This is a genomic window from Corallococcus carmarthensis, from assembly GCF_003611695.1.
Taxonomy (GTDB): domain Bacteria; phylum Myxococcota; class Myxococcia; order Myxococcales; family Myxococcaceae; genus Corallococcus; species Corallococcus carmarthensis.
This window is the reverse complement of record NZ_RAWE01000061.1, coordinates 1-46,538: the sequence shown is the minus strand read 5'-3', so window position 1 is coordinate 46,538 and position 46,538 is coordinate 1. Positions and strand designations below refer to the sequence as shown.

Here is a 46,538-nt window from a genome sequence, read left to right as displayed (position 1 = left end):
CCGCCACACCGTGCGTCTGGAGACGCAGGCTGCTCACGGTGCTCAAACCCGTGTTCGCGATGGGCGGACTGGGCATGCTGGGGACCCTGGTGCACAAGGCAGGCGCGGGTGAGCTGAAGACCACGCTCGCTGCCGCGCTGCCGCTGCTCCCCTGGGTGGTGCTCCTCGAAATGGGACGGCAGACCTGCGATGCCACGGCGACGCGGCTGTCCTATGGCGCCCGCTCGGGACAGGTGCCGTTGTCGGTGTTGGTGCGAGCGCAGCTGATTGGCACGGCGGTGTCGAGCATGGCGCCGGCGGGCCGGACGGCGGCGGAGGCGACGAAGGCGACGATGCTGACGCCCTACACCGGGGGCGCGGCGGCGGCGGCGGCGGCGGCCACGTCGCAGTCGGCGTCCCTGGGGGCCGGAGGGCTCATCTCCTTTCCATGCGCGCTGGCGGCGTACCTGATGACGGGCTGGAGCGCGTTCACGGTGGCGATGCTGGTGCACGGCTTCGTCTTGCTGCTCGCGTCGCTGGGCGTGCGCGCGGGGCTCCGGGCGAAGCGGCTGGGCGCGTGGATGCAAAGGCGGTGCGGCAAGTGGGGCACGCACGCGGAGGCGTTCCAGGCGTCGGTGTGCGCCGGAGGGCTGTGTCCGTGGCGGCCGATGCTGGCGTTCCTGGGCAGCCGCGTGTTGCAGGTGATGCAGTACGCGGTGCTGGCGCACGCGGTGGGCATCGACGCGACGGTGGTGCAGGCGCTGTTCACGCAGGGGCTCTACCTGGTGGCGCTGGCGATGGGCTCGCTGGTGCCGGGGCAGGTGGGCGTGACGGACGGGATGTTCTCGCTGGCGGCGGGGGCGATGGGGACGACGGCCGCGAAGGCGATGTCCATCGCGCTGCTCGCGCACACGGTGCAGGCGGTGTTCGTGCTGGTGGGGGCGCTCACGCCGCTGGTGTGGCGCGTCAAGGCGAAGGTGACGGCCGCCGCGCCGGTGGTGCCGCCCGTGCTGCCCGCGCCGGTGTACCGCTGAAGGGAGCTCAGGCCGGTCGCACCCGCACCGGCGTCCCGCTGAAGGCGGCGTTGCCGCTGACGACGTCCAGCGCCTGATCATCCGTGAGGTCGTTGATGCTGGCGCCCGCATGCGCGCCAGCCACCTGGAGGCGGATGCCCGGACGCTGGTGGCCATAGCCATGCGGCAGGCTGACGACGCCGGGCATCACGTCGGCGGTGACGGCGACGGGCACGGTGACCTCACCCACGCGCGAGCGGATGGTGGCATTGACGCCTTCGCTCAGCCCCAGGCGTGAAGCGTCGTCCGGGTGGATCATGAGCGTGCAGCGGGGACGGCCCTTCACGAGCCCCGGCACGTTGTGCATCCACGAGTTGTTGTCGCGCAGGTGCCGCCGGCCGATGAGCAGCAGCTCGCCCTCGCGGGGCGCCGCGTCGTCCGGGAACGCGGCGCGGAGCCGGGCCACGTCCGCGACGAGCAGCTCTGGCGCCAGCTGGATGCGCTTGGAGCGGTTGCGAAGCCGGCCCGGCAGGCTGGGCTTCATCGGCCCCAGGTCGATGCCATGCGGCGCGGCGCGAAGCTTCGCGAGCGACAGGCCCTGCTTCTTGAGTGGATGGAAGCGCGAGCCATACGGCCCCATGCGAAGGCCCAGGTCGAGGAGGCGCTCCGGCCCCATCCGCTTGAGGGCCTGGTACTGGAGCAGCGCGCGGACACTCCGCCCCTTGCGCAGGGTCTCCAGGCGGTGCTGGAGCTCCAGGACAATCTCCCAGTCCTGGCGTGAGTCCGGACCGGCGGGGAACACCGGCGGCGAGTACTTCGCGGTGTTGCGCACGGCGAGCACGTGGAAGACGAGGTCATAGTGCCCGCGCTCCAGCAGCGACGCGGGCGGCAGGATGTAGTGCGCGTGGCGGGTGGTCTCGTTGAGGTACGGATCCACGCTCACCATGAAGTCGAGCTGACCCAGCGCGGTGTCCAGTTGTGTGCCATTGGGCGTGGACAGCACGGGGTTGCCGGCCAGGGTGATGAGCGCGCGGATGCGGCCCTCGCCCGGGGTGAGGATCTCCTCCGCGAGCGCGGCGACGGGCAGCTCTCCGGAGGACTCCGGCAGGCCCCGGACCCGGCTCTTCCAGCGGCCATGGCTGCCAGGGCTGACGCCGAACGCGCGAGGCCCGCCAATGAGGTCGAAGGCGGGCAGGGTGAAGAGGGCGCCGCCCTCGCGGTCCAGGTTGCCGGTGACGATGTTGAGGACGTTGATGAGCCATTGGCAGAGCGAGCCAAACGGCTGCGTGGACACGCCGACGCGCCCGTAGCAGACGGCCCCGTCCGCGGCGAGGAAGTCCCGGGCGATGCCGCGGAGCACGTCCGGCGCGATGCCGGTGTGAGGCGCCGTGCGCTCCGGAGGGAAGTCGCGGACGAGCGGCACCACGGTGTCCAGCCCATCCACGAACGCCGCGAGCCGGCCCATGCGGTGCGCGTTCCCCTCCAGGACGACGTACAGCAGGGAGAAGAGGGCGAGCGCGTCGGTGCCGGGCCGGACGAAGACGTGCTGGTCGGCGATGACCGCCGTCTCCGTGCGGCGAGGGTCGATGACGACGACCTTGCCGCCGCGCTCCTGGATGGCGCGCAGCCGGGCCCGCACGTCGGGCGTCGTCATCAGGCTGCCATTGGACGCGAGCGGGTTCGCGCCCAGGACGAGCATGTACCGGGTGCGGTCGATGTCTGGAATGGGCACCAGCAGCTGGTGCCCGAACATGAGGTGGGCCGCGAGCTGGTGGGGGAGCTGATCCACGGAGGTGGCGGAGAACCGGTTGCGCGAGCGCAGCGCGCGGAGGAGTCCGGGCCCGAACATCATCGCGCCCAGGTTGTGGACGTTGGGGTTGCCCAGGTACGCGCCCACGGCGTTCGGCCCGTGCTCCTTCTGGAGGTCATGGAGCCGCTGGCTGATGTCGCGGAACGCGTCCTCCCAGGACACGCGCTCCCAGCCGGAGGCGGTGCGCTTCATGGGATGGCGGAGCCGGTCCGGGTCCTCGTGAAGGTCGCGCAGCGCCACGGCCTTGGGACAGATGTGGCCCCGGCTGAAGGGGTCCTCCGCGTCTCCCTTGATGGACGTGATGCGTCCGTCCGCCACTTCGATGCGCACGCCGCACATGGCTTCACAGAGATTGCAGGTGCGGAAGTGGACCTGGGGTGTGGCCGAAGCGCTCATGGACGGAGAGCCTACGCCGGCTTCACGGATCGCGGGACCGTCAGGTGATGGACGGTCCAAAGGCCCGGGAATCGGTCATTCGCCTTGATGCTTGGGCCCAGGGTACTTATCTCCTCACGATGGCTCCGCTCCCCGGGAAGCTCGAATGGCTTGCAGGCGGGGGCGAGATGGCCGCCCTCATCGCCTCACTGGACTGGTCCCGCTCCCCGCTGGGGCCCATCGAGTCCTGGCCGCAGAGCCTGCGCACGACGGTGAGTCTTTGCCTCGCGTCGAACTTCCCCATCAACATCATCTGGGGTGACGGCCACAACCAGATCTACAACGCGGGCTACCGCGTGTTGTGCGGCGCGGTGCACCCGCGCGCGATGGGGGAGAGCTACCGCGTCACCTGGGCCTCCGCCTGGTCGGCCCTCCGCGAGCCGTTCGAGCGCGCGCTCGCCGGGGAGACGTCCTACCTCGAGAACCAGCGGATGTTCCTCGAGCGCAATGGCTACCCGGAGGAGACGTTCTTCACCTTCTCATTGAGCCCCATCCGCGACGAGTCCGGCAGGGTGGTGGGCCTCTTCCACCCCGTCACGGAGACGACGCCCTCCATGCTCGCCGAGCGGCGGACGCGGACCCTGCGGGACATCGCGGACCGCGCGGGCCAGGCGCTGGTGTTCGACGAGGCGTGTGAGCTGCTGCTCGCGACGCTGGGGGCGTACAGCTTCGACGTGCCCTTCGCGCTGCTCTATGTGACCTCCGCGGACGGCAACGAGGCGCGGCTCCGGGGCCTGTGCGGGACCGTGGCCGGAATGCCTTTCGCGCCGGAGGTCATCCGCCTCACGGGCACCGCTGACGACGAAGCGTGGCCGCTGGAGCGGGCGGCGAAGAGCGGACGGGTGGAGCAGGTCGCGGACCTGGAGGCCCGCTTCGGGCCCGTCGTCGCGGGGCCGTACCCGGAGCCCGTGAAGTCGTCCTTCGTGTTGCCGGTGCGCGTCGCGGGCGTGGAAGCACCGCTCGGGTACCTGGTCATCGGGGTGAGCCAGCGGCTCCCGCTCGACGGCACCTACCGCGCCTTCGTGGACATGTTGGGCACGGCGGTGAGCGCGGCGCTCGGGAACGTGCGCGCCTATGAGGCGGAGCGGCGCCGGGCGGAGGCGCTGGCGGAGATCGACCAGGCGAAGACGGCCTTCTTCAGCAACGTGAGCCACGAGTTCCGCACGCCGCTCACCCTGATGCTCGGACCGGTGGAGGACCTGCTGGCGGGGGTGCGGGGCGCGTTGCCGGAGGCGGCCCACGGCGAGTTGCAGGTCGTGCACCGCAATGCCTTGCGGCTGCTCAAGCTGGTGAACGCGCTGCTCGACTTCTCCCGCATCGAGGCGGGCCGCGCCCAGGCCACCGTGGAGGCCACGGACCTGTCCGCCCTCACCCGCGACATCGCGAGCGCGTTCCGCTCCGCCGTCGAGCGCGGGGGCATGCAGCTGGTGGTGGACGCGGAGCCGCTCGGAGAGCCGGTCTTCGTGGACCGGGAGATGTGGGAGAAGATCGTCCTCAACCTCGTGTCGAACGCGTTCAAGTTCACGCACGCCGGGGAGATCCGCGTCGAGCTGCGGCGGGAGGATGGCTTCGCGCGGCTGTCGGTCCGGGACACGGGCATTGGCATCCCGGAGTCGGAGCTGGGGAAGGTGTTCCAGCGCTTCCACCGGGTGAAGGAAGCCCGCGGGCGCACGCACGAGGGCAGCGGCATCGGGCTCGCGCTCGTGCACGACCTGGCGAAGCTCCACGGGGGGGCGGTGGAGGTGAAGAGCGTGGAGGGGCAGGGCTCCACCTTCTTCGTCCGGGTGCCGTTCGGGCGTGGCTTCGCGATGGGGCTGCCGGTGCTGGAGGCAGAGCGGCCTCCCGCCAATCCCATCCGGGTCGAGGCGTTCGTGGAGGAGGCGCTGCGCTGGTCGGTGGACCCCTCGGAGGAGCCGGTGCCCGTGCCGGCCGCGCCGCCGGGCACTCCGGCGCCGGTGGAGGAGACAGGGCCCCGTCCACGCATCCTGCTCGCGGACGACAACGCCGACATGCGCGACTACGTCCGCCGCCTCCTGTCGCGGCGCTACGACGTGACGGCGGTGGCGAACGGGGCGGAGGCGCTCCGCTCGGCGCGGGAGTCGCGGCCGGACCTGGTGCTGTCGGACGTGATGATGCCGGTGATGGATGGAATCCAGCTGGTGCAGCAGCTGCGCGCGGACGAAGCGCTGCGCACGCTGCCGGTCATCCTGCTGTCCGCGCGCGCGGGCGAGGAGGCCACGGCGAGCGGGCTGGAGCTGGGCGCGGACGACTACCTGACGAAGCCGTTCGCGGCGAAGGAGCTGCTGGCCCGCGTGCAGGCGCAGCTCACCATGGCGGCCATGCGGCTGCGGGCCGCGGAGCAGGAGGCGCACGCGGAGCAGCTGGAGCAGCAGCAGCGGTGGTTGGAGGCGGTGCTGGACCGGCTGCCGACGCCCACGCTGTTGATGGATCCGGACTCAGGCGAGTTCACCTTCGCGAACCGCGCGGCCCACCAGCTGGCGGACGGCCGCTTCCCCACGGACCTGGCCACCGCGGAGCACGGCCTCGGGTTCCATCTCACCGACGAGGCCGGGGGACCGCTCGTGCTGGAGCGCGCGCTGGAGATCCCCCTTCGCGACCTGGAGGTGGTGGGGCACTCGGTCACGAAGCGGCTGCATCTGGTCGTCGACTCCGACGTCGTGCCGGCCCTGGGACAGCAGCCCTCGCGGACCATCCTCTCCCTGCGGGACATCTCCGGGCTCAAGCGGGTGGAGCAGGAGCTGAAGGCGCTGCTCGGCGCGCGCGATGAGTTCCTTTCCATTGCCTCGCATGAATTGAAGACACCCATCACGTCGCTGCTGTTGCAGTTGCAGATGGCGGAGCGGAACGTGAAGGCCGTGGCGGAGGGGCGTGCCGGGAATCCGGAGCGGCTGGCCCGGTCGTTGACGGTGTCGCTGGTGCAGGTGGACCGGCTGACGCGCCTGGTGGAGGACCTGCTGGACGTGGCCCGCATCCGGTCGGGCACGTTCGAGCTGAACTGCCGGGAGGTGGACCTGGTGCAGCTGGCCTCCGACGTGTTGGAGCGCCTGTCCGGGCAGCTCGCGCAGGTGGGGTGCCCGTCGAGGCTGGAGGCTCCGCCCGGGATGGTGGGGGACGTGGACGCGCACCGGTTGGAGCAGGTGTTGACGAACCTCATCACCAACGCGATGCGGTACGCGCCCGGAGGGCCGCTGGTGGTGCGGCTGCAGGAGCTGGGAGACCTGATGCGCATCGAGGTGCGCGATCATGGCCCCGGCGTTCCGGAGGCGCAGCGGGAGAGCATCTTCGACCGGTTCGACCGGGGGATTGCCTCGCGCAACGCGGGAGGTCTGGGATTGGGGCTCTTCATCTCCAAGCAGATCGTCGCGGCGCACGGCGGGAGGATTTCGGTGGAGGGGCCGCCGGACGGAGGCGCGTGCTTCGTGGTGCTGCTGCCCCGGAGCCCCGCGCACGCCCAGGCCTCGGGTGGCATGACGCTCGCGGGAGGCGGGGCATGACCCGGCGAATCCTGGTGGTGGAGGACGACTTCTACATCCGGGAGGCGGTCCGGGAGCTCCTGGAGGACGAGGGCCACACGGTGGACTGCGCGGAGAACGGAGCGCAGGGCCTGGCGATGCTGGAGGGGATGCAGCCGCTTCCGGATGTCATCCTGCTGGACCTGATGATGCCGGTGAAGGACGGCTTCCAGTTCCGGTCGGAGCAACGGGCCGATGATCGCTTCGCGGACATCCCGGTGGTGGTGATGAGCGCGGATCCGCAGCTCGACAGCCGCAAGGACCTGCTCGAGGCACGCGCCTACCTGCGCAAGCCCGTGGACATGGATCAGCTGCTCGACGCCGCGGCGGCGTAACATGGCAGCCATGTCGTTCTTGAACTTGCCGATCCACGACGCCGAGGTGACGGGCGTGCGGATGGATTGGAGCAGAGCGCTCCTCCACCTGGAGCTGGTCCTGCACACCTGTGAAAGAGCCCGGGTAGACTTCTCTGGAGCCCGCTGGTGGTCGCTCGCGCGCTTCGAGCGGCAGAACGTGCTGGTCGACATCCATGAATGGAAGGCGGGGAACCCCGCCACCGCCGAACGCTGCCGTGACCTGGGAGTGGACGCGTTCTGGACGCGGAAGGTGCTGGCGGATGAGTACACCTTGTATGAGGTGGCGCCCTCCGTCGGCTTGGGCGGTTACTGCCTGGCTCACGCCGCAGAGGTGTGTCGCGACGCGCCCGTGACGGCTTCCGTCACGCCTCCAGAGGGTGGAGCGCATCCTGCGGTCCGGTCGCCGCGATCGAGAAAGCCGCGGGACGCAAACACGATGTGTGGGTGTTGTTCTGGAAGCTGGTGGACGAGTTCCGCGAGTCGCTGACCCGCTCTGGCCCACATCCGGAGTAAGCTCATCTCCCGGGTTTCGTGACACTCCGCGCCATCCGTCCCGTCCGCCCTCCAGCCGGGGAGTCGTTTGTACCCCCAACAGCCTTGCCTTGGGCGTCCGGTTGCCGTCCAATGGTGCACAAACCAATGATCGTGACCGGTGGCGGTTTTGAAGAGCATGCGCACCGTTGCGATCACCGGCTCGGAAGAGGTGAAGGGGAAGGCGATGATGGGGACGGCGTTGAAAATGGGGGCGCGAGGGTTCGCGCTGGGGATGCTCCTGCTGGTGGGCGGTATGGCCCACGCGGGACAGGCGGGCGGGGTCAACATGCCGGATTCCCTCCAGGTGGAGGGGCGCACACTCGCGCTCACCCACATGGAGCTGAAGAAGAAGCTCTTCTTCAACATCTACGTGTGGAGCCTCTACATGGAGGAGGAGCCCACCTGCTTCAAGGAGGCCGTGTCCTCCAACAGCCTGAAACGGCTGCACTTCCGCTTCCTGCGCACCATCACGAAGGACCAGCTGGTGGGCAGCTTCCGGGAAGGCCTGCGCCAGAACCCGGCCATGCGCCAGGACGCGCTCAACCAGTCCCTGGAGAAGCTCCTGTCGTCCCTCCATGACGTGCGCAAGGGTGACGACCTGGTCCTCACCTACCTGCCCGGCTCCGGCCTCCACGTCTCCGGCGGCGCGTCCGGCGGCGTCCACATCCCGGGCAAGCCCTTCGCGGACGCCCTCTTCAGCTCCTGGCTGGACACCCACCCCATCTTCCCCAAGTAGCTGGCTCGTCCAACCGGGAAGTTGGTCCCCAAATCGGATGCGCGTTTCTCCTAGGCGGCGGGCCTGAGAGCGGTAATCTCAGACCCACCAACATCCTTGTCAGGAGGAATCGCACCTATGCGGACACGTCTGGTTCTGGCTGCCCTCGTCGCCCTCTCCACGGGTTGCGTCTCGCAGGGGAAGTTCAACGAGAAGGCCCTGGAGGCGGAGGGGCTGACGAAGAACCTCACGGATGAGAAGGCGGCCCGCGTGGCGGCCGAGGCGAAGATCAAGGAGCTGGAGGAGAAGCAGGCCGCGCTGGAGCAGGAGAAGACCGCGCTTCAGACGCGCCTCGACGCCTCCGAGAACCGCCTCACCGGCGCCGCGGCCGAGCGCCGCGCCCTGGAGGAGAAGAACGCGCAGCTCTCCGCGCTCAACGACGAGCTGGCGCGCAACTCCAAGAAGCTCGCGCAGGCGAAGGAGGAGCTGGAGAAGAAGAGCTCCGAGTACGAGAGCCTGGCCCAGTCCCTCAAGCAGGAGATCTCCGACGGCAAGATTGAGCTGTCGGAGATGAAGGGCCGGATGACCGTGCAGCTCAAGGACAAGATCCTCTTCGCGTCCGGCTCCGCGCGCGTGGGCAAGGAAGGGCAGGAGGCGCTGGTGAAGATCGCCGACGCGCTCAAGACGGTGAAGGGCCGCATCGTGCGCGTGGAAGGACACACGGACGACGTGCCCACCGGCGGCGGACAGTTCCCCACCAACTGGGAGCTGAGCCTGGCGCGCGCGATGGCGGTGGTGCGGTCGCTCCAGGACTCCGGCGTGGACCCGACCATGCTGTCGGCCGCAGGCTACGGGCAGTACCAGCCGCTCGTACCCAACGACACTCCGGAGCACAAGAGCCAGAACCGGCGCATCGAAATCGTGCTCGCCCCGGGGCTCGGAGGGCGCTAGGAGGGTGCGCGGGAGACCCCCGCACCCTTCATGAGAACGCTCCTCTGCGTCGTCTGTGTATTGCTTGCGACCGGAGCCGTGGCACAGGCTCCGGACGCAGGGACCCTCGCTGGTGATGCCGGCGTTCCCACGGGCGTGCTGACGAAGCCGCCCGCCCTCCTGCGCCAGGTCGAAGCGGCCTACCCGCCGGATGCCGCCGCCCAGCAGTTGGAGGGCACGGTGGTGATGTTCATCGACATCTCGGAGACGGGCGCCGTCACGAATGTCGAAATCACCCAGCCCGCGGGCCACGGCTTCGACGAAGCCGCCACGGAGGCGGTGAAGCAGTTCCAGTTCGAGCCCGCGGAGGTGGACAACGTCCCCGCGCCCGTGCGCATCCAGTACGCCTACCAGTTCGTCTTCCGCGCGCCGGAGCCTCCGCAAGAGACCGCTGCGGATGGCGGCGTCGCGGAGCCGCAGGGGCCCGTGAACTTCAGCGGCCAGGCGCTGGAGCGCGGCACGCGCAAGCCGCTGGTGGGCGCGGAGGTGGTGCTCACGGAGCTGGACCGCTCCACCGTCACGGACAACGACGGGCGCTTCGCCTTCCGGGGCGTCCCGGTGGGCACGCACCCGGTGGTCGTCGTGATGGGCAACTACGATCGCTTCAAGACGCAGGAGACCATCGAGGAGGGCAAGGAGACGCAGACGAAGTACTACGTGCAGAAGCGCATCTTCAGCCAGTACGAGACGGTGGTGCGCAGCGACCGCGAGCGCAAGGAGGTGACGCGCACCACCATCACGGTGGCGGAGGTGCAGCGCATCCCGGGCACGCAGGGTGACACGCTCAAGGTGGTGCAGAACCTGCCGGGCGTGGCGCGGCCCGCGTTCAACGGCGGCGCGCTGGTCATCCGCGGCACCAGCCCCCAGGAGTCCGGCGTCTTCCTGGACGGCCTGCGCATCCCCATCCTGTACCACTTCGGTGGGCTCACCTCCGTGTACAACTCGGACCTGCTGGAGGCGGTGGACTACCTGCCCGGCAACTTCTCCGCGTACTACGGCGACATCACCGGCGGCGTCATCAACGTGCGCAGCCGCGAGCCCCGGACGGACCGCTACCACGCCACGGTGGGCATCAGCCTCATTGAATCCAACGCGGTGATTGAAGGCCCCATCACGGACACGCTGAGCTTCGCGATTGGCGGCCGGCGTTCGTACATCGACCTGGTGCTCAAGGCGGTGCCGTTCGACGACGACAGCCTCCAGGTGGCGCCGCGCTACTACGACGCGCAGGCGAAGCTGGTGTGGAAGCCGGACCGCAAGAACACCTTCACGCTCCAGGGCCTCACGTCGCGCGACCGGTTGGCGTTGCTGTTGGACCAGCCGGCGGACGGCGACCCGTCCGTCAATGGCAGCCTGGACGTGACGACAGGCTTCAACCAGCTGCGCCTGCGGCACCAGTTCCGCGAAGGCAAGCTGACGCTCGACACGCACGCGCTCATCGGCAACACGCTCCTGGACTTCCAGATTGGCGAGCGCGGGCTGCGCATCGCGTCCACGGACCTGTTCCTGCGGCCCACGATTGAGTACGCCTTCAACGACAGCGTGACGGTGGCGGGCGGTCTGGACGTGGTGGCGAACCTGGCGAAGGTGAGGGCCAGCATCCAGCAGCCGCCGCGCGAGGGCGAGCCGCCGTCGCCGCTGGTGGCGGAGGACCTCATCAACATCGACGGGAAGTTCACCCAGTACTACCCGTCCGCCTGGGCGGAGGTGCGGTGGCGGCCCATCAAGGACCTGCTGGTGGTGCCGGGCGTGCGCACGGAGAGCTACATCTTCACGGATCAGCAGGAGGTGAAGCGCACGGTGAACCCGCGGCTCGCGGTGCGCTACGCGCTCACGGAGACGCTGACGCTGAAGGGCGGCGCGGGCGTCTACCACAGCCCGCCGGTGCAGGATGAGCCGTCGCCGGGCTTCGGCAACCCGGACCTGGGCGCGAAGCGGTCGCTCCAGTACAGCGTGGGCGCGGAGTGGCAGGCGCGGCCGGAGTGGTTCGTGGGCAGCGAGGTCTTCTACAACGACCTGGACGACCTCATCGTCCGCTCGAACGCGCGCGTGGAGCGCAATGGCGAGTCGGTGCCGGAGAACCTGAAGAACGGCGGCGTGGGGCGCATCTACGGCTTCGAGTTGCTGGTGCGCCGGGCGCTGACGGACCGGCTGTTCGGCTGGATTTCGTACACGCTCAGCCGCAGCGAGCGCCGGGACGCGCCGGACGCGCGCTGGCGCAAGTTCGACAACGACCAGACGCACGTGCTGACGGCCATCGCCAGCTACAAGCTGCCCAAGGGCTGGGAGGTGGGCGCGCGGTTCCGCTTCGCGTCGGGCAACCCGACGACGCCGGTGCAGGGGGCGAAGCGCGACGACACGACGGACGTGTTCATCCCGTACTACGGGCTGGTCAATTCCCAGCGGCTGCCGTCGTTCAACCAGCTGGACATCCGCGTGGACAAGAACCTCATCTTCGACACCTGGAACCTGGACCTCTACCTGGACCTGACGAACGCGTACAACAACCAGTCGGTCGAGGGCGTGGCCTACAACTACAACTACTCCAAGCGCGAGTTCTTCAAGGGGCTGCCCATCCTGCCCGTGCTCGGCCTGAAGGGAGCCTTCTGACGCCATGCGCACTCCCGTCCTGTTGTCTGCCATTGCCTTGCTGGGGTTGAGCGCGTGCGGTGGCGCCGACTTCGATGCCCAGAGTGAGATTCGCAGCGTGCGGGTGCTCGGCATCAAGGCGGAGCCGCCGGAGCTGGCGTTGGACCCCAACGCCTCCACGCTGCCGCCGCCGGTGACGTTCACGGCGCTGGCGGTGACGCCGGACGCGCGTCCGGTGACGGTGACGTACGCGCTGTGCCGGCCGGACGTGAACCCCTATGGGGACGTGGCGTGTCCGGGGGACAGCGGGGTGGCGCTGAACAACGGCGTGCTGTCGTTGAGCGACCCGGCGGTGCAGGCGCTGCTCATCGAATCGTTCCAGCAGGCCACGGGCAGCACGGGCGGTGGGGACGGGGGCACGTTCGACTTCAACGACCCGGCGGTGCAGGAGGTGCTGCGGGTGGGGTTGCCGCTGTTCGTGGGGTACGAGGCGACGGACGGCAGCGGGACGCCGGAGGGCGTGGAGCGGGGCGTGCGGCGCATCACGCTGCGTTCGACGGACGCGCCGAACCAGAACCCGGTGATGCAGGACGTGCTGTGGAACGACGCGCCGCTGGTGGGGCCGCTGCCGCTGGACGCGGAGGTGACGTTCACGCCGGTGCTGGGTGAGGGCAGCGAGGAGTCCTACTCCACGGCGGACGGGACGAGGACGGAGCAGGTCTTCTACAGCTGGTTCGTGACGGGAGAGGGCGAGGTGGGCGCGTTCCGTTCGCTGGAGCCGGTGGACGGCAAGCCCGGCGATCCGACGACGACGTACACGACGGCCGCGACGCCCGAGCGCATCACCGTCTGGGTGGTGGCCCGCGACGGCCGGGGCGGCACGGACTGGACCACACGCACGGTGGACGTGGGGCCCTGAGGGCCGTGGCGTCCATCGCCGTGCTGGGCGGGGCGCTGCTGTTCGCGGGTTGCCTGCGTGGACAGGGAACCCGGCCCCCTGAATGGGAGGGGGACCGGAGCATCGCGTTCCCGCCGTTCTATGCGCAGTCAGCGGTGCAGGTGGGGGCGGATACGCAGGCGTATGTGGTGGACGGCAGCGTGCTTCGTGCCGTCCAGGTCGCCATGGAGGACTTCTTCCCGAAGCGGTCCAAGGACACGCCGTGCTGGGGAACCCCGGAGGCTTATCGCTACCGTGTCATCCGTCAGGGAGAGGTCTTCTTCATCCTGATCCACGAGGACCCGGGAGCCTGTGGCGACGCCTTCATCAGCGTGGACACTGGCGCGCGCTACGCGGTCAGTCTCGACGGCCGGATCCTCCGGCGCAGCGTGGGGGCGGAACCGGAGGCGCCTCCGGCCGTGGATGCTGGAGTCCTGGAAGGGGCTGCGTTGGACGGTGGCGACCCGTAGCCGCCCTGTCGGCTCACGGAATGTTGGTGGGCTCGCTGTCGAAGAGCGCGTCGAACAGGGTGGTCTGGGGCGGCTGGGTCCACTCGACGACCACGGGCACTGGGGTCGCGGCCACCTCGCGGGGCAGCTCGCTGACGTGGTAGCGGGCCTCCAGCTCCCGGGCGACGATGCGCGCCGTTTCCTGCATGGCTCCGGGCAGGGGCATCAGGTGCAGATGGGCCGCGCGGCGCTTGCGCCCCTCGTATTCGAACGTGATGCCATACACGGTGAAGACCGGAGCAAGCACGCTCATACAGCCCATGATGGCCCAGGGGATGGGCGGCAGGGGGGAGCCCTTCGCGGGATAGACGATGCAGCGGAAGCTGCATCGCGTGGGGCCCGTGCCGTCTGCTATCGAGAAGCCTGGAAACAGCGTGCGCAGATGGTCGAGAAACCCACGCCACTGGCCAAGATCCTGAAGCGCTTCATCAAAGCGTTTGAAGAGGCGAGCAAGTTCAGGACTGGGCTCGTCCCCGTCGGAGACCGATGCAGGCCAGTAGTGCTTGGCGATGACCAACAGTTGCTCCGTGCTGGGATGCATGGCGCTCAGGCTCCGGCATCAAAGGTTGAAATCACCGAACTGCACGGGAACGGACCGCGCGTGACACTCGGACGGGACCCTTGAGCCCGCGATGGACGCGGGAACGGTCGTTCGCAGTGTGGCCTTCACCGACTCACAAAGCATTCCCAGGGGAGACTCCAACGTGGCGGCGCTGAAGATGGATTGCGTGGCCTCGTTGATGCGGTCCGCCGCGATTCGCTGGGCCAGCGGGGTGGAGATGGGGCCCTCGACGTTGTGAATGGGCGTTTCAATCCCGAACCTGCACAGGATGGATTGGCCGGTGTTGTCGCGTGAGCTCCGGATGTGGATGCAGGCGGCCCGCCAGCCGCCCGACTCACCCGGATCCGCTTCGACGATGGTCACGAAGCGGATCTGCCCGGGGAGCATCCGCCCCGTGACCCGCGTCCGGTCCGTGGGCCCGACACACGCCATGGACAGGGGCAGCACGACCGCGACCTGAAGCCACCGTCGCCGTGCTGCCTGTCCCACCATGGTTCACCCCGTCAGCCACGCGGACGCGCGGCCCAGGCCCTCCGCCACGGAGGTGAAGGCGTCCGCGGTGCGCACGCGCTCCTCTCCGAAGCGCTTCACGTAGAGGTCCCGCACCGCCGGAATCTGCGACGAACCGCCCGTCAGGAAGACCGCGTCAATGTCCCTGGCCTCCGGGTGCTTCGCCAACAGCCCTTCCGTGCACTGGGTCAGTTCATCCAACAACGTGCGGCTCGCCGTCTCGAACTCCGCCCGCGTCATCGGCTCGTGCAGGTGGATGCGCGCCTCGTCGAAGTCGATGGTCGCCACGTCCTCGCTGGACAGCTTCACCTTCGCCGCTTCAATGGACCGGAACAGCCGGTAGCCCAGGTTGTCCATCACCAGGTCGTAGAGCGCCTGGATCTCCGCCGGGTGGTCGCTCGTGTCGAGCATCACCTCCAGCAGCTCCTGCGTGGACTTCTCCCGGATGAAGGACATCTCGTGCCAGTTGAGCAGCTTCGCCAGCACGTGCTGCGGAATGGGCAGCCGCTTGTGGCTGAAGCCCTTCACCTTGTACGTGGACCCCGCCCCGAAGCGCGGCAACAGCTTGTGCCGCATGATCTCCGCGTCGAAGCGGTCACCACCGATGCGCACACCCGTGGACCCCACCACGTCCGGCCGCCGGTCCAGGTTCCCCCTGCGCGACGGGCCCAGCTTCATCAGCGTCAGGTCCGTCGTGCCGGCGCCGAAGTCCGCCACCAGCACCAGCTCGTCCTTCGTCAGCCGCGCCTCGTACGCGAGCGCCGCCGCGATGGGCTCAATCAGGAACTGCACGTGCGTGAAGCCCGCCAGCTCCGCCGCCTTGCGCAGGCGCTTCTCCGCCAGTGCGTCCGCCTCCGCGTCGGGCGTGAAGACCGCGGGCCGGCCCAGCACCACCGCGTCCGGCGCCTCGCCCAGGTGCGCCCCGGCCGCCTCGCGCACGCGGCGCAGCAGGATGGCCACCAGGTCCTCGATGGTGAACGTGCGCCCCTTCACCTGCGTCGCCCGGAAGGACGAGCTGTGCAGGAAGGACTTCACGGACTGGATGAACCGGCCGTTGTTGTCCTCCAGGTAGCGCTGGATGGCGTCCGCGCCCGTGAACACCTCCCGCTCGTCCTCCGCGAAGAAGAGCACGGAGCGGAACAGCCGGGGCTCCGGGGTGTGGGGCTGCAGCGGCAGCACGGTGCCGTCCGGCAGGGCCAGGGCGGTATTGCTGGTTCCGAAGTCGAGTCCGCAGGCGCGCATGGGGGGGCGCCCCTTATCGCCATTCTTCCGGACGCGGTAGCCCCAAAGTGAGCGCCTGCCGCAGGGCGGGCGGACGGGCGTGCGCTCGCGGTCACATGGCTTGGCGCTCCACGGGCCACCGCCATCTTTCACCTGTCATCCCTTTGACAGGAGAACCCCATGAAATCGCGCGCAGCATGGCTGGGTGCCGGAGTCGCCGCCCTGATGGCGGGCACCACCGCCTGCCAGGATGGAGACCGCTCTCGCCAGGAGAAGGTGGAGAACACCCCCGAACAGCAGGTGGCCCAGGCCCAGGCCCAGTCGGAGAAGGCCTTCGACGACGCGCGCGATGCGCAGAAGGAGGCCTCCAGCCAGCAGCGCGAGGCCGCCCGCGCCCAGGAGGACGTCCAGCGCAAGCAGCAGGACCTCCAGGAGGCCCAGGCCAGGGCCCAGAAGGAGGCCCAGGAGGCCCAGACGAGCCAGCAGCAGGCCCAGGCGCGCACCCAGCAGGCCCAGTCCGTGGCCCAGCAGGCCCAGACCAGTGCGCTGGAGGGCCAGCGCCTGGCGCAGCAGAACTTCGCCACCCAGCAGAAGCAGGCCTCCAACGAGAGCGCCGCCGCGAACCAGCGCATCGCGCAGCAGAACACCCAGCAGCCGCAGGCCGCGAACGCCGCCACGCAGCAGGCCGCCATCGCCCGGAACTCGCAGGCGGCGCCCACCGCGCAGGGCTCGCAGGCCACGCAGGAACAGCAGATCGCCGGCGAGGTGCTGAGCGCCAGCGCCCAGGAGGTGCTGCTCAGCCAGCGCGGAGAACCGCGACTGCGCCTGAAGGTGGGCCCCAGCACGCAGGTGCGGGTGGACGGCCGGGCCGCGAGCGCGGCGGACATCCAGGAGGGCGCGCAGATCCGCGCCTCCTACCGCACGGACGAAAGCAGCGGCGAGCCGCAGGCGCTGCGCATCGACGCCACGTCCCGCGCGCAGCCGGCCGCGCCCGCTCCGGTGGAGAGCGGCGAGTCCTCGCCGGGCGTGCCCCGGTAATCCAGACACCGGACATGCCACGGCCCCGTGCCTTCGCGCTTCCCAACGCGAGGGCCCAGGGCCGTGACTGTCGCAGTCTTGAAGTGCCTCCGCGCGTTACGCGGCCAGCTCGGCCTGGTCCAGACCGGCCTCGGCCATCAGGTTCGCCAGCTCCGCCTTCAGCTTGTCCTTGGCGCGGATCTCCAGCTGACGGGCGCGCTCGCGGGAGAAGCCGAAGTGCTCGCCCAGCTCGCTCAGGGTCATCTCCGAGTCGCTCATCACGCGCTGCTCGATGATGAAGCGCTCGCGGGGATCCAGGCGCGTCAGCGCGCGCTGCACCAGCGTGCGGGTGAGGCCCGCCTGCTGACGGTCCGCGACCTCGTCCGCGTGGGAGGCGGCCTCGGACTCCACGAAGTCCAGGTGCGTGGCATCGCCGTCCTCGCCCACCGGCGCGTCCAGGGACAGGTCCCGGCCGCCCATGCGCTGCTCCATCTCACGCACTTCCGTGGGCTTCACGTTCAGCTTCTTGGCGATTTCATCCGCGTTGACGATGTGGCCGTCGCCGGCGCCCAGCTTCTCCAGCTCGCGGCGCGTGCGGGCCAGGCTGAAGAACAGCCGGCGCTGCGCCTGCGTCGTGCCCAGCTTCACCAGGCTCCAGTTGCGCAGCACGTAGTTCTGGATGTACGCGCGGATCCACCACACCGCGTAGGAGATGAGGCGGATGCCCTTCTCAGGGTCGAACTTCTGCACGGCCTTCATCAGGCCGATGTTCGCCTCCTGGATGAGGTCGGACATCTTCAGGCCGTAGGAGCGGTACTCGTACGCCACCTTCACCACGAAGCGCAGGTTGCTCGTCACCAGGCGGTGACCCGCGGACAGGTCGCCAGCGCGGAAGGCGCGAGACAGGGCCTGCTCGTCCTGCGGGTTCAGCAGCGGGTACTGGTTGATCTCCGAGAGGTACGTGGAGAGCGAGTCAGCGGAAGAGAAGGAGCTGGAAGCTTGCATGGGGGTCTCTCGGGGAAGAGGGCGGGGTGTGTGACCGCCGTTTGCTGCGACGGGGAGACCTTTAGCAACGCACGGGCCAATGCCAGCCGACAGGCAACCTCAATGATTCCAGGCCGTTGCGCGAAGTGGCTGCGATGCTTAGGGCGGAACCCGGCAGTTTTTACAGCGCGGGGTTCCGACACTTCTTCCGGGTGCCCCGCGGGGAGGGTTGCCTGCCCTCCGACCCGGGCACAGGGCGGATCACATCCAACAGGGAGGTGGGCACGCCCCGGCCCCCACACCAGGGGTCCGGGGCGGCGGGTGTGCGGAAGGCGGCGTTTCCGGAGCCCTCAGTCGGCCACGGGCACGGCCTCGTAGCCCACGTCCAGGTTGTTGAGGGTGGGCTCGCAGTACGTGGGCATGCTGGAGGTGAACTCCGCCTTCCAGCAGAGCTGGTGTCCGGGCGTGCTGGACACGTCGAGGATGGCCGAGGGCGACGAACCGGAGAACGTCACCGGCCGCCAGGTGGGGGTGGGGTTGAAGAAGCAGAGGCCGGAGGTGCACGTGCGGCAGTCGGTGGCCACCGCGTAGGTGATGGATGCGTAGGCGTCGCAGCCTGGGATGCCCAGGGTCTGGTCCTTGCGCAGCATCACCTGGGAGAGAGCGCAGCCCGGGGCGTCGGGGCTCAGCACGGTCGAGCGCGCGATGCTGGGCATCGGGGCGGTGCTCACCCGGAAGACGACGTCGTTGAAGTCCCGGTCGCCTCCGCCGCTGAGGTCCTCGAAGCCCAGCACCCACTGCCTCGGACTCGTGCTGGGCAAGCCCATGAGCAGGTGCGGCATGTTTCCGTTGCCGGAAGGCAGGACCGTGGTGGCCTCCCTGGGCAGGGGGAGGTTGCCGTAGGCAGGGGTGTTGAGCCGGAGCCGGGCATCGGAGTCCAGCCAGCCACACAGCTTCTGGCTGCTGCTGGCCACGGTGCAGGCCGAGGGGGACGAAGCCGGTGCGGTGGGATTGCAGGACGCGTCGTAGCTACACCCGATGTTGCGGGACGCGACGGGGGCCTGGCCCACGGGGTCCTGGTCCAGGTTCCACTTCGACTTGGAGAAGAAGACGGACACGGGCGTCTTCAGGTGCAGCGTGCACTGGCCGTTGGCCGCCTTGCGCAGGCAGGGGTAGACGGTGCCTTCGTCCATGTTGTGGGACATCGCGTAGGTGGTGACGAGGAAGAAGACCAGCTCCCGGCCGCCCTGGATGACGCCCAGGTCCACCGTGCGGTCCGCCTGGGTGATGCCTGGATCCGGGTTGGTGGCGCGCGGCAGCCCGTGGGCGTCGTAGGCGGAGACGTCGTAGTCGGGCACGCCGTCGTTGAGCGAGGAGCCATCACTGACGGTGCCCATGGACTGGAAGGTGTCAGTGTCGGAGTCGTCATCGGCCAGCAGGAACACGAGGTGGCCCAGGCCCTTGTTGCCATTGGAGGCATGGGCCGGCTCCAGCAGGTTGGGGAGGCGAGGAAAGAGGCCGTTGTCCGAATAGCCATTCCCGGGGGCGCCCGTCGGGGCCGTTCCCACGAGGTCGATGTTCACGACGGGGTGGGAGCCCGGACGTGCGTCCGCCAGGGCCCGGCTGGCATTGAAGGCACTGGAGCAGGATGCGCTGAGCGCCAGCGCCGGCTGACTGTAGGTGAAGCCTCCCGACGTGAAGGTGTTGGTGCAGCGGCGGGTCAGGCCCACGTACGGGCGGGCCTGGGCACCCGTGGCCGGAGCCAGGTTGTAGAGGTCCTCATGCAGATCAGCGATGCCGTTGCCATTGGCATCCACCAGGTCGCCTTGCGCGTTGACGTAGCCCCGCGCCTGGAGCTCGTCCACGTACAGGTAGCCGAGCGAATGGCTCGCGCCGGAACTCTCATACAGATAGGAGATGGAGATCCGCTGGTCGCTCGGGAGCACGAACTGCTCCGCGGACGGGGGCAGCCAGGGGGCGTCGGGCCGTAGCGCCTGGAGCGGGGTGAGGGTCACCTGCTGGAGCAGGTCGAAGCCCGCCGCCGTGAACTCGGGCTGGACGTCCAGGTACAGGCCCCCAGAGGTGCAGGAGTCGGCCGCATGGGCCAGGCGTACGGAAGGAATGACAAGCAAGGCGCTCCCGGCCACGAGGGCCAGGAACCGTGAGGGATTCGGGGACAAGGACAGACTCCTTGGGATGGAGATGGCTCCCAAAGTCTATCAGGCCTGTCATGTAAGACGGGGTTGCCCTGTTGTGTCAGGCTTCTCCCATGAAGACGCCCCGCTTCCCCCTGTTCCTGGCGCTGTCCCTGGTGTTCCCGCTCGCGGCCTCGCGGCAAGGAAGAGAATCAGCGGGAGCAGGAGCGGCTGACGTCCCAGCTCGTCGCGGGCGGCTGGGTGGTGGCGCCCGCCATTGGCGAGGCCGAGGACTGCAGTGGGTCCGAGCAGAGCCTCTTCATCCCGGGACTGCCCCGCGCGGAGGCGGAGCGCTTCGGTCGCGCGCACGGTCAGGTGGCCGTCCTGGTGGGTCGCACCGGAGGTCCCGCGGAGTTGCTGCTGTGTGGCAACGAAGCGCCGCCATCCGCACCATCAATACGGGCGACAGCCGCAGACCCGTGTCGAGACGAAGTCGGGGCGCGAGCTTCACCGTGCCGCCATGAAGTCGCGCCATCGTCCACGAACCAGGGTAGGTTCCCCCTCCCTGTTCGTTGGAGTTCCGTCGATGCAACAAGCCACACCGCGCTCGTCACTTCTGGGAGCGCGTCCCAGCGTCTTCCTGCTCGCCGGAGCGTTCGTCACCGGCATGTTCCTCTTCGCCCATGGCGGCTGCGGAGGTGACGAGTGCCAGGACGCCGCCGACTGCCGTGAAGACAAGGGACCGCCGGCTTCGAACACGGAGTGGGTCTGCGAGGACAAGCGCTGTGAGCAGCATTCCGTCCAGGTGCCGCCCCCGGATTCCGGCACGGACGCGGGGACGCCCGACTCGGGGATGCCCGACGCGGGGACGCCCGACGCGGGTCCCACCACGGTGAGCGTGCAGGTGCTGGCGTTCAATGACTTCCACGGACAGCTCGAGGCCCCCGCGGGCCAGATTCTGACGGGCGTGGACCCCAACGGTGGGCCGGTGCGGGTGAACGCGGGCGGGGTGACGTACTTCGCCCGGCACATCGCGGCCCTGCGGGCCACCAATCCGAACACGGTGGTGGTGGCGGCGGGAGACCTCATCGGCGCCTCGCCGCTGCTGTCCGCGCTCTTCCACGACGAGCCCACCGTCGAGGCGATGAACCTGATCGGCCTGGACCTGGTCGCGGTGGGCAACCACGAGTTCGACGAGGGCAGCACGGAGCTGTTGCGCATGCAGTCGGGCGGCTGCCACCTGGTAGATGGCTGCCTGGACGGGGATGGCTTCCCGGGCGCGAAGTTCAAGTTCCTGGCGGCCAACGTGGCCACGGGCGTGGACCGCACGCTGTTCCCCCGCTACGACGTGCGCGAGTTCGAGGGCGTGAAGGTGGCCTTCATCGGCATGACGTTGGAGGACACGCCGGAAATCGTCACGCCCACGGGCGTGGCGGGGCTCACCTTCAAGGACGAAGTGCAGACGGTGAACGCGCTGGTGCCGGAGCTGCGGCGGCAGGGCGTCGAAGCCATCATCGTGGTGGTGCACCAGGGCGGAATTCCGACCTCGGGCTCGCTGGTGAACGAATGCAAGGGCGAGGGTGCGGACGGCCTCATCTCAGGTGCCATCGTGGGCATGGCCAAGGGCCTCGATGACGCGGTGGACGTCATCGTCAGCGGCCACACGCATCAGGCCTACAACTGCGTCATCGATGGCAAGGTCGTCACGAGCGCCTCGTCGATGGGGCAGCTCGTCACGGACATCGACCTGACGTTGAGCAAGGCGACGGGCGACGTCGTGGAGGCGCGAGCGAACAACGTCATCGTCACTCGCGACGTGCAGGAGGTCGGCGCGGTGAAGGAGCTGGTGACGAAGTACCAGGAGCTCGTCACGCTGAGGGCCAACCGGGTCATCGGCTGGGTGTCGCAGACGCTCAGGACACAGACGGACTCCGCGGGCCAGTCCACCCTGGGCTTCGTCATCGCGGACTCGCAGCTGGAGGCGACGAAGCCCGCGAACCTGGGTGGGGCGCAGGTGGCCTTCATGAACCCGGGCGGCGTGCGCGCGGACATCGCCCAGGGCGAGGTCACCTACGGTGAGGCCTTCACCACGCAGCCGTTCGGCAACAGCCTGGTCACCCTGACGCTGACGGGCGCGCAAATCGAGCAACTGCTGGAGCGGCAGTGGCGGCCGTCGGGAGCCACCCTCATGCTGCTTCCGTCGGCGGGCTTCACCTATGCGTTCAGCGCGTCGGCGCCCATCGGAAGCCGCGTCGACCCGGCGTCCATCCGGCTCAACGGCGTGCCAGTGAGCCTGACGGCGGAGTACCGCGTCACCGCGAACAACTACCTCGCGAGTGGGGGTGATGGCTTCCCGGTGCTCGCCGAGGGGAAGAACCGGCTGGGTGGCGCCGTGGACAGCGACGCGCTGGAGGCATACCTGAAGGCACACAGCAGCCAGGCGAGCCCCTTGCCCGCCCCCGCGCTCAATCGCATCACCATGCTGCCCTAGAGCGCCGAACAGGTCAGGTCACGACGCGCGAAGGTAACGCGCGGCGACCTCGAGGTTTTGGACGACCGAGAGTCGCCTGAGGTCAAAGTGGTTGCGGCGCGTGCCTCTGTAACGGGCCTTCGGGCCCTGGCGGTTGGCGAGCTGAGCCAGGCGATGTTCGACGCCGACACGCTCGCGGAGTTGTGCGCGGCCCGCGCGCGACTGCGGACGTGAGCGAAGGCGCTGCTGGAGCCGCTCATCGTCACCCATCGTGACGCTGCGCCCCTTGCCGGATGAGGCCTGGGTACAACTTGAGCGCAGCTTGCACGGCCCGCAGGCTTCCGGGTCGAATTGCACGACGGCGCCGGGCTCGAAGGGCTCCACCTCGCCAGCAGGGCACGTGAGGGTGCCGTCGCGGATGTTCACTTTGAAGTCGCGCTTGCCGAACAGTCCGGGCTTCGCGCTGGCTCCTCGCCACGGCCGGCAGACGACGTCGCCGCCGCTCGCCAGCACGTCTTCGGTCATTGCGCTGTTGAGGTACGCCCTGTCGATGAGGAGGACGTCGGGGAAGAGGTCCTGGTGGGCCATGTCTTCCTGCAGTGCACCGGTTGCCTCCTCATGGGGCGGTTGGCTGGCGTCACGGCGCAGGCCACCACGAGGTCGGTGTCGAGGTCGGTGCTGAGGTGCTGCTTGTAGCCATTGAAACGCTTGCTCTTGCGCCCGTGGCGCATGTCCGGGTCTTCGATGGAGATGCGCCTGTCGGCCGCCACGCCTTGTCGAATCTGAACGCCACCCTTGGGGTGCGGCTCAAGGTCCTGTTCGCGCACCTGCGCGAGCGCTTCGATGTAGCGAGTCAGCGGAGCCGCGACGCACGACTTCGACTGCTTCGCCACCCAGGCCATGAGGCCGTCGAGTTGTCGGCACAGGCGATTGAGTGCGTCGAGCTTCGCGTCGGGCGCGCTCCAATCGATGTCGAGGCCGGCCTTGATGCTGCTGGCCCGCAACAACGGCGCATCGGCCTGCTGACACACCTCCTCGACGTCGGTTCCGAGCGCGAGCGCCATGCCCTCGGCCACCTTGCGGCCTGCGTGGCCGAGCAGGCTGAGGGTGTCCTCAACCCGCCCGGCCCCTTCTAAAGGGCGGCTATCGACTCCCACTCGGCCTGAAAAGCGTCGTCGAACAGCTCATGCCGGTGCTCGCGCAGAAAGACGAAGAGCTTCCGACTCTTGTCGGCAAGCCTCAGGAGCTTCTGCTCGCGGGCACTGCACTCCATCGTGGGCTTCCATCGGTCCAACCGGCACCTCCATGCGGAGGTGACCTGAGCACTCGGCGACAGCTCGCGTCGACCGTGCTCGTAAGAGATCGATTTTCCTCGGGCTGATTCCTGATGGGCGCTCTAGCCGCCGTCAGGGCGCGACGGGTTCGGAGACGTAGCCCACGTCCACGGAGAGGATGGTGGGCTGGCAGAGGAAGTCCGCCCCCGGGGCCGTCTGGGCCTTCCAGCAGAGCTGCTGGCCTGGCGTGCTGGAGACGTCCACCGTGGTGCTGGCCGTGCCCCGGGGCAGCGACAGGGGGTACCAGGTGGGCGTGGGGTTGGGGACGCAGGTGCCCGCGCTACAGAGTTTGCAGTCGGTGGCCAGCGCATAGGTGATGGAGGTCTGGGGGGAGCACCTCGCGTCCAGGCCGTCGGACTTGCGGAAGGACACCTGGGCAATCCTGCAGCTCGCGTCGTCCTGGCTGAGCACGCGCGAGCGCACGCGGCCCTCCGTCACGGTGCGCAGCAGGAAGACGACGTCGTTGAAGTCGCGGTCGGCGCCGCCGGGAAGGTCCTCGAAGCCCATCAGCCACTGGCCGTTGGTCGTGAGGGGCGCGTTCATCATGAGGTGCGGCATGTTGCCGTTGCCCGACGGGAAGACGCTGGCGGCGGCCATGGGCAGGAAGAGGCTGCCATGGTCCGGCTGCCGCAGGCGCATGAGGGCTTCCCAGTCCAGCCACCCGCACAGCCGCTGCGAGGAATTGGCCACGTAGCAGGCCGTCGCGGAGCTCTGGGGGGAGGCCACGTTGCACTGCTCGTTGTATTCGCAGCCGATGTTCCGCTGCGCCACGGGCATCTGGCCCACGGGGTCCTGGTCCAGGTTCCACTTCGCCTTGGAGAAGAACACCTGGATGGGCGCCTTCAGGTGCAGCGTGCACTGACCATTCAGCGCCTTGCGCAGGCACGGGTAGACCTGGTTCTCGTCCAGGCTGTGAACGGACTGGTACTGGGTCACCAGGAAGAAGACGAGCTCCTTGCCCGCCGGAAGGCGGCCCAGGTCCACGGTGCGGTCGTTGGGGGTGATGCCCGGATCCGGATTGACGGGGCGCAGGAGGCCGTGGGCGTCGTAGCGGGAGACGTCGTAGTCGGGGATGCCGTCCTCGAAGTCGTCGGTGTCCGGGACGATGCCCAGCTGGTTGAAGGTCGTCCGGTCGTCGTCGTCGTCCGCCAGGAGGAACAGCAGATGCCCCAGGCCCAGCTGGTTGTTCATCGCGTGGGCGGGCTCCAGCAGGTTGGGGATGCGCGCAAAGAGGCCCAGGTCCGAGTAGCCGTTGGCGTTGGGCGCGCTGTCCTCGGTGGGCGAGCTGCCGACGACGTCCACGGCGGTGGGCGGGTGCGTGCCGGGCCGGGCGTCCGGGATGGATTGCCGGACGAAGGCGGGGGTACAGGCCGCGTTGACCGCCAGGTCCGGCATGCTGAGGCCGACGCCCTGGGAGGTGAAGGACCGGGGCGCGCAGCGGCGGACCGTCCCGATGTACGGGCGCGCCTGGGGGCCGCTGACGGGTGCCAGGTTGTAGAGGTCCTCGTGCAGGTCCGCGACGCCGTTGCCATTGGCATCCACCAGCGTGTCATCCGACGAGTCGCCCGGTGTGCCACGGGTGTCCACGTAGCCGCGCGCCACGAGGTCGTCGTAGTACATGTAGCCGAGCGAGTGGCTGGCGCCCGCGGACTCGTGGACGAACGTGACCGACAGGTGCTGCTCGTTGGGGAACACGATGCGCTCGCTGGAGAGCTGTCCCTGATGGGTGTTCAAGCGCAGCCACCCCTCGTTCGTGAGCATCATGTTCGTGAGCTCATCGAAGCCCGAGGCCGCGAACTCCGGCTGGTAGTCGAAGTCCAGGGACTGCGTGAAGTCGAAGTCGAACAGCGCCTGCGTGGACAGGCCGTAACCGTTGGTCACCGTGCCCCTCACCTGAGGCGGGCCGTTCGCCAGACACTGCGGCGCGGTCCACTCCAGGGTGCTGGAGCTGGCGTCCGACACCGGCGTGCCGGACGTGCCCGTGGTGGATTCCCAGGAGAAGGTGAGCGGACTGCCCTCCGGGTCCATGGCCTGGAGCTGGAGCCACGCCGTGTCACCCGGGTGGACGGCGGTCGTGGACTGGGTGGCGCTGGTGAGCTGGGGCGGAAGGTGGACCGCCTTGGGGGTGCCCGCCGCGTGGGCTGGACGCGGCGAGGCAATGACACACAAGACGCTCCCGGCCACGAAGGCCAGGAGCGGGAAGCGATTCGGGGACAAGGACAGACTCCTCGGGATGGAGACAGCCCCGGGTGTCTATCAGAACCGCCAGAAAGGCTGATTGTACCCGGGTGCGTCAGGGAGCCGGTCTTGCGGAAGCGCAGGGCCTGCCTGACTGGAGCGGCCCTGCTTCAGGTCAGTGCCTTGCGCAGCCGCTTGGGAATGGCCTCCGCGTGCCAGCGCTGCACCTCGCGGGCGATCTCCGCGGAGCGCTCCGCGCGCTCGTCGCGGGCCTGGGGCAGGAGCTTGCGCGCGGCCTTGCGCTGGCCGGGCGGGGCCTCCGCGGCGGCGCGCTCGAACAGCTCCAGGCGCACGTCCGAGTCGTGCAGTTGTCCCAGGCCGTCCTGCAGGGGCACCAGGACCTCCAGCAGCGCGCCCACGGTGCGGCGGAAGGCGGGCTGGAAGATCTCCAGCTCGTAGCGCAGCTTCTTCAGGTCCTTGCGCAGGGCGTGCGCGGACGCGGCGTCGGGCGCGTCCGCGTAGCGCTCCAGGCGCTTCTCCACGCGGCGCAGGCGCTGGCGCAGGTGGCCCCGCACGCGCTTGCTGGCGAAGCGGTGCGCATCCTCCAGCGTGTCCAGCTTCTTCAGGAGGCGCGGCACGGTGCGGTCCGTCCAGCGCTCCAATTCCTTGCGCAGCGTCTTCTCCTTGCCCTCCAGGCCGGACAGGTGGGCCGAGCGCAGGCCCGCGAGCGCCTTGCCCGCGTCCTTCTTTCCCTTCGCGGCGGTGTCCAGCCACTGGTCCTGGACGTGCAAATCCCTCACGTCGCCCAGCGCGTCCTGGAGGCGCTTCACGTCCGCCTCCAGCCGGGTGAGCTTGCCGGTGTCCTGGAACACCTGGAGCGCGGCGCGCAGGCGGCGGGTGGCCACGCGCATGTCGTGCACGCCGTCCTCGTCCAGCTCTCCGTCCAGCTGGCTTTCCGGGTGGCGCACGTCGGCGAGCCGGCCGGCGAGGATGCGGCGGGCGGCGTCGCCCAGCGCGGTGTCGGGGCCCAGGCCCCGGATGGGAGTGGGAGGCGGCATGCGCGTCAGTCCTCCTTGAGGGTGTACTGCTGGACCATGCGCTCCGCGGCGTCCGGGCCATCCCAACCGAGGATGCGCGCGTCCTTGTCCGCGAAGTGCACCACCGCGAGGAAGAAGTGCTCCAGCTCCTCACGCTCGCGCTCGGACAGGTCCTGGTAGGAATTGAGGTCGTCCGAACGGGTGGCGTTCACCGGGACGAGCAGCAGGCGGTCATTGCGTTCGCGCTCGCCGTTCTTCGCGTCCCGCTTCTTCTGGTCCACCTGGAGCACGCCCAGCGGCCGGCAGGGCAGCACCACTCCGGGCCAGGTGGGCACGTCCCAGTACACCAGCGCGTCCAGCGGGTCTCCATCCGGGCCCTGGGTGCTGGGGATGAAGCCCCAGTCGAACGGGTAGCGGAAGCCGCGCGTCAGCGGCCGGGACAGCGTGAAGGCCTGGAGCTTCGCGTCGTATTTGAGCTTCACCGTCGAACCGCGGGGCGACTCGACGACGACGTGCAACGCATCCTGGACGCCGCGCAGCGGCAGGCGGGTGAAGTCGGTGGCCATGAACCTTCAGGCTGGGGTCGCCCTTCCACCTTCGGCAAGTGCCACCGAGCCGGGAGTTTCACTCGCCAACCCTGGCGAGGTGCCGGGCGCCTACCCGCCCCCGGAGTACAGCCGCATCGCGAGCGTCAGCAACAGGCCGGTGCCGGTGAGCGCGAGCCCGGCGATGGCCTTCTTCCGGTTGACGCGGGGCGAGTCCGCATGCCGGTTGCGCACCAGGCTCACGGTGTTGAGCACCAGCGACGCGACGTGGGCCGCGTAGCACATGGGAATCACCGAGATGACGCCCACGAGCAGGCCCGAGTCCGCCAGCGTGATGCCCGGGTCCTTCGCCTCCACGGCGATGTTGCGGGTCCGCAGCTCCCAGCAGCCCGGGCACAGCGGCGGTGCCTCGCGGCGGACGCGGTTCTCACACCGCGGGCACATGAACGCGCCGCAACGGGTGCACACATGGTTCGCGACGATGTCTTCGTGCCGTGCGCAGACGGCGCGGACCGGAACGCCGTCCGCGTCCAGGTCCTCCGCGTCCTCCCGTTCCAGCGGACGCAGCCCGGCCAGGAAGTGGACCGTGATGGCATGCGCGGCGACACCGTTGGGGATGGCGAGCGCGATGGAGTCCTTGTCGATGCGCCGCACCTGGGGCCCCCGGCCGCGCAGGAAGTAGACCCAGGCGAGCACGGGGATGGCCACGCACGACGCCAGCGCGGCCAGGCCCAGCGGGATGACGTCGGCCGACAGCAGGGAAACCGCCGCGATGAGCAGCGCGATCGCGGCCACGACCGAGACGCCCATGATGACCTGTCCGCGCTTCCACCGGCTCCAGGCCTCCTCCGTGAAGGGCAGGGTTCCCTTCACCCGCTTCGTCATCGCGGCCGCGACGATGATGGCGATGAGCAGGTTGAGGAGGGCGAGGAAGCCCACCCAGCGCGGATACCAGGAGAACTTCACCTGCTTGAAGACCACGCCCTGCCGCTCACCGGTGATGATGCAGACCGGTGGCAGGTCGAACTCGTTCAGCTCTCCGGACGGGATGTCGACGTGATGCATCGCGGGGATTTGTAGTCCACCGCACGCGGTGCGTTCCAGTCACCACCCGGCCGGAGACCGCCGCTAATGCAGGGGCCGCCCCAGGGACGATTCCGGCTGCCGGCGCGCGACCAGCTTCCGTGTCGCGCGGGCCGCGGCCAGACCCCCCAGCGTGTACCAGGCCACGGTGAGCAGCGACGTGGACGGACGGGCCTGGGAGGGCGCCCGGCCCAGCCCCAGCTTCGGTGGCAGCACCACCGCGCCCAGGCCGGCGAGCAGGCCCAGCGCCGCCCCGCGCAGGTAGGGGCGCTTGGGGCGTCCCAGGGCCACGAGCGAGAAGAAGAGGCAGTTGGACAGGAGGTCCCCCACCAGCGTCTGGCGGTGCAGCTGGCGGCCCTTGGCGGGCTCGCCGCCGAAATAGCGGATGCCCTTCTCCAGGGAGCGCATGCCCAGCACGTCCATGCGTGGCGGGTGCTTCAAGACGCGGCGGGCGCTCTCGTGCACCAGCGTCAGCGCGGCGGCGCCGACGAGGCCGGGACCCAGGGCACGGAACACGATGCGAGGCGGAACGGGAGGTTCAATCATGCCTTCCAAGCTAGGCACCGCGCGCGCGGGATTCCTGCCCGCGTGCGCCTGCCCGCCTGCCCGGCATCCCGTTGTGCCCGTGCGTCAGGAGCTGCAGCTCACCACGAGGTGCCGTCCCCACGTGGGCGGGGACTCCGCGTAGGACTCCTGGCCGGGGTGTTCGTCGAAGGGCGCGGACACCAGCGCGAGCACGCGTTCCACCTCCGCGAAGTCCCCCTCCTGCGCGCGGGCGATGGCCTGCTGGGCCACCCAGTTGCGCAGGACGTACTTCGGGTTGACGCGGTCCATGCGCGCGTGGCGTTCGCCGTCCACGCTCCCTTCCGCCGCCAGCCGCGCCCGGTAGTGTTCTGCCCACCCGTCGAAGCCCTCCGGCGGCAGGAAGTGGTCGCGCAAGGCGTCGTTGCGCGCGCCCACGCTCGAGTCGAAGCGGTTCAGCGCGCGGAAGAAGCGCGTGTAGTCCACGTGCGAGCCGGCCATCAGCGCGAACAGGTCCTGCACGAGCTCGCGGTCCTCGTCGAGGACCTCCGTCAGACCCAGCTTCTCGCGCATGCGCGCCAGGAAGTGCCGCGCGAACGTGGGCTGGAAGAGGGTCAGCGTGGCGCGCGCTTCGTCCTCGGTGATGAGCGTGAGCAGCGCTTCACCCAGGCAGGCCAGGTTCCACAGCGCGACGCGCGGCTGCTGGTCGAACGCGTAGCGGCCCTGGTGGTCGGAGTGGTTGCAGACGAAGCCGGGGTCGAAGTCGTCCAGGAACCCATAGGGGCCGTAGTCCAGCGTGAGCCCCAGGACGGACATGTTGTCGGTGTTCATCACGCCGTGCGCGAAGCCCACCGCCTGCCAGCGCGCGACGAGCTGCGCGGTGCGCTCCACCACCTCCGCGAAGAAGCGCGCGTAGCGCCCCTCCTGGCCCACGAGCTGGGGGAAGTGCCCGGCGATGACGTGGTCCGCGAGCGTGGCCACGTGGCCCGGCTGCTCCGTGTGGTGGAAGTATTCGAAGGTGCCGATGCGCACGTGCGACGGAGCCAGGCGCACCAGCATGGCCCCGGTCTCCACGTCCTCGCGGTACACCGGCGACTGGCTGCCCAGGATGCACAGGGCCCGCGTGGTGGGGATGCCCAGCGCGTGCAGGGCCTCGCCGGCCAGGTACTCGCGCACGGTGGAGCGCAGCACCGCGCGCCCATCACCGCCGCGTGAGAAGGGCGTGGGCCCGCCGCCCTTCAGGTGCAGGTCCCACTTGCCGCCGTCCGGGGCGCGCACCTCGCCCAGGAGCAGCGCGCGGCCGTCTCCCAGGCGCGGCACGTACACGCCGAACTGGTGCCCCGCGTAGACCATGGCCAGGGGCTCCATGCCGGGCAGCGGCGTGGCCCCGCCGAACACGCGCGCGAACTCCGGGCGCGCGGCCTCCTCCGCGTCCAATCCCAGCAGCCGCAGCGCGGCCGGGTTCACGCTCACCACGCGCGCGTCCCCGAAGGGCGCGGGGTTCACCCGGGCGGCGAACCCGGCGGGCAGGCGGGCATAGGTGTTGTCGAAGACGAGCTGTTCGAGCGAGGCCATGGAGGGTCACGACAGGCGTCAGGGAATCTGCATGCCCCGCTGGACCGCGGGACGGCTGCCCACGCGGTGCAGGTACTGGATGATGTTGGGCGTGTCGTTGAAGAGGTCCGGGAAGGAGTCCCGCGCGCCCTTCAGCCACGGGTACGTGGCGATGTCCGCGATGGAGTACGTGGTGGCCAGGTGGTCACGCGACGCCAGCTGCCGGTCCACCACGCCCAGGATGCGCTTCGCCTCCGTCTGGAAGCGGTCGATGGCATACGGGATCTTGGTGGAGGTGAAGCGCCCGAAGTGGTTGAGCTGACCGAGGATGGGCCCCACGCCGCTCATCTGGAACATCAGCCACTGCGTCACTTCCGCCTTGCCGCGCGGATCCGTGGGCATCAGCGCGCCCGTCTTCTCCGCCAGGTACAGCAGGATGGCGCCGGACTCGAAGAGGGCCAGGGGCCGGCCTCCCACCGCGTCGTGGTCCACGATGGCCGGGATCTTGTTGTTGGGATTGATGGCCAGGAACTCGGGCTTGAACTGGTCGCCCTTGGAGATGTCCACCGAGTGCGTCTTGTACGGAATGCCCAGCTCTTCCAGGGCGATGGAAACCTTGCGGCCGTTGGGGGTCTTGAACGTGTACAGGTCGATCATGCCTTCACTCCCGTGAGCTGTTCGCTCACCTGCCAGAGCCGCTCCGCGAGCGCGTCATCCCGGGCGGCGGACGACGGCTTCGCCTTGCGGCATTTGATGAAGTACTCGCCGCTCACGCCCGCCACCTCCGGCGACGACGCCAGGTAGATGGAGGTCCTCGCGCCCTTTTCGGGGGAGAGCATGAAGGGCCCGGCCAGCTTGATGAGATGGCGGAAGATGCCCTGGCTGTTGTGCCCGAAGCCCGTGGCCACCGCGCCGGGGTGCAGCGCGTTCGCGGTGACCTGCGTGCCAGCGAGCCGCTTCGTCAGCCCGCGCGAGAAGAGGATGTTGGAGAGCTTGGCGTTGCCGTAGACGCGGATGCCGTCGTAGCGGCGGTTCGCCGTCTGCGGATCATCCAGGAAGTCCGCGCGCGCCAGGCGGTGCCCTTCGGAGGACACGTTGATGATGCGCGCGGGGCCGCTCGCCACCAGCAGGTCGTGCAACAGGTGCGTGAGGAGGAAGTGGGACAGGTGGTTCGTGGCGAACGTGGCCTCGTAGCCGTCCACCGTCACCTGCCGCCGGTCGATGATGAGGCCCGCGTTGTTGATGAGCACGTCCAGCCGGGGGTGGCGGGCGCGGAACGCCTGGGCCAGGTCGCGCACGGACTGGAGGGAGGACAGGTCCGCGAGCAGCGACTCCACCTGCGCGCCGGGGGCGGCCTCGCGTACCTTGGCGACCGTGGCCGCCGTGCGGGCCTCATCCCTGCCGGACAGCACCAGCGTGGCCCCCCGCCGCGCCAGCGCCTTCGCCGTCTCCTGGCCAATGCCACCGGTGGCCCCGGTGATGAGGCACACCTTGCCGTCGAGACGGTCTTCGTGAACCGCTGCCGCCATGGGACGCGTCCTCCTGGAATCCAGGGACGCGTTCTATATGCTCCCAGCCTTCCCCGCGCAGGAGAACCTGCCGGGGAGGCGGGGAGACGGGTGCGTCAGGTGGTGACCTGGCTGATGTCCTCGGCGGGGCGGCCCCGGCGGTTGCCGCCCTTGCCGGGCGTGGTCATGCCCGGACGCGCGTCGCCGTTGAGGTGGCTCTCCAGGAACCAGAGGTCCTCCTCGGTCTCGCCCAGGGTCTGGGTGAGGATGTCCGCGGTGACGGGGTCGTTCGCGTCATCGGACTTGGTGATGCCGTCGCGGAGGCTGGCGGCGTAGCGGCCCACGCGCTCGACGAGCGCGCGGATGTGGGACTCGCCGTCCACGGCTTGCAGGTCGTATTCCGGCAGCTGGCTGTTGTTGCTGGCCAGGCGGATGGTGCCCTGGGCGTAGCCACCCAGCGCGCCCGCGCGCTCGGCGTAGGAGTCCGCATGCTTGCGCGCATGCTTGGCCACTTCGTCGAAGAGCAGGTGACGGCTGTAGAAGTGCGTCCCCCGGATGTTCCAGTGCGCCTGCTTCACCTGCCAGTGCAGGTCAACGGCGTTGGCGAGCAGCGTGTTGAGCATGTCGATGAGCTCTTCGCGCGCGTCCTGGGGAAGGTTCACGTGGCTGGTCGAGTACATGGTCCTGATCCCTCGTTGGTGGTGTGCGCGCGGCAGACCGTCGGCATGACGTCCCGGCGCTCCCCACAGGGTGGGGATGCCCTGCGTCCTTGGCCATGGCGCGGCACGCGTCGCCTGGCCGCACGGCTGGCTCGAAGGGCAGGCGGCCGGACGGCCCGGGCGCTCAGCCCGCGTCGGGGGCGGTCAGCCGGGCGGCGACTTCCGTGGCGGCGCGCTCTCCGGACTCCACCGCGCCGTCCAGGTAGCCGCAGCCCTCGATGGCCGTCTCGGTGCCGGCCCAATGCACGCGTCCGAACGGAGCCCGCAGCGCGTCGCCGATGGCGGTGAGGGTGCCGGGGCGGGGCAGGCCTACGTAGCAGCCTGTGCTGAACGCCTCCTGCTTCCAGTCCAGCGCCGCGACGGCCACGGGCGTGAGGGCCTGGGGGCCGAAGAAGCGCGCGAAGTCCGCCAGCGCCGCGCGGTGAATTTCCTCGGCGGGGTGGCCGGTCCACGCGCGGGCGGTGTCGCCCAGGAAGAAGCCCACGAGCGCGGGGTGGTGCCCATGGGGGCCGCAGTCGTCGAAGCACAGGCGCACCGGCCCTGAGTCGCTGACGGCCTCGCCGGACAGGCCCGCTTCGCGCCAGAAGGGCGTGGCGTAGGTGGCCACGACCTTGATGACGCTGCCCATGGGGATGTCCGCGTGCGCGCGGCGGCGGCCGGCGGGGAGGTCCGCGCCAAAGTCGATGCGCTCCGCGAGCGCGGGCGGCGTGGCCACCACCGCGTAGCGCGCGCGGAAGGCGCGGCCGTCCTCCGTGGTGGCGGTGACGCCGCGCGCATCCTGGAGCAGGGCCTTCACGGGCGCGGAGAGGACGACGCGGTCCGGGGGCAGCGCTTCCGCCAGCCGACGTGAGAGGGATTGCGCGCCGTCCACGAAGCGCTCCGCCTGGGCGCCGCCCTCGATTTCGGTCAGCGGCATGAGGCCGCCGTTGGAGTGCACGTAGGAGAGGAAGTGCAGGAAGGACAGTTCGGAGGGCTCCGCCGCGAACACCGCGCGGGTGGCGATGTCCAGCGCGGCGCGGGCGCCCCAGGTGGGCACGTGGCGCTGCTTCCACTCCTCCACGGTGAGGGCGTCCCACTCGGCGGCCTTGGGCGCGGCGGAAGGCTGTTCCCGGGGGACGCGCCTGGCCAGGCCATCCAGCTTCCAGACGATGCGCTGCAGGTCCAGCAGCGACAGCAGGGGCAGGGACGGGACCTTGCCTTTGTAGGTGCGGCGCTCGCCGCGCACCTCCAGCACCTTGGTGCCCTGGTGGTGCTGGGCGAAGCGCTGGAGGCCCAGGCCGTCCGCGAGCTTGAGCACGTGACGCTGCTTGGGGCCCACCCACTGGCCGCCCAGGTCCACGAGCCCGCCGCCCACTTCACGGGTGAGGGTACGGCCGCCCACGCGGTCCCGCGCCTCCAGCACGGCGACGGTGGCGCCGGTGCGAGCGATGTCCCGGGCCGCGGTGAGTCCCGCGACGCCCGCGCCGATGACGACCACGTCCACGCTTTCACCCATAGGTCCGCGGACTCTATGCCGGAAGCGGCGGGTGGCTAGGATGGGTGCGGGACGTCAGACGGGAAGGGTGGAGGACCGGATGTTCGCGTTGGAGCTGGTGGAGAAGGTGCGGCAGGTGTCACCGGGCGCGGCGAACGCGCTGACGACGCTCGCGGTGAAGAACATCGTCCCGTTGGCGGCGGCCATGGGCTACCGCGTGGACGAGGTGACGGACGCGCGCGTGAAGGCCACGGTGCCGCTGGACCGCAAGACGAAGAACCACGTGGGCAGCGTGTACCTGGGCGCCCAGGTGACGGTGATGGAGCTGACGATGGGCGTGATGCTCTTCCGCCGCTTCCCGCCCAGCCAGTACAAGCTGCTGGTCAACCGCATGGAGGTCGCCTTCCACGCGAAGGCGAAGACGGCGGTGAGCGCGGTGTGCGAGCCCCCGGAGGAACTGCTCGCGAAGCTCGCGTCGGAGTTGCGCGCGACGGGCGACAAGGCGGAGGCGTGGATCCCCGTGCGCCTGCTGGGCACTGACGGCCAGTGCGTTGCCGAATCGCGCTTCCTGGCCGTCTTCAAGCGCGGGTAGGACCTACTCCAGCGGCGTGGGGAACGCGGGCAGCGCGGCGAAGTCCTCGGGCACGTGCTCGCGGACGACGCGGGCGTGCGAGTCCTTCGCCAGCGCCTCCACGCGCTTCATGGACTCCAGCGTCTGCTCGCGGTTGAAGTTGTACACCGGCACCAGGCGCCGCTCGCGCGACTGGCGCAGGGGCCACAGGTCGCCGGTCAGCAGGACGGCGCCGGAGCTCGTGGTCTTCACCAGCAGCACGGTATGGCCGGGCGTGTGCCCGGGAGCCTGGTGGATGGTGACGGTGCCGTCTCCGAACACGTCGTAGGCGGCGTCGCCTTCGATGCGCACGGTCTTCGCCCGCTCCAGGGCGCTGTAGTGAGGAACCTCACCGCGCCGCACGGCCTGCTCGGAGAAGGCCCCGTCGCGTTCTTCCGCGTCCACGATCCACGTCGAGCCCGCGAACAGGTTGGCGTTGCCCGCGTGGTCGAAGTGCAGGTGGGAGAACGACACGAACTCGATGTCGGCCGGTGCGAGCCCCAGCTCACCCAGCGAGGCCGTGAGCTTCTTCTTCACCTCGAAGTGCACGGGCTGGCCCTCCGGACGCAGGCCGCCCGGCAGGTCCGCGATGCTTTCGGAGAGGCCGCTGTCCCAGAGCAGATCCCCCTTCGGATGACGGATCAGGTAGCACGGGATGACGCCTTCGCTGGCCACGCCCTTCATCGAGCCGTCGTCCGCCATCATGCCTGAGTCACCGAGCTGCACCCGGCCGCAATCCATGGCGTAGAGCCGCACACCGGGCGCGGCAGGGGACGTGCGCGAAGCGGTGTTCGTGCTGGCGCAGGCGGTGAGCGCGAGACACACGGACCACAGGCGAAGGGTCTTCAGGGGACGGCTCCAGGGAGAAGCGGGGAGGCAACTACCGCGTCGGCTCTTCTTCCATGAGGAAGTCGCCAATGGTCTTCCACATCGCCTCGAACTGGGGGCGGCGGAAGCCGGAGCCGGAGATGAGCCAGTCCACGTGCGGGGGCTGGTGCGCCGGCTGGTCGAAGTGGCCAATGGCATCCAGGTGGTCCGCGCGCACCGCCGCCAGCACGCGGCCGTACACCTGCGAGCGCGTGGGCACGATGCCGTCACACGCGGTGGGGCCGGGCATCGCGCCGTAGGCCTGCACCAGCGCCGCTGTCTGCGCGGGCGTGTGCAGGGGCAGTTGCGTGAGCGGCATCCGCTGCGTCTGGCCGTACACGAACGCGTAGATGGTGTGCGTCAGCTGCGCGTACGGGTCCAGGCCCGCGGCCAGCCGCGTACGCAGGGACGGCGGCCGGGCCTGCGTCACCACGGAGCCGTAGCGCACGCCGGGCCGGTCATGCGTGCCGCCGTTGAACAGGTCGATGCCCTCCGGCGTGAGCTGGGGGATGAGCGACGTGTCGCGCCCCACGTCCCACAGGAACTTCGTCACCGCGTCGCGCCGCTCGCTGGAGAAGTCCCCCAGCAGCTGGTCGAAGAGCTGATCCAGCAGCGTGGCCTTCCACCCCAGCTGATCATCCGCCCGCGCCATCAGGTGCCCGAAGCGGAACACCACGCTCAGGGGCAGCCGGCCGAAGCGCAGCACGTACATGGTGAACAGCGACAGGAGCTTCAGCAGCTGCTGGCCGAAGAGGCCCAGGAAGAACGTGGCCAGCGGCGTACCCGCGTGCGGCGCGGACAGCGTCACCACCGTGCGCACGCGGCGCGCGAAGGGCTCCAGCTCCAGGGCGTCCGACACCTGCGCGCCGGGGCTGACGAACAGGCGGGCATCCAGGCCGCCGGTGGAGTGGCCCACCAGGTGGATGGGGCCGTCGTCCCCGGAGGCCGTCTCGCTCACGGCCTTGAGCAGGTCCGCGGTGCGCTGGCGGATGGATGCAGTGGGGTGCGAGACGATCGTCACCACCTCCGCGTCGACTCCCCGGCGGGCGAGGTCCTTCTTGAGGAACTCGTACGCGTGGCCGAAGTAGAGGAGCTCGCCCAGGTTGGTGAACCCGAAGAAGCCGGGGACGAGGTAGACGTGGTGCTTCACGGACATGGGCCCGCCAGCATACCCCACGCTCCCCGGATGGGCTTGGAATACCCGGCGTCTCAAGCGGTTGACGCGCGCCCGGCCGCATTGACAAAACCGGCTGCCCGTTTCCCCTCCCCACGAAGGAAGACTCCCCGTGTACCGCAGACTGTTCGCGCTTGGCCTGCTGTCGTCCCTCCCCGCCGCGGCGGAAGAGGGCATGTGGACCTACGACGCCTTTCCCGCCGCCCAGGTGAAGAAGGCCTACGGCTTCGAGCCCACCCAGGCGTGGCTGGACAAGGTCCGCCTGGGCTCCGTGCGGCTCGCCGGTGGTTGCTCCGCGAGCTTCGTGTCGCCGGACGGCCTGGTGATGACGAACCACCACTGCGTGCGCAGCTGCATCGAGGAGCTGACGACCGCGAAGGACGACCTGCTGGCGAAGGGCTTCCAGGCGAAGACGGCGAAGGAGGAGCGGCGCTGTCCCAAGATTGAAGCCAACCAGCTGGTGGAGATGACGGACGTCACCGAGCGGATGAACACGGCGACGAAGAGCCTCTCCGGCGCGGCCTTCAACACCGCGCTCAAGAAGGAGATGGCCGCGGTGGAGGCCGCGTGCACCATCGGCGCGGACGTGCGCTGCGACGTGGTGACGCTCTATAACGGCGGCAAATACCAGCTCTACAAGTACCGCCGCTTCCAGGACGTGCGGCTCGTGTTCGCGCCGGAGTTCTCCATGGCGGCGTTTGGCGGGGACGCGGACAACTTCAACTTCCCGCGCTACGGCTACGACGTGTCCTTCGTGCGCGTGTGGCAGGACGACGCGCCCGCGAAGAGTCCGGACTACCTGCCGTGGGCGAAGGAGGGCGCGAAGGAGGGCGACCTCGTCTTCGTCTCCGGCCACCCGGGCGGCACGGAGCGCAAGAGCACGGTGGCGGAGCTGGAGTTCCAGCGCGACGTGGCGCTGCCCCAGACGCTGCTCCAGCTGTCGGAGATGCGCGGCGCGCTGCGCGAGTTCACCAGCGCGTCGCCGGAGCGCTACCGCGTGGCGCGCTCCAGCCTGCGCGGCGTGGAGAACGGGCTCAAGGCGCTGAAGGGCCGGCAGGAGACGCTGGCGGACCCCGTGGTCCTCGCGCGCAAGCGGCAGGAGGAGGCGGAGCTGAAGAAGCGCATCGACGCGAACCCCCAGGCCAGGGCTCTGACGCAGGGCATGTGGGACGAGACGGCGCAGGCGCTGGACCTGTGGCGCCGGATGATGAACGACTACCGGATGAAGGGCGCGGGGGACGCGTTCCGCTCCGACCTCTTCTCCTACGCGCAGGCGCTGGTGCGAGCGGCGGAGGAGCTGCCCAAGGCCAACGGGGAGCGCCTGCGCGAGTACACCGACGGCCAGCTCCCGGCGCTGAAGCAGCGGCTGTTGCGTGAAGCGCCCATCCCGGCGGAGCTGGAGGCGCTGACGCTGACGTTCGGCTTCAACAAGCTGCGCGAGACGCTGGGCGCGGATGATCCGTTCGTGCGCATGGTGCTGGAGAAGGAGGCGCCGGCGGACCTGGCGAAGGCGCTGGTGCGTGGCTCGAAGCTGGGCGACGTGAAGGTGCGCAAGGCGCTGCTGGACGGCGGCAAGGCGGCGGTGGACGCGTCGAAGGATCCGATGATCATCCTGGCGCGCAAGGTGGACGCGGAGACGCGCGCGTCGCGCAAGCGCTACGAGGACACGGTGGAGGCGGTGCTCAAGCGCAACGGCGAGCGGCTGGCGAAGGCCTACTTGCTGGTGAACGGCACGGCGGGCGCGCCGGACGCGACCTTCACGCTGCGGCTCAACTACGGGCAGGTGAAGGGCTGGGACGACAACGGCAAGGCCGTGCCCGCGCTGACCACGTTCGGCGGCGCGTACGGGCGTGACACGGGCAAGGAGCCCTTCAAGCTGCCGGCGCCGTGGGTGAAGGCGAAGGGGAAGGTGCCGGACGCGACGCCGCTGGACATGGCGACGACCAACGACATCATCGGCGGCAACTCCGGTTCGCCGGTGGTGAACCGTGACGGGCAGGTGGTGGGGCTCATCTTCGACGGCAACCTGCCGTCGCTGGGCGGCCGTTACCTCTACGTGCCGGAGACGAACCGCGCGGTAGCCGTGCACGGCGACGGCATCCTCGCCGCGCTGGAGCACGTCTACGGCGCCGCGCGCGTGGTCAACGAGCTGAAGGGCGCGCAGGCGGCGTCCGCGGCTCCGGCTCGCTGAGGCTCGAAGGCCCGAGGTGGAGGGGCGTCCTTCGTCCCTTCGCCTCCGGCCGGGCTCAGTGGTGGCAGAAGGGCGACAGCAGTCCTTCCGCCTTCAGCGTGCCGTGGACGGCAGCAGCGAGCGCGCCATCTGCCGGACCTTTTCATCCGAGTGGATCATCGCCCGTGGACCTGCCGCGGTCGTGCCGTGACGACGGGTTCCATCAGTCCTTCCGCCTCCAGCGCGGCGCGCACGGAGGGGATGTGGCCGCGGTGGTCCTTGAAGCGCCGGAGGAACAGCTGCACCCATTGCGTCGGCGGCTCCTGCTGTTCCCTGGCGCGGACGTTGTTGCCCCTGGCATCCAGCTTCAGGGTGTCCAGGAAGGGAAGGATGTCATGCGCGCCCAGCAGCGGCCGGTGCGGCGGAAGGCCCCTGCTCCAGGACTCCGGGTTGCGCGGCGAGGATGCCCAGGCGCGACGCTCGCGCAGGAAGCGATTGAAGGTGCGGTGGCCGTCGGGCTCCATCAGGAGCGCTCGCAGCAGCTGGGCCAGCTCGCCGCGATCCATCCGGTGCCCCTTGCGGTTCATCTCCCAGCGCACCCATTGCAGAGGGCGCCACGCGTCGAGGACGGGGTCCCGGAACGCTTTCGCGTACTCCACGTGGCCCAGCGCGTGCTCGCCGATGACGCCCTGGGGCAGCAGGCGCCGCACGTGGCTCAGGCGATCCTCCCGGCGCACCTCGCGCGTGCGAGCGGTGGCCCAGCGGATGAACGGGTTCACCTTGTCGCCGCCGCGCCGCCACCTCACTTCCAAGCGGATCTCCGGCCGCTCCCACGGCGCGAAGGGAGGCAGGTCGTGCTCCATGTCCCCGAACCGCATCCACGTCGCCAGCTCCTGGCGGGCCTCCTTGCGGGCCGAGCGGTGGATGTGCCTGCGCGCCGCGCGCGCGGCCTCCCGGTTCTTCGACGGCAGCAGCGAACGCGCCATCTGCCGGACCTTCTCGTCTGAGTGGATCATGGCCCGCGGGCCCTCCGTGGCGGTGCGCGGACGTGGCGCGCACCCATCACCTGACGCGCACTGGACGTCTCCCACCGCGACGCGTCGGGTGCCGGACAGCCGCGACCCAGAACCCGTGAGGTGCTTGGTGCGCCGCGTCAGGAACGCACTACGTTGGGGGTGCGGATCTGTGTCCGCCTCTGACTTCGCGCGGTTGCGTTCCCCGGAACACAGCCGTCCGGGCGCCTTCCCGGGGTGGTTGGGAGCTGGCGCCTGTCGTGCGGTAGCATCTCGGTCGTCACACGCCGGGGGGAGGGAGGATGCACGATGGTGGTAGAGGCCCCGGAGCCCCGGACGATGTCGGCCATCATGTTCACGGACATGGAGGCCCCCGCAGGTCAACGCTGGCGGGATGAGTCGCTACAACAAGCGCTGCACGAGGAGCACGGCCAGCTCGTACGGGGGCTGCTCGCGCGCCACGGTGGCCGCGAGGTGAAGCGGATGGAGGAGGGCGGCTTCCTCCTGGAGTTCGAGTCGGGTCTGCCCGCGGTGTCGTTCGCGCTGGAGTGGCGCGCCGCCGTGGACGCGCGCAACCGCGCCGTGCCCACCGAACAGCGGATGTCCGTCCGCGCGGGCGCGCACCTGGGCATGGTGGTGCACCGCGACGGCGACATCTTCGGCGAGGGCGTCAACCTGGCGGCCCGCATCGAGTCCCTGGCGCGCCCGGGCACCGTCTACGTCAGCGAGACCGTGGCCGCGCAGCTGGAGGGCCGGCTGAAGGCGCCGCCCGTGCGCCTGGGCCGCAACGAACTGAAGAACATCCGGCTGCCGGTGGCGGTGTTCCGCATCGACTCGCCGGCGGAGGCCCGGAACGAGCGCGCGCTCATGTCGCGCGTGCGTTCACTGCTGGGCCGTAAACGGGTGCCCGCGGACAGTTGAGGCTGACGGCCTGTCGCGCGGCGGTAAGGTGCCGCGCCATGTCCGAGCTCACCCTGGTCGTTGGTTCCAAGAACTTCTCCTCCTGGTCGCTTCGCCCCTACCTGGCCCTGGCCCACACCGGCCAGCCGTTCCGGGAGGTGCTGGTGCCGCTGGACACGCCGGAGACGGCGGCGCTCATCGCCATGCACTCGCCCAGCGGCCGGGTACCGGTGCTCAAGCACGGCGACACGGTGGTGTGGGATTCGCTGTCCATCTGCGAGTACCTGGCGGAGGCCTTCCCCGCCGCGAAGCTGTGGCCCGCGGACAGCGCGACGCGCGCGATGGCGCGCTCGGTGACGTCGGAGATGCACTCGGGCTTCCAGGCCCTGCGCACGCACCTGCCCATGGACATCAGCGCGCGCAAGACGGTGCCGGGGCTGGACGCGCCGGGCGTGCACGCGGACATCGCGCGCGTCCAGGGCCTGTGGGCGGGCTGCCGCGAGCGCTACGGCAAGGGCGGGCCCTTCCTCTTCGGCGCCTTCTCCATCGCGGACGCGTTCTTCGCGCCCGTCATCACCCGCTTCGTCACCTACGGCGTCCCGTTCCGCCCGGAGAACGTGGCGTACCGCGACGCGGTGCTGGGCCTGCCCGCGATGCTCAAGTGGACGGAGGCCGCCCTGGGCGAGCCGCCGCTCGCGCGCTACCGGTAGGAGCCTACAGGGCGCGGAGTTCCCCCAGGCGCTTGTGCATCGTCCGCCGCAGGAAGTCCGTGCGGAGCGCGTCGAAGCCGATTTCCTCCAGACGCTCCAGCCAGGGCTCCGCGCTGGCGCACAATTTGTCGAGCATGACGCTGACGGCCTTCGCATTCACGCCGTAGCGCTCACCAAAAGCGATGAAGTGGGCGCGCCGGAGGTTGTCGTCGCGCCCTTCGAACTTCAGGGCCATGCGCTGATCGCCGTAGGGCAGGGTGGTGAGCAGGTCGTAGGCAGGCGACAGGCGGAAGCCGCCGTCGGGCCCATCCGCCAGAATGCTCACGTTCTTGGCGTGCAGGTCCCCGTTCCCGATGAGATAGCTGAACGCGAGAAGCAGAAGGAAGCGCGCGAGTTCAGGGACGGGCGCGACGCAGTTGTCGCGCAGGCCCTCAGCGATGGCAGCGCATGTGAGGCGGTACTTGTCGTTGGTGTAGCGATCCAGGAACTGGCAGGCATCCTCCTGATGTACGCGCCGCAGGCGTTTCTCCACCTTCATCCAGCTGCGATCAAAGCGCTCGACGAGCAGCCCGTCGTTTCCATCGCGGTCATGGATGAGCTTTGTGGTGGCGACGCGCAAGCCGCACTGCTTCGCCATGCCCATGAAGAAGTGCTCGTTGCGCACGAGCTCAGGCTTTCCCCGCGGGTTGAGCTTCACGATGTAGTCCCGCTGTCCCGACGAGGAGACCGGGAAGGAGATGGTGGACGCGGAGATCTTCTCCTGAACGCCTGGGATCGTCGGCTCGGTGCTTGCCACCCCCATGGGCGGGAGGCTTTGGGCAAAGAGTTCGGAGAAGAGAACGGACTCGGGCTTCCATTTCGCTCTTCGAGACGCTGTTTGGGGAAAGGGTTGTCCAGGAGGAATGACGGAAAGATCCCCAACAGTATCGACCCCCGACGCCACCAGCAGACTGAGAAGGTCGTCCTCAGATGTCTTGGTATGTTCAACGAGAACCCGTAGGCGCAGTCCTTCAGGAAGGAGCCCTGCGAAATAGGTGTGCAGGTTGGTGCCTAGAGTTTCGGTGCGGCGCCTTGAGTAGGGCAGGTGAACGGCGATGCCTCTGGGCATACCTTTGTGTTGCTCAAAGAAGTCCGCCGTGTACTCGAAGTTGGAACCGTGAGTTGTTCGAGTAATAGAGCCAACGTGGGTGGATTCTCGCCATACCTCTGCGACCGCAACATCAGTCGGGCGAATCATGAAGTTTGCTCACTCGCCTGCAGGCGTTGCTGAAGCGGCTCAATCGCCAACTGGAGTCCCAGCACATTGAGGACGTCCAGAAGCTTGTCCAAGCGCAGGGTTGCCTTCCTGCCGCTCTCAATGTCGTAGATGAAAACAGGCCCACACCCAGCTAGGACGCTGAGGTCTTGTTGGGTCAGTCCAAGCTTTATGCGTTGGGTCTTGACCGTTTGTGCAAGGGCGCGGATCCAAGTGGCTTTAAGTTGATCCATGGACCATTTGCTCCTGGAGTCCATCCGGTCGAATGGATTTCGAGCCAGTACGCATAACGTGACCGCCCAACATGTCAATATCCATCCGATCGAATGGATTTCGGGCCAGTACGCATAACGTAACCGCCCAACATGTCAACATCCATTCGATCGAATGGATTTCAGGCTTGGTCGCGCTGGTCGCTCACAGCCCCAGCGACTTCAGCTGCGAGTCGAACGTGGGCGCGTCCGTGAAGACGTGCCCGCGCAGTCCCAGCGCCCGGGCCGCGTCCACGAACTCCGGCAGGTCGTCGAAGAAGGCGGCCTCCTCGGGCGCGCAGCCCGCCTTCTCCAGCGCGAGCCGGTAGATGGCCGGCTCCGGCTTCACGTGCCCCACCTCGCAGCTCATCACCCGCGCGTCGAAGCGTTGGAGCAGCGGCAGCAGGGGCTTCAAGTAGGCCACGTGCAGCGCGTTGGTGTTGGACACCAGCACCAGCTTCACCCGCCCGATGAGCCCCTCCACGCGCGGCAGCACCGCGTCGTGCACCGTGAAGTGGCTGCTCCACAGGGGCGCGAACTCCTCCATGGGCAGGTCCACGCCCAGCGCGCCGCACACGTCCTGGCGGATGCCCTCCGCGTCCAGCAGGCCCCGGTTCGCCGCCGTCCACCCCGCGCCGGTGAGCCGCCGCGCGGCCTCCCGCGGCTCCAGCCCCGCCCGCGCCGCGAGCCTCGCGAAGAGCAGCGCGTTGTCGTGGAACACCAGCACGTTGCCCAGGTCCAGCAGCACGGCCTTCACGGTGGGGACGGCGGACACAGGTGGCTCCCGTCTCAGATGCGGTAGGCGCGCGCGACGCCTTCCATCTGGCCCGCGACTTCCTGCAGCCGCTTCGCGGCGCCGGTGGTGGACCTCAGGCTGGTCTGCGTCTCCGTCATCATGGAGGACAGGTCCGTGACCGCGCTGAAGATCTGCGCGATGCCCGCGTTCTGCTGGTTCACCGCCCCGGCGATCTGCCGCGCCGCCGCGGCGTTGTCCTGGACGATGGTGGCCAGCTCCTTCAGGTGCTCGCCGCTGGTGCGCACCTGCTCCAGGCCCTCCGCGACGCTGGAGTGGCTCTGCTCGGTCATCTTCGCCGTGGAGATGATGGCGTGGCCCAGGTCCCCCAGGATGTCGCGCACCTTCTCCGTGGCCTGGATGGACTGATCCGCCAGGTTGCGGATTTCGCGCGCCACCACGCTGAAGCCCTTGCCGTGCTCGCCGGAGCGCACCGCTTCAATGGCCGCGTTGAGCGCGAGCATGTTGGACTGGTCCGCCAGGTCCTTCACCGTCTGGGTGATGCCGCCAATCTGCTGCGTTCGCTCGTTGAGCTGCACGATGCGCATGGCCATCTCCCCGGACTGCTCGTGCAGCCCCTGGAAGCCGCCCAGGCTGTCGCGGATGGCGACCTCGCCCGCCCGGCCCACCTCCTCCGCGCGCGACGCCACGCCCAGCACCGTCTCCGCCTTCTCCGCGGCCAGCAGCGACGTCTGCTTGATCTCCTGCGCCGTCACCTGCGTCTCCTGGAGCGCGGCGGCCTGCCGGGCCACGTTGCGCTCCTGGACCTCGGAGGCGAGGTTCAACTCCGCCACGGTCTCACTGAGGACGTGGGTGGCCTCCTGGAGGCTGGTGGCCGTCTCGCGCAGGTTCTTCATCATCTGCCCGAAGGCCTGCGTCAGCTCGCCCACCTCGTCCCGCCCCGCCTTCACCTCCATCACCTGGGTGAGGTCGCCTTCCTTCACGACGCGGCGGACCACTTCACTGAGCGCGCGCAGCGGCCGGGTGATGCCCCGCGCCAGCACCCAGGAGCCCAGGCCCACCGTCGCCACGAAGAGGGCGGCCAGCCCCAGCACCAGCCGGCGCATCTCGTTGAGGGGCCCATAGGCCTCCTCGGGGTCCAGCTGGGCGATGAACTTCCAGCCGTCTCCCACGTCGCGCACGTCCGAGCCGTTCACCGCGACCACGGCCACGCGGCCCGTGTCGTCGTGCGCGCCCTTGCGCGTGTCGAACAGCGTCCGGCCATCCGCGCCCTGCAGCTCCAGGGAGAAGCTGTCGTGGCCACGGTGCTGGGCCCGGGCGAGCGCGGGCTTCACCAGCTCCCCCACCTGACCCCAGTCGAACGCGGCGAGCAGCACGCCCAGCCGCTGGTTGTGCTCGTCCATCACCGGCACCGCCAGGGGCAGCACGTGCACGCCGTAGATGGGGTCTTCCACCTCCACGCCCTCGGCGGTGGTGCTGCCGGCCTGCGCCTGGCGGAACCACGCCGCCTGACGCACCGCCTCCGCTCCACCGGCGTACGCCTCGCGCAGCTTGGGTGTGCTGGCGGAGACCGCCACGCCGTCGTCGCTGAAGAGCACGATGCCGTTGAGGGTGAGGTAGCGCCGCTGCAGGAGCGAAAGCATCGCGTCGCTCGCGGCGGGGTCCTTCGTGCGCAGCGCCTGGCGCAGGACCGGGTCCTCCGCCCAGCTGTGCGCGCTCGCCTCGCGCTCCGCCAGGGTGGACTCCAGCAGGTCCTTGAACCCTTCCGCCTCCATCCGCAGCGAGGCGTCCAGCTGCGACTCCGTCTGCTGACGCATCAGCTTGTCCTGCAAGCCGGTCAGCACCAGCAGCGGCACGCAGGACACCAGGGTCATGTACAGCAGCAGCCGCCCACGCAGCGTCAGGGACGGCAGGATGAAAGAAGGCATGGCACGCCGGCGCGAAGAAGAGGGACCCGGATTCCTATACCAGAACCCGGGCCCTGAACCGCTTGGACGACTGGCCGCCTACAACACGGGCACCCGGTCAGGCAGGTCCCGCGCGGGCAGGTTGGAGTAGTCCGCGTCCAGGTCCAGCCGCACCCGCTGCCTCACGCGCGTGCTGAGCAGCCCCCGGAGCATGCCCAGGAACGCCGGGGGTGCCGCGATGACCAGCTGGTCGAACGCGTGCGAGTCCACGCCCCTGTCCAGGCGCCCGGACAGCTCCCGCGCGAAGCGCTCGTGCTCCAGCTCCCGCCGGCCGTTCGGGTCGTTCTCCGACACCGGGCCGTGCAGGGTGCCTGCGTTGGGGTTGTCCGCCTGATTGAACAGCTCGACGGGCTTGGTCCGGCTCTCGTCATGCTGGAACTGCTCGATGAGGTCCCACTTCTCCGCCTTCGCATCCGTGGCGAAGAGCCGGGCGCGACTCGCGTTGGCCACCAGGATCCAGAGCCTCTTGTCCGCCATCTTCACGCCTCCTTGTGTCTTGAGGGATGCGGACCCCCACAGGCCCCGGCAAGCTTCCCCCAGCGAGCCGACTCCCCGCCGCGCGGAGGCCAGACAGCCCGCCCTCCGCCCCCTTTCCCTCGGGAACACTCTGCGTG

38 protein-coding genes and 2 pseudogenes are annotated in these 46,538 nt (G+C 69.4%); 15 read left to right on the top strand and 25 right to left on the bottom strand.

Translation table 11 applies throughout. From position 1 onward, the window contains the following. Positions 1 to 1,013: lysylphosphatidylglycerol synthase domain-containing protein (locus D7X32_RS18510; protein ID WP_244239068.1), on the top strand; the 1,013-nt coding region annotated here is incomplete at its 5' end. A 7-nt stretch (positions 1,014 to 1,020) separates the two neighbouring features. Here the strand turns inward: D7X32_RS18510 and D7X32_RS18505 are convergent. Next, the gene (locus tag D7X32_RS18505; protein WP_120603882.1) at positions 1,021 to 3,198 is read right to left on the bottom strand and encodes a molybdopterin oxidoreductase family protein; all 2,178 of its coding nucleotides are present in this window, start codon (positions 3,196 to 3,198) and stop codon (positions 1,021 to 1,023) included. A 167-nt stretch (positions 3,199 to 3,365) separates the two neighbouring features. On the opposite strand from D7X32_RS18505, the gene D7X32_RS18500 reads away from it, so the two are divergent. The 7 genes from D7X32_RS18500 to D7X32_RS18465 all read left to right on the top strand — a co-directional run bounded on the left by D7X32_RS18500 (position 3,366) and on the right by D7X32_RS18465 (position 13,361). Next, entirely contained in the window at positions 3,366 to 6,752 is a 3,387-nt protein-coding gene (locus D7X32_RS18500) for an ATP-binding protein (protein ID WP_120603881.1), read from the top strand. Then, on the top strand, positions 6,749 to 7,105 hold the full coding sequence (locus tag D7X32_RS18495; protein WP_120603880.1) for a response regulator: 357 nt from the start codon (positions 6,749 to 6,751) through the stop codon (positions 7,103 to 7,105). Before D7X32_RS18500 ends, D7X32_RS18495 begins: the two co-directional genes overlap by 4 nt. A 691-nt stretch (positions 7,106 to 7,796) precedes the next feature. Continuing rightward, a complete protein-coding gene (locus tag D7X32_RS18485) occupies positions 7,797 to 8,396 on the top strand; it encodes a chalcone isomerase family protein (RefSeq protein ID WP_244239067.1) in 600 nt (199 codons plus the stop codon). A 117-nt stretch (positions 8,397 to 8,513) separates the two neighbouring features. Beyond that, positions 8,514 to 9,326, top strand: a complete 813-nt coding sequence (locus D7X32_RS18480; protein ID WP_120603878.1) for an OmpA/MotB family protein — start codon at positions 8,514 to 8,516, stop codon at positions 9,324 to 9,326. A 30-nt stretch (positions 9,327 to 9,356) separates the two neighbouring features. Beyond that, positions 9,357 to 11,975 (top strand): TonB-dependent receptor domain-containing protein, encoded by a 2,619-nt coding sequence (locus D7X32_RS18475; protein ID WP_120603877.1) that lies wholly within the window; start codon positions 9,357 to 9,359, stop codon positions 11,973 to 11,975. A gap of 4 nt (positions 11,976 to 11,979) precedes the next feature. Beyond that, complete coding sequence (locus D7X32_RS18470) at positions 11,980 to 12,873, top strand: hypothetical protein (protein ID WP_120603876.1); 894 nt, start codon at positions 11,980 to 11,982, stop codon at positions 12,871 to 12,873. Between the two features lie 5 nt (positions 12,874 to 12,878). Beyond that, entirely contained in the window at positions 12,879 to 13,361 is a 483-nt protein-coding gene (locus D7X32_RS18465; RefSeq protein ID WP_120603875.1) for a hypothetical protein, read from the top strand. Positions 13,362 to 13,374: 13 nt separating this feature from the next. Here D7X32_RS18465 and D7X32_RS18460 read toward each other — a convergent pair whose 3' ends face one another. The 3 genes from D7X32_RS18460 to D7X32_RS18450 are packed head-to-tail and all read right to left on the bottom strand — an operon-like array spanning position 13,375 to position 15,714. Continuing rightward, on the bottom strand, positions 13,375 to 13,941 hold the full coding sequence (locus tag D7X32_RS18460; protein WP_120603874.1) for a hypothetical protein: 567 nt from the start codon (positions 13,939 to 13,941) through the stop codon (positions 13,375 to 13,377). A gap of 18 nt (positions 13,942 to 13,959) precedes the next feature. Further along, positions 13,960 to 14,409, bottom strand: coding sequence for a hypothetical protein (locus tag D7X32_RS18455; RefSeq protein ID WP_120603873.1), 450 nt, complete (start codon positions 14,407 to 14,409; stop codon positions 13,960 to 13,962). 48 nt (positions 14,410 to 14,457) lie between these two features. Beyond that, positions 14,458 to 15,714, bottom strand: a complete 1,257-nt coding sequence (locus D7X32_RS18450; protein ID WP_120603872.1) for an Hsp70 family protein — start codon at positions 15,712 to 15,714, stop codon at positions 14,458 to 14,460. 159 nt (positions 15,715 to 15,873) lie between these two features. Between D7X32_RS18450 and D7X32_RS18445 the strand changes: the two genes are divergently transcribed. Beyond that, positions 15,874 to 16,731 (top strand): hypothetical protein, encoded by an 858-nt coding sequence (locus D7X32_RS18445; RefSeq protein ID WP_120603871.1) that lies wholly within the window; start codon positions 15,874 to 15,876, stop codon positions 16,729 to 16,731. A gap of 96 nt (positions 16,732 to 16,827) precedes the next feature. Here D7X32_RS18445 and D7X32_RS18440 read toward each other — a convergent pair whose 3' ends face one another. Further along, complete coding sequence (locus D7X32_RS18440; RefSeq protein WP_120603870.1) at positions 16,828 to 17,715, bottom strand: RNA polymerase factor sigma-32; 888 nt, start codon at positions 17,713 to 17,715, stop codon at positions 16,828 to 16,830. 329 nt (positions 17,716 to 18,044) lie between these two features. Next, positions 18,045 to 19,874, bottom strand: coding sequence for a DUF4114 domain-containing protein (locus D7X32_RS18435; RefSeq protein WP_120603869.1), 1,830 nt, complete (start codon positions 19,872 to 19,874; stop codon positions 18,045 to 18,047). A gap of 150 nt (positions 19,875 to 20,024) precedes the next feature. Between D7X32_RS18435 and D7X32_RS46800 the strand changes: the two are divergent. Then, a pseudogene (locus tag D7X32_RS46800) lies at positions 20,025 to 20,531 on the top strand (DUF3293 domain-containing protein); the annotation flags it as partial. Next, the gene (locus D7X32_RS18425) at positions 20,416 to 22,320 is read left to right on the top strand and encodes a bifunctional metallophosphatase/5'-nucleotidase (RefSeq protein ID WP_120603868.1); all 1,905 of its coding nucleotides are present in this window, start codon (positions 20,416 to 20,418) and stop codon (positions 22,318 to 22,320) included. The pseudogene D7X32_RS46800 and the gene D7X32_RS18425, both read left to right, overlap by 116 nt. 18 nt (positions 22,321 to 22,338) lie before the next feature. On the opposite strand, the pseudogene D7X32_RS18420 reads toward D7X32_RS18425, so the two are convergent. From D7X32_RS18420 to D7X32_RS18370, 11 genes and pseudogenes are all read right to left on the bottom strand, one after another. Continuing rightward, a pseudogene (locus D7X32_RS18420) lies at positions 22,339 to 23,593 on the bottom strand (transposase). Between the two features lie 112 nt (positions 23,594 to 23,705). After that, complete coding sequence (locus D7X32_RS18415) at positions 23,706 to 25,850, bottom strand: DUF4114 domain-containing protein (RefSeq protein ID WP_120603867.1); 2,145 nt, start codon at positions 25,848 to 25,850, stop codon at positions 23,706 to 23,708. A 131-nt stretch (positions 25,851 to 25,981) separates the two neighbouring features. Beyond that, positions 25,982 to 26,869: a CHAD domain-containing protein gene (locus tag D7X32_RS18410; RefSeq protein WP_120603866.1), complete on the bottom strand. Its 888-nt coding sequence runs from the start codon at positions 26,867 to 26,869 to the stop codon at positions 25,982 to 25,984. Positions 26,870 to 26,874: 5 nt separating this feature from the next. Continuing rightward, positions 26,875 to 27,414, bottom strand: a complete 540-nt coding sequence (locus D7X32_RS18405; RefSeq protein WP_120603865.1) for an inorganic diphosphatase — start codon at positions 27,412 to 27,414, stop codon at positions 26,875 to 26,877. 90 nt (positions 27,415 to 27,504) lie between these two features. Next, a complete protein-coding gene (locus tag D7X32_RS18400) occupies positions 27,505 to 28,458 on the bottom strand; it encodes a hypothetical protein (protein ID WP_120603864.1) in 954 nt (317 codons plus the stop codon). A 63-nt stretch (positions 28,459 to 28,521) separates the two neighbouring features. Continuing rightward, positions 28,522 to 29,022, bottom strand: coding sequence for a hypothetical protein (locus D7X32_RS18395; protein WP_120603863.1), 501 nt, complete (start codon positions 29,020 to 29,022; stop codon positions 28,522 to 28,524). Positions 29,023 to 29,106: 84 nt separating this feature from the next. Next, positions 29,107 to 30,573, bottom strand: coding sequence for a protein adenylyltransferase SelO (locus D7X32_RS18390; protein WP_120603862.1), 1,467 nt, complete (start codon positions 30,571 to 30,573; stop codon positions 29,107 to 29,109). Between the two features lie 18 nt (positions 30,574 to 30,591). Further along, complete coding sequence (locus tag D7X32_RS18385) at positions 30,592 to 31,209, bottom strand: glutathione S-transferase family protein (protein ID WP_120603861.1); 618 nt, start codon at positions 31,207 to 31,209, stop codon at positions 30,592 to 30,594. Continuing rightward, the gene (locus tag D7X32_RS18380) at positions 31,206 to 32,081 is read right to left on the bottom strand and encodes an SDR family oxidoreductase (RefSeq protein ID WP_120603860.1); all 876 of its coding nucleotides are present in this window, start codon (positions 32,079 to 32,081) and stop codon (positions 31,206 to 31,208) included. The genes D7X32_RS18385 and D7X32_RS18380 overlap by 4 nt, the downstream gene beginning before the upstream one ends. Positions 32,082 to 32,176: 95 nt before the next feature. Then, positions 32,177 to 32,740, bottom strand: coding sequence for a DNA starvation/stationary phase protection protein Dps (dps, locus tag D7X32_RS18375; RefSeq protein ID WP_120603859.1), 564 nt, complete (start codon positions 32,738 to 32,740; stop codon positions 32,177 to 32,179). Positions 32,741 to 32,903: 163 nt separating this feature from the next. Further along, positions 32,904 to 34,274, bottom strand: a complete 1,371-nt coding sequence (locus D7X32_RS18370) for a flavin monoamine oxidase family protein (RefSeq protein ID WP_120603858.1) — start codon at positions 34,272 to 34,274, stop codon at positions 32,904 to 32,906. Positions 34,275 to 34,314: 40 nt separating this feature from the next. On the opposite strand from D7X32_RS18370, the gene D7X32_RS18365 reads away from it, so the two are divergent. Next, positions 34,315 to 34,845, top strand: a complete 531-nt coding sequence (locus D7X32_RS18365; protein ID WP_167506486.1) for a DUF4442 domain-containing protein — start codon at positions 34,315 to 34,317, stop codon at positions 34,843 to 34,845. A gap of 3 nt (positions 34,846 to 34,848) precedes the next feature. On the opposite strand, the gene D7X32_RS18360 is transcribed toward D7X32_RS18365, so the two are convergent. Together D7X32_RS18360 and D7X32_RS18355 are read right to left on the bottom strand one after the other, a co-directional pair. Further along, positions 34,849 to 35,688, bottom strand: a complete 840-nt coding sequence (locus D7X32_RS18360; protein ID WP_244239066.1) for an N-acyl homoserine lactonase family protein — start codon at positions 35,686 to 35,688, stop codon at positions 34,849 to 34,851. A gap of 55 nt (positions 35,689 to 35,743) precedes the next feature. Further along, positions 35,744 to 36,886, bottom strand: coding sequence for an esterase/lipase family protein (locus D7X32_RS18355; RefSeq protein WP_120603856.1), 1,143 nt, complete (start codon positions 36,884 to 36,886; stop codon positions 35,744 to 35,746). 130 nt (positions 36,887 to 37,016) lie between these two features. On the opposite strand from D7X32_RS18355, the gene D7X32_RS18350 reads away from it, so the two are divergent. After that, positions 37,017 to 39,095 (top strand): S46 family peptidase, encoded by a 2,079-nt coding sequence (locus D7X32_RS18350; protein WP_120603855.1) that lies wholly within the window; start codon positions 37,017 to 37,019, stop codon positions 39,093 to 39,095. Positions 39,096 to 39,250: 155 nt separating this feature from the next. Here the strand turns inward: D7X32_RS18350 and D7X32_RS18345 are convergent, their stop codons facing one another. Further along, positions 39,251 to 40,090 carry a hypothetical protein gene (locus tag D7X32_RS18345; protein ID WP_120603854.1) on the bottom strand — a complete coding sequence of 280 codons (840 nt, stop codon included), beginning with the start codon at positions 40,088 to 40,090 and terminating at the stop codon, positions 39,251 to 39,253. 306 nt (positions 40,091 to 40,396) lie between these two features. Between D7X32_RS18345 and D7X32_RS18340 the strand changes: the two genes are divergently transcribed. After that, positions 40,397 to 41,008, top strand: coding sequence for an adenylate/guanylate cyclase domain-containing protein (locus D7X32_RS18340; RefSeq protein WP_120603853.1), 612 nt, complete (start codon positions 40,397 to 40,399; stop codon positions 41,006 to 41,008). Positions 41,009 to 41,046: 38 nt separating this feature from the next. Continuing rightward, entirely contained in the window at positions 41,047 to 41,697 is a 651-nt protein-coding gene (locus D7X32_RS18335) for a glutathione S-transferase family protein (RefSeq protein ID WP_120603852.1), read from the top strand. Positions 41,698 to 41,701: 4 nt separating this feature from the next. On the opposite strand, the gene D7X32_RS18330 is transcribed toward D7X32_RS18335, so the two are convergent. The 5 genes from D7X32_RS18330 to D7X32_RS18310 all read right to left on the bottom strand — a co-directional run bounded on the left by D7X32_RS18330 (position 41,702) and on the right by D7X32_RS18310 (position 46,401). Beyond that, the gene (locus tag D7X32_RS18330) at positions 41,702 to 42,934 is read right to left on the bottom strand and encodes a type II toxin-antitoxin system HipA family toxin (protein WP_120603851.1); all 1,233 of its coding nucleotides are present in this window, start codon (positions 42,932 to 42,934) and stop codon (positions 41,702 to 41,704) included. Beyond that, positions 42,931 to 43,185: a helix-turn-helix domain-containing protein gene (locus tag D7X32_RS18325; RefSeq protein WP_120603850.1), complete on the bottom strand. Its 255-nt coding sequence runs from the start codon at positions 43,183 to 43,185 to the stop codon at positions 42,931 to 42,933. The genes D7X32_RS18330 and D7X32_RS18325 overlap by 4 nt, the downstream gene beginning before the upstream one ends. A 184-nt stretch (positions 43,186 to 43,369) precedes the next feature. Next, entirely contained in the window at positions 43,370 to 43,978 is a 609-nt protein-coding gene (locus D7X32_RS18320; protein ID WP_120603849.1) for an HAD family hydrolase, read from the bottom strand. Between the two features lie 14 nt (positions 43,979 to 43,992). Further along, entirely contained in the window at positions 43,993 to 45,885 is a 1,893-nt protein-coding gene (locus D7X32_RS18315) for a methyl-accepting chemotaxis protein (protein WP_120603848.1), read from the bottom strand. A 78-nt stretch (positions 45,886 to 45,963) separates the two neighbouring features. Beyond that, on the bottom strand, positions 45,964 to 46,401 hold the full coding sequence (locus D7X32_RS18310) for a host attachment protein (protein ID WP_120603847.1): 438 nt from the start codon (positions 46,399 to 46,401) through the stop codon (positions 45,964 to 45,966). Positions 46,402 to 46,538 lie beyond the last annotated feature (137 nt).

Coding starts and splice junctions, on each gene's coding strand:
- D7X32_RS18475 (WP_120603877.1), top strand. CDS start 9,357: ATGAGAACGCTCCTCTGCGTCGTCTGTGTATTGCTTGCGACCGGAGCC.
- D7X32_RS18450 (WP_120603872.1), bottom strand. CDS start 15,714: ATGCGCGCCTGCGGACTCGACTTCGGAACCAGCAATACCGCCCTGGCC.
- D7X32_RS18335 (WP_120603852.1), top strand. CDS start 41,047: ATGTCCGAGCTCACCCTGGTCGTTGGTTCCAAGAACTTCTCCTCCTGG.
- D7X32_RS18310 (WP_120603847.1), bottom strand. CDS start 46,401: ATGGCGGACAAGAGGCTCTGGATCCTGGTGGCCAACGCGAGTCGCGCC.
- D7X32_RS18345 (WP_120603854.1), bottom strand. CDS start 40,090: ATGATCCACTCAGACGAGAAGGTCCGGCAGATGGCGCGTTCGCTGCTG.
- D7X32_RS18340 (WP_120603853.1), top strand. CDS start 40,397: ATGGTGGTAGAGGCCCCGGAGCCCCGGACGATGTCGGCCATCATGTTC.
- D7X32_RS18445 (WP_120603871.1), top strand. CDS start 15,874: ATGAAATCGCGCGCAGCATGGCTGGGTGCCGGAGTCGCCGCCCTGATG.
- D7X32_RS18480 (WP_120603878.1), top strand. CDS start 8,514: ATGCGGACACGTCTGGTTCTGGCTGCCCTCGTCGCCCTCTCCACGGGT.
- D7X32_RS18470 (WP_120603876.1), top strand. CDS start 11,980: ATGCGCACTCCCGTCCTGTTGTCTGCCATTGCCTTGCTGGGGTTGAGC.
- dps (WP_120603859.1), bottom strand. CDS start 32,740: ATGTACTCGACCAGCCACGTGAACCTTCCCCAGGACGCGCGCGAAGAG.
- D7X32_RS18390 (WP_120603862.1), bottom strand. CDS start 30,573: ATGGCCTCGCTCGAACAGCTCGTCTTCGACAACACCTATGCCCGCCTG.
- D7X32_RS18325 (WP_120603850.1), bottom strand. CDS start 43,185: ATGGATCAACTTAAAGCCACTTGGATCCGCGCCCTTGCACAAACGGTC.
- D7X32_RS18330 (WP_120603851.1), bottom strand. CDS start 42,934: ATGATTCGCCCGACTGATGTTGCGGTCGCAGAGGTATGGCGAGAATCC.
- D7X32_RS18400 (WP_120603864.1), bottom strand. CDS start 28,458: ATGCATCACGTCGACATCCCGTCCGGAGAGCTGAACGAGTTCGACCTG.
- D7X32_RS18505 (WP_120603882.1), bottom strand. CDS start 3,198: ATGAGCGCTTCGGCCACACCCCAGGTCCACTTCCGCACCTGCAATCTC.
- D7X32_RS18370 (WP_120603858.1), bottom strand. CDS start 34,274: ATGGGTGAAAGCGTGGACGTGGTCGTCATCGGCGCGGGCGTCGCGGGA.
- D7X32_RS18500 (WP_120603881.1), top strand. CDS start 3,366: ATGGCCGCCCTCATCGCCTCACTGGACTGGTCCCGCTCCCCGCTGGGG.
- D7X32_RS18380 (WP_120603860.1), bottom strand. CDS start 32,081: ATGGCGGCAGCGGTTCACGAAGACCGTCTCGACGGCAAGGTGTGCCTC.
- D7X32_RS18440 (WP_120603870.1), bottom strand. CDS start 17,715: ATGCAAGCTTCCAGCTCCTTCTCTTCCGCTGACTCGCTCTCCACGTAC.
- D7X32_RS18385 (WP_120603861.1), bottom strand. CDS start 31,209: ATGATCGACCTGTACACGTTCAAGACCCCCAACGGCCGCAAGGTTTCC.
- D7X32_RS18365 (WP_167506486.1), top strand. CDS start 34,315: ATGGGTGCGGGACGTCAGACGGGAAGGGTGGAGGACCGGATGTTCGCG.
- D7X32_RS18485 (WP_244239067.1), top strand. CDS start 7,797: ATGCGCACCGTTGCGATCACCGGCTCGGAAGAGGTGAAGGGGAAGGCG.
- D7X32_RS18410 (WP_120603866.1), bottom strand. CDS start 26,869: ATGCCGCCTCCCACTCCCATCCGGGGCCTGGGCCCCGACACCGCGCTG.
- D7X32_RS18460 (WP_120603874.1), bottom strand. CDS start 13,941: ATGCATCCCAGCACGGAGCAACTGTTGGTCATCGCCAAGCACTACTGG.
- D7X32_RS18425 (WP_120603868.1), top strand. CDS start 20,416: ATGCAACAAGCCACACCGCGCTCGTCACTTCTGGGAGCGCGTCCCAGC.
- D7X32_RS18315 (WP_120603848.1), bottom strand. CDS start 45,885: ATGCCTTCTTTCATCCTGCCGTCCCTGACGCTGCGTGGGCGGCTGCTG.
- D7X32_RS18405 (WP_120603865.1), bottom strand. CDS start 27,414: ATGGCCACCGACTTCACCCGCCTGCCGCTGCGCGGCGTCCAGGATGCG.
- D7X32_RS18395 (WP_120603863.1), bottom strand. CDS start 29,022: ATGATTGAACCTCCCGTTCCGCCTCGCATCGTGTTCCGTGCCCTGGGT.
- D7X32_RS18495 (WP_120603880.1), top strand. CDS start 6,749: ATGACCCGGCGAATCCTGGTGGTGGAGGACGACTTCTACATCCGGGAG.
- D7X32_RS18355 (WP_120603856.1), bottom strand. CDS start 36,886: ATGTCCGTGAAGCACCACGTCTACCTCGTCCCCGGCTTCTTCGGGTTC.